Annotated in this window: 50 protein-coding genes; 21 read left to right on the top strand and 29 right to left on the bottom strand. The window is 65.0% G+C overall.

What is annotated here, in order from left to right; translation table 11 throughout:
* Positions 1 to 32 precede the first annotated feature (32 nt).
* The 5 genes from MH112_RS12730 (at position 33) to MH112_RS12710 (ending at position 2638) form a co-directional block, all read left to right on the top strand.
* On the top strand, positions 33 to 266 hold the full coding sequence (locus tag MH112_RS12730; protein WP_296568298.1) for a BolA family transcriptional regulator: 234 nt from the start codon (positions 33 to 35) through the stop codon (positions 264 to 266).
* An 11-nt stretch (positions 267 to 277) separates the two neighbouring features.
* Positions 278 to 1165, top strand: coding sequence for a hypothetical protein (locus MH112_RS12725; protein WP_296568296.1), 888 nt, complete (start codon positions 278 to 280; stop codon positions 1163 to 1165).
* A 75-nt stretch (positions 1166 to 1240) separates the two neighbouring features.
* A complete protein-coding gene (grxD, locus tag MH112_RS12720) occupies positions 1241 to 1582 on the top strand; it encodes a Grx4 family monothiol glutaredoxin (RefSeq protein WP_296568294.1) in 342 nt (113 codons plus the stop codon).
* Entirely contained in the window at positions 1579 to 1998 is a 420-nt protein-coding gene (locus MH112_RS12715) for a thioesterase family protein (RefSeq protein ID WP_296568292.1), read from the top strand. Before grxD ends, MH112_RS12715 begins: the two co-directional genes overlap by 4 nt.
* Positions 1999 to 2050: 52 nt before the next feature.
* Positions 2051 to 2638, top strand: a complete 588-nt coding sequence (locus tag MH112_RS12710; protein ID WP_296568290.1) for a DUF4126 domain-containing protein — start codon at positions 2051 to 2053, stop codon at positions 2636 to 2638.
* Here the strand turns inward: MH112_RS12710 and MH112_RS12705 are convergent.
* The 7 genes from MH112_RS12705 to MH112_RS12675 form a co-directional block, all read right to left on the bottom strand.
* Positions 2635 to 3012 carry a hypothetical protein gene (locus MH112_RS12705; protein WP_296568288.1) on the bottom strand — a complete coding sequence of 126 codons (378 nt, stop codon included), beginning with the start codon at positions 3010 to 3012 and terminating at the stop codon, positions 2635 to 2637. The two genes, MH112_RS12710 and MH112_RS12705, sit on opposite strands and share 4 nt — an antisense overlap.
* 127 nt (positions 3013 to 3139) lie before the next feature.
* On the bottom strand, positions 3140 to 4141 hold the full coding sequence (locus tag MH112_RS12700; protein ID WP_296568287.1) for a TerC family protein: 1002 nt from the start codon (positions 4139 to 4141) through the stop codon (positions 3140 to 3142).
* 277 nt (positions 4142 to 4418) lie between these two features.
* Entirely contained in the window at positions 4419 to 5036 is a 618-nt protein-coding gene (gene rpsD / locus MH112_RS12695; RefSeq protein WP_296568285.1) for a 30S ribosomal protein S4, read from the bottom strand.
* Between the two features lie 187 nt (positions 5037 to 5223).
* Positions 5224 to 5916 (bottom strand): ParA family protein, encoded by a 693-nt coding sequence (locus tag MH112_RS12690; protein ID WP_296568283.1) that lies wholly within the window; start codon positions 5914 to 5916, stop codon positions 5224 to 5226.
* Positions 5917 to 6045: 129 nt separating this feature from the next.
* Positions 6046 to 6921, bottom strand: coding sequence for an SDR family oxidoreductase (locus MH112_RS12685; protein ID WP_296568281.1), 876 nt, complete (start codon positions 6919 to 6921; stop codon positions 6046 to 6048).
* A gap of 79 nt (positions 6922 to 7000) precedes the next feature.
* Positions 7001 to 8248 carry a DUF1254 domain-containing protein gene (locus MH112_RS12680; protein ID WP_296568280.1) on the bottom strand — a complete coding sequence of 416 codons (1248 nt, stop codon included), beginning with the start codon at positions 8246 to 8248 and terminating at the stop codon, positions 7001 to 7003.
* Between the two features lie 71 nt (positions 8249 to 8319).
* On the bottom strand, positions 8320 to 9123 hold the full coding sequence (locus tag MH112_RS12675; protein ID WP_296568279.1) for an RNA methyltransferase: 804 nt from the start codon (positions 9121 to 9123) through the stop codon (positions 8320 to 8322).
* Positions 9124 to 9186: 63 nt separating this feature from the next.
* Between MH112_RS12675 and bla the strand changes: the two genes are divergently transcribed.
* The gene (gene bla, locus MH112_RS12670) at positions 9187 to 10203 is read left to right on the top strand and encodes a class A beta-lactamase (protein WP_296568278.1); all 1017 of its coding nucleotides are present in this window, start codon (positions 9187 to 9189) and stop codon (positions 10201 to 10203) included.
* Positions 10204 to 10221: 18 nt separating this feature from the next.
* Here bla and MH112_RS12665 read toward each other — a convergent pair whose 3' ends face one another.
* On the bottom strand, positions 10222 to 10602 hold the full coding sequence (locus MH112_RS12665) for a hypothetical protein (protein WP_296568277.1): 381 nt from the start codon (positions 10600 to 10602) through the stop codon (positions 10222 to 10224).
* A gap of 132 nt (positions 10603 to 10734) precedes the next feature.
* Between MH112_RS12665 and MH112_RS12660 the strand changes: the two genes are divergently transcribed.
* The 4 genes from MH112_RS12660 to MH112_RS12645 all read left to right on the top strand — a co-directional run bounded on the left by MH112_RS12660 (position 10735) and on the right by MH112_RS12645 (position 14121).
* Positions 10735 to 11955: an NADP-dependent isocitrate dehydrogenase gene (locus MH112_RS12660; protein WP_296568276.1), complete on the top strand. Its 1221-nt coding sequence runs from the start codon at positions 10735 to 10737 to the stop codon at positions 11953 to 11955.
* A 166-nt stretch (positions 11956 to 12121) separates the two neighbouring features.
* Positions 12122 to 12724 carry a DUF2939 domain-containing protein gene (locus MH112_RS12655; protein WP_296568275.1) on the top strand — a complete coding sequence of 201 codons (603 nt, stop codon included), beginning with the start codon at positions 12122 to 12124 and terminating at the stop codon, positions 12722 to 12724.
* Between the two features lie 18 nt (positions 12725 to 12742).
* Positions 12743 to 13660, top strand: coding sequence for an AEC family transporter (locus MH112_RS12650; protein ID WP_296568274.1), 918 nt, complete (start codon positions 12743 to 12745; stop codon positions 13658 to 13660).
* 56 nt (positions 13661 to 13716) lie between these two features.
* Positions 13717 to 14121 carry a VOC family protein gene (locus tag MH112_RS12645; protein WP_296568273.1) on the top strand — a complete coding sequence of 135 codons (405 nt, stop codon included), beginning with the start codon at positions 13717 to 13719 and terminating at the stop codon, positions 14119 to 14121.
* Between the two features lie 11 nt (positions 14122 to 14132).
* Here the strand turns inward: MH112_RS12645 and alaS are convergent, their stop codons facing one another.
* From alaS to flgK, 4 genes are all read right to left on the bottom strand, one after another.
* Positions 14133 to 16772: an alanine--tRNA ligase gene (alaS, locus tag MH112_RS12640; protein ID WP_296568272.1), complete on the bottom strand. Its 2640-nt coding sequence runs from the start codon at positions 16770 to 16772 to the stop codon at positions 14133 to 14135.
* A gap of 237 nt (positions 16773 to 17009) precedes the next feature.
* Positions 17010 to 18077 carry a recombinase RecA gene (gene recA / locus MH112_RS12635; RefSeq protein ID WP_296568270.1) on the bottom strand — a complete coding sequence of 356 codons (1068 nt, stop codon included), beginning with the start codon at positions 18075 to 18077 and terminating at the stop codon, positions 17010 to 17012.
* A gap of 162 nt (positions 18078 to 18239) precedes the next feature.
* Positions 18240 to 19172 carry a flagellin gene (locus MH112_RS12630; RefSeq protein WP_296568269.1) on the bottom strand — a complete coding sequence of 311 codons (933 nt, stop codon included), beginning with the start codon at positions 19170 to 19172 and terminating at the stop codon, positions 18240 to 18242.
* 10 nt (positions 19173 to 19182) lie between these two features.
* Positions 19183 to 21279 carry a flagellar hook-associated protein FlgK gene (flgK, locus tag MH112_RS12625; RefSeq protein ID WP_296568267.1) on the bottom strand — a complete coding sequence of 699 codons (2097 nt, stop codon included), beginning with the start codon at positions 21277 to 21279 and terminating at the stop codon, positions 19183 to 19185.
* Between the two features lie 140 nt (positions 21280 to 21419).
* Here flgK and MH112_RS12620 point away from each other — a divergent pair, with 140 nt between their 5' ends.
* The 5 genes from MH112_RS12620 to MH112_RS12600 all read left to right on the top strand — a co-directional run bounded on the left by MH112_RS12620 (position 21420) and on the right by MH112_RS12600 (position 26388).
* Positions 21420 to 23192 carry a flagellar hook-length control protein FliK gene (locus MH112_RS12620; RefSeq protein WP_296568265.1) on the top strand — a complete coding sequence of 591 codons (1773 nt, stop codon included), beginning with the start codon at positions 21420 to 21422 and terminating at the stop codon, positions 23190 to 23192.
* Between the two features lie 9 nt (positions 23193 to 23201).
* Complete coding sequence (locus MH112_RS12615; RefSeq protein ID WP_296568263.1) at positions 23202 to 23933, top strand: flagellar hook assembly protein FlgD; 732 nt, start codon at positions 23202 to 23204, stop codon at positions 23931 to 23933.
* Positions 23934 to 23992: 59 nt separating this feature from the next.
* On the top strand, positions 23993 to 25378 hold the full coding sequence (locus MH112_RS12610; protein WP_296568261.1) for a flagellar hook protein FlgE: 1386 nt from the start codon (positions 23993 to 23995) through the stop codon (positions 25376 to 25378).
* A 177-nt stretch (positions 25379 to 25555) separates the two neighbouring features.
* Positions 25556 to 25846 (top strand): DUF1153 domain-containing protein, encoded by a 291-nt coding sequence (locus MH112_RS12605; protein WP_296568259.1) that lies wholly within the window; start codon positions 25556 to 25558, stop codon positions 25844 to 25846.
* Positions 25847 to 26001: 155 nt separating this feature from the next.
* Positions 26002 to 26388 (top strand): DUF5367 family protein, encoded by a 387-nt coding sequence (locus tag MH112_RS12600; RefSeq protein ID WP_296568257.1) that lies wholly within the window; start codon positions 26002 to 26004, stop codon positions 26386 to 26388.
* Here the strand turns inward: MH112_RS12600 and MH112_RS12595 are convergent.
* On the bottom strand, positions 26362 to 26772 hold the full coding sequence (locus MH112_RS12595) for a RusA family crossover junction endodeoxyribonuclease (RefSeq protein WP_296568256.1): 411 nt from the start codon (positions 26770 to 26772) through the stop codon (positions 26362 to 26364). The two genes, MH112_RS12600 and MH112_RS12595, sit on opposite strands and share 27 nt — an antisense overlap.
* A gap of 82 nt (positions 26773 to 26854) precedes the next feature.
* Between MH112_RS12595 and fumC the strand changes: the two genes are divergently transcribed.
* Positions 26855 to 28246 (top strand): class II fumarate hydratase, encoded by a 1392-nt coding sequence (fumC, locus tag MH112_RS12590; protein ID WP_296568255.1) that lies wholly within the window; start codon positions 26855 to 26857, stop codon positions 28244 to 28246.
* A 68-nt stretch (positions 28247 to 28314) separates the two neighbouring features.
* Here fumC and MH112_RS12585 read toward each other — a convergent pair whose 3' ends face one another.
* From MH112_RS12585 to mnmA, 3 genes are all read right to left on the bottom strand, one after another.
* Positions 28315 to 29502, bottom strand: coding sequence for an acetyl-CoA C-acyltransferase (locus MH112_RS12585; RefSeq protein ID WP_296568253.1), 1188 nt, complete (start codon positions 29500 to 29502; stop codon positions 28315 to 28317).
* 48 nt (positions 29503 to 29550) lie between these two features.
* Positions 29551 to 30573: a fatty acid desaturase gene (locus MH112_RS12580; protein ID WP_296568250.1), complete on the bottom strand. Its 1023-nt coding sequence runs from the start codon at positions 30571 to 30573 to the stop codon at positions 29551 to 29553.
* A 131-nt stretch (positions 30574 to 30704) separates the two neighbouring features.
* The gene (mnmA, locus tag MH112_RS12575; RefSeq protein ID WP_296568249.1) at positions 30705 to 31895 is read right to left on the bottom strand and encodes a tRNA 2-thiouridine(34) synthase MnmA; all 1191 of its coding nucleotides are present in this window, start codon (positions 31893 to 31895) and stop codon (positions 30705 to 30707) included.
* Positions 31896 to 32037: 142 nt separating this feature from the next.
* Here mnmA and MH112_RS12570 point away from each other — a divergent pair, with 142 nt between their 5' ends.
* Complete coding sequence (locus MH112_RS12570; protein ID WP_296568248.1) at positions 32038 to 32460, top strand: GFA family protein; 423 nt, start codon at positions 32038 to 32040, stop codon at positions 32458 to 32460.
* Here the strand turns inward: MH112_RS12570 and MH112_RS12565 are convergent.
* Complete coding sequence (locus tag MH112_RS12565; protein ID WP_296568247.1) at positions 32457 to 33578, bottom strand: phosphatidylinositol-specific phospholipase C1-like protein; 1122 nt, start codon at positions 33576 to 33578, stop codon at positions 32457 to 32459. The genes MH112_RS12570 and MH112_RS12565 overlap by 4 nt on opposite strands.
* A 151-nt stretch (positions 33579 to 33729) precedes the next feature.
* Here MH112_RS12565 and MH112_RS12560 point away from each other — a divergent pair, with 151 nt between their 5' ends.
* A complete protein-coding gene (locus tag MH112_RS12560; protein ID WP_296568246.1) occupies positions 33730 to 35364 on the top strand; it encodes a sensor domain-containing phosphodiesterase in 1635 nt (544 codons plus the stop codon).
* A 67-nt stretch (positions 35365 to 35431) separates the two neighbouring features.
* Here MH112_RS12560 and MH112_RS12555 read toward each other — a convergent pair whose 3' ends face one another.
* Positions 35432 to 35767: a GIY-YIG nuclease family protein gene (locus tag MH112_RS12555; protein WP_296568245.1), complete on the bottom strand. Its 336-nt coding sequence runs from the start codon at positions 35765 to 35767 to the stop codon at positions 35432 to 35434.
* A 55-nt stretch (positions 35768 to 35822) separates the two neighbouring features.
* On the opposite strand from MH112_RS12555, the gene MH112_RS12550 reads away from it, so the two are divergent.
* The gene (locus MH112_RS12550) at positions 35823 to 36380 is read left to right on the top strand and encodes a DUF2239 family protein (protein ID WP_296568244.1); all 558 of its coding nucleotides are present in this window, start codon (positions 35823 to 35825) and stop codon (positions 36378 to 36380) included.
* Between the two features lie 20 nt (positions 36381 to 36400).
* Here the strand turns inward: MH112_RS12550 and cckA are convergent, their stop codons facing one another.
* Positions 36401 to 38485 (bottom strand): cell cycle histidine kinase CckA, encoded by a 2085-nt coding sequence (gene cckA, locus MH112_RS12545; RefSeq protein WP_296568243.1) that lies wholly within the window; start codon positions 38483 to 38485, stop codon positions 36401 to 36403.
* 240 nt (positions 38486 to 38725) lie between these two features.
* Here cckA and yghU point away from each other — a divergent pair, with 240 nt between their 5' ends.
* A complete protein-coding gene (gene yghU, locus MH112_RS12540) occupies positions 38726 to 39601 on the top strand; it encodes a glutathione-dependent disulfide-bond oxidoreductase (RefSeq protein WP_296568242.1) in 876 nt (291 codons plus the stop codon).
* 12 nt (positions 39602 to 39613) lie between these two features.
* A complete protein-coding gene (locus tag MH112_RS12535) occupies positions 39614 to 40240 on the top strand; it encodes a CoA pyrophosphatase (RefSeq protein ID WP_296568241.1) in 627 nt (208 codons plus the stop codon).
* A gap of 21 nt (positions 40241 to 40261) precedes the next feature.
* Here MH112_RS12535 and MH112_RS12530 read toward each other — a convergent pair whose 3' ends face one another.
* The 10 genes from MH112_RS12530 to MH112_RS12485 form a co-directional block, all read right to left on the bottom strand.
* Positions 40262 to 40576 (bottom strand): type II toxin-antitoxin system RelE/ParE family toxin, encoded by a 315-nt coding sequence (locus MH112_RS12530; RefSeq protein ID WP_296568239.1) that lies wholly within the window; start codon positions 40574 to 40576, stop codon positions 40262 to 40264.
* Positions 40573 to 40839, bottom strand: coding sequence for an addiction module antitoxin (locus MH112_RS12525; RefSeq protein ID WP_296568237.1), 267 nt, complete (start codon positions 40837 to 40839; stop codon positions 40573 to 40575). Before MH112_RS12525 ends, MH112_RS12530 begins: the two co-directional genes overlap by 4 nt.
* Positions 40840 to 40923: 84 nt before the next feature.
* Positions 40924 to 42015 carry a flagellar biosynthesis protein FlhB gene (gene flhB, locus MH112_RS12520; RefSeq protein WP_296568236.1) on the bottom strand — a complete coding sequence of 364 codons (1092 nt, stop codon included), beginning with the start codon at positions 42013 to 42015 and terminating at the stop codon, positions 40924 to 40926.
* Between the two features lie 51 nt (positions 42016 to 42066).
* Positions 42067 to 42822, bottom strand: coding sequence for a flagellar biosynthetic protein FliR (gene fliR / locus MH112_RS12515; RefSeq protein ID WP_296568234.1), 756 nt, complete (start codon positions 42820 to 42822; stop codon positions 42067 to 42069).
* A 4-nt stretch (positions 42823 to 42826) separates the two neighbouring features.
* Positions 42827 to 43090: a flagellar biosynthesis protein FliQ gene (fliQ, locus tag MH112_RS12510; protein WP_296568233.1), complete on the bottom strand. Its 264-nt coding sequence runs from the start codon at positions 43088 to 43090 to the stop codon at positions 42827 to 42829.
* Between the two features lie 123 nt (positions 43091 to 43213).
* Positions 43214 to 44335, bottom strand: coding sequence for a hypothetical protein (locus MH112_RS12505; RefSeq protein ID WP_296568232.1), 1122 nt, complete (start codon positions 44333 to 44335; stop codon positions 43214 to 43216).
* 139 nt (positions 44336 to 44474) lie between these two features.
* Entirely contained in the window at positions 44475 to 44750 is a 276-nt protein-coding gene (locus tag MH112_RS12500) for a hypothetical protein (protein WP_296568231.1), read from the bottom strand.
* Between the two features lie 955 nt (positions 44751 to 45705).
* Entirely contained in the window at positions 45706 to 46572 is an 867-nt protein-coding gene (locus tag MH112_RS12495) for an alpha/beta hydrolase (protein WP_296568229.1), read from the bottom strand.
* A gap of 87 nt (positions 46573 to 46659) precedes the next feature.
* Entirely contained in the window at positions 46660 to 47070 is a 411-nt protein-coding gene (locus MH112_RS12490; RefSeq protein WP_296568228.1) for a hypothetical protein, read from the bottom strand.
* A 22-nt stretch (positions 47071 to 47092) separates the two neighbouring features.
* Positions 47093 to 47839: SDR family oxidoreductase (locus MH112_RS12485; RefSeq protein WP_365787197.1), on the bottom strand; the 747-nt coding region annotated here is incomplete at its 5' end.

Below are 47839 nucleotides of genomic sequence, written 5' to 3'. Positions count from 1 at the left end.
CGATAAAGATCGTCAGTAGAGAGCGATTACCCATGCCTATGACCCAGGCCGACCTGGAAGCCTCCCTACGTGAGGCTTTCCCCGACGCCCAGATCGTCATCGAGGATCTGGCCGGCGACGGCGACCATTATCGCGCGCGGATTGTCTCACCTGCTTTTGCGGGCCTGCCGAGGGTGCGCCAGCACCAGCTGGTCTATGCCGCCCTGAAGGGCAAGATGGGCGGCGAACTGCATGCGCTTGCCCTTGAGACATCCGTTCCAAGCTAGGCTGAGAGGGCATGCGCTACCGTCCCTTCGGGTTATCCGGCAAGGCCGTTTCGGTGCTGAGCCTGCTGTTACGAGACCAGGGCCGACGGGTCCCGGCGGAGGCCTGGCGCGCCCTCACGGTCAGCGCCATGGAGTGTGGCATCAACGCCTTCGAGGTCGAGGCCGGCGTGGAGCCGCTGGCCGCAGGTTTCCGCCAGGGCCTGGAAAGCGTCGAGCGACGCCTGCTGTTTGTGGCCTGGCGCATTACCAGTGACGGGCGAACACCGACCGACGCCAGGGCGATCGAGCTGGCGGTCCGAGCCGGACTGGCGCAGACCGGGGCGGCCTATTTCGACCTGCTCACCCTGGACGAGGCGGCCTATGCGACCTTGACGGCCGAGGGCGCGCGGTTGCTGGAGGATGTGCGCAATGCCGGCCTAACCCTCGAGCTGGGCGTCTCGGGTGTCGGTGCTGTCGTGGATCAGGCCGTGGCCAGCGGTGCCTTCGACGCCCTGTCGTCCCCCTTCAACCTCACCTCGGGCTGGAATGTCCGTCGACGCATTCGAGAGGCAGCCCAGCGGAACATGACCATCACCGGGTTTGACGCCTTTCCGGCCGAGCTTTGCCGTGATCCGAGCCAGGACAAGCCCAAGGGCTCCCTGTTCCGATGGCGCCGCACCCCTCATCTTCCCAGTGGCGGCTATGGTTTCCTGCATGAAACCCGCAACTGGCGGGCCGATGAGCTTTGCCTGGCCTACGCCCTGACCGAACCAGCCCTGGCCTGCGTGCAGTTCGAAGCCTACCGCCCTGAGGTGATCGAACGTCTGGCCGCGGTCCCAGACCGGGAACTGCCCCCTGGCATCGCCGCTCAGATCGAAATGGCGCGCATTGACAGCGATCCGGAGGATCAGCCCGCCTGAGCGCGGCTTGACCCGGCCCCTGCGCCTCCCTAGCTGTCTGACTGAAACTCTCTCACTCACCGAAAGGCCGTTCCCATGAGCGAGGCCATGACCGATCCCGCCCACGCCTTCATCGCCAAGACCCTGCAGGACCATCAGGTCGTGCTGTTCATGAAGGGCGTTCCCGAGCAGCCCCGCTGCGGCTTTTCGGGCCTGGTGGTGCAGATCCTCGACCATCTGGGCGTGGACTTCGTCGGCGTCGACGTCCTGCAGGACGACTCCCTGCGTGACGGCATCAAGACCTTCACCGACTGGCCGACCATCCCGCAGCTCTACGTGAAGGGCGAATTTGTGGGCGGCTCTGACATCGTCCGCGAAATGTTCCAGAGCGGCGAGCTGAAGCCCTTCCTCAGCGAGCAGGGTGTGCTGGCCGCGTGAGTCGAGCCATTGAGCCGCCGGAGGGGCGCCGGGTCTTTACCCGCAGCTTTACCCCCAGCGCGGCCGATATCGACGCCAACGGCCATGTGAACAACGTGGTCTATCTCGCCTGGGCTCAAGATCTGGCGGTCGCCCACTGGGCGTCCACCGCTCGGCCCGAGGACTCCGAGGCCATGGCCTGGATCGCCCTTCGCCACGAGGTGGACTATCGCCGCGCCCTGCTGCCGGGCGAAACCGCCCTTGGTCGAACCTGGGTGTCGGACAAGGCCGAGGGGCCCCGCTTCGACCGCTTTGTCCGCATAGACGGGCCAGATGGGGCCATGTGCGCCCAGGTGCGGACAGTGTGGTGCCTGATTGACCGCGACACTGGCCGACCTCGACGGGTACCGCCCGATATGGTGACCCGCTTCGGCTGAGGCTTCGCACAGGGCCAGCCTTGCGTCATGATGGTCGCCGCAGGAGGCGATCATGGACGGTTTCGCCAGTCTCTTTTCGGCCTTTGGCCTGGCCAGTGCGGCGGGCTTCAACGCCTTCGTGCCTTTGCTCACGGTTGGTCTGGTGGCGCGCTACACCGACCTCATCCGCCTGGCAGAGCCCTTTGATGTCCTCACCCAGCCCTGGGTGCTCGGGATCATCGGGGCCATGGCCGTCGTCGACTTTGTCGCCGACAAGGTCCCCGCAGTGGACAGCGTCTGGCACGGGATCGGCGCCCTGGTCGCCCCTGTGGCCGGCGCCATCCTGTTCGCCAGTCAGCAGAACGTACTCACAGACCTCCATCCCGCCGTTGCGGCGATCGCGGGCCTCGTGGTGGCTGGGGGCTTCCATGGCAGCCGGGCGGCGGCCCGCCCCATCTCCACGGCCACAACTGGGGGGCTGGGCAACCCGGTCATGTCTCTGGTGGAGGACGTGCTGTCTGGCCTGCTCAGCCTGCTGGCGGTCTTTCTTCCCGTCCTCGCCTTCGGCCTGGCGGGCCTCGCAGCGGTGCTCGTCATCCTGGCCCTGGTAAGCGCCAGACGGGGTCTAAGGAACCGTCAGATCCGCGCAGATACCGGCTAGAATCCTCGACGGGCGACCAAGGGGTTGAGCAGAAAGACAGGATCGCCAGATGCCAGGCCAAGTTCGGCATAGGTGAAGCTCAGGGCCACCGGCTCCGTGTTGGTTCGCTGACAGCCATCGACGCGCTTTCGGCCGAAGGCGAGCGTCACCGCCTCCCCTTGCCGCTCCACATAGAAGGCGAAGTCGGCCTTGGTGGTGCAGCCCTTGGACGCAACCGTAATGGTCAGGCTCCGCCGTCCGGCGTCGGCGGCGTAGAGCGGTTCCAACTCGGCCAAGGGGTGGCCAGATGGCACCAGGATTGGCGGCGGCGGAACCGTGGCGCAACTGGCCAGGAGGGCGGCCACCGAGGCCATCATCAGGAAACGGCGTGTCATGGTGCCACTCGGCCACAACCCGCATCGATAGAAAAGGGCCGACCTACAAAACCACGACCTTGAAGACAGAGATCACAGTGAGATCTCAGGCGGCCCGCCGGTGGGCGAGCCGCCTGAGGCCCAATAATCAGACGCCTTCGATCCCGCCCTTGGGTTGCTTGGGCTTCAGCAGCGAGAAGATCACACCGCCGGCCAACAGGCTGAGCGTGATGCCCAGCGACCAGGGGGCCGGGAACTTGCCGCCGAAGAACAGGTCGCCGGCAAAGACCTTGAAGCCAATGAACACCAGCACCAGGGACAGGGCCAGCTTCAGATAGTGGAAGCGATGGACCGCGTTCTCGAGGGCGAAATAGAGCGCCCGCAGGCCCAGGATGGCGAAGATGTTCGAGGTGTAGACGATGTACGGATCCTGGGTGATGGCGAAGATCGCCGGCACCGAGTCGATGGCGAAGACCAGGTCTGCGAACTCCACCAGCACCAGGGCCAGGAACAGGGGCGTGGCGAACAGCACAAGCTTGCCCGTGGCGGGGTCGGCCTGCCGCACGAAGAATTTGGACCCGACGAAGTCGTCGGTCACCCGCATCCGGCCGCGGATGAATTTCAAGATCGCGTTGTCGCCGAAGTCCTTGGCGGATTCTTCGTCCTCGGTGAAGAAATCCTTCAGCATCTTCAGACCGGTGAAGAGCAGGAAGGCGCCAAAGATATAGAGAACCCAGGCAAAGTTTGAAACCAGAGCGGCGCCAAGCCCGATCATGATCGCCCGCAGCACGATCACGCCAAGAATGCCCCAGAATAGCACCCGGTGCTGCAGCTCACGCGGAACAGCGAAATAGGCCAGAATGAGCGAGATGACAAAGACATTGTCGAGGGCCAGAGTCAGCTCGAGCACATAACCTGTGTAATACTCAATGGCCTTCTGAGATCCGAGGTCATACCAGACCCAGGCACCAAAGGTGAGGCCAAGGGCGATATAGGCCGAAGCGGCTTTCACCGACTCGGCCGGGCCAATGATATGGTCCTTCTTGTTGAAGACCCCCAGGTCGAGGGTCAGCACCGTCAGGACGATCCCGAGAAACAGCAGCCAGAGCCACGTCGCCTGACCGAGGAAAGGCGACATAAAAAATTGCATGAGCGCGTCCATGGGACCCCGCACCTCTCAAAGTCACGGCGCTGCGTCGGCGCCTGGAGAGAGAAAATCCGACATCATCGCGACCGCCATCGCGACCAGAGGGGCCCGGACTGAATGGCGCAATAGTGAGATCGGGATGCGAGGTCAACCATAAGCTCCAGCCAGGAACGCATCGGACTGACGGATCACTGATTGCATGATTTCGCGGGCGCCACCGACACGAGAAAGGGCCCCGGATCGCTCCGGGGCCCTTTTGAAGTCGAAGGAGATAGACGCCTTAGGAGGCGTAGAACTCGACCACCAGGTTCGGCTCCATCTTCACCGGATAGGGCACTTCGGCCAGCTCCGGGGCGCGGATGAACTTGGCCGACAGGGCCTTGGCGTCGACTTCGATATAGTCAGGAACTTCACGCTCGGCCGAAGCCATGGCTTCCAGCACCAGGGCCATGTTGCGCGAACGCTCACGCACCTCGACCACGTCGCCAGCCTTCACACGGTAGGACGGGATGTTCACGCGCTTGCCGTTCACCAGGACATGGCCGTGGTTCACAAACTGACGGGCGGCGAACACGGTCGGCACGAACTTGGCGCGATAGACCACCGCATCCAGGCGCGACTCCAGCAAGGCGATGAGGTTCTCCGAGGTGTTGCCCTTGCGACGGGCGGCCTCGGTATAGGTGCGGCTGAACTGCTTTTCGGTCAGGCTGCCGTAATAGCCCTTCAGCTTCTGCTTGGCGCGCAGCTGCAGGCCGAAGTCAGAAACCTTGGACTTGCGACGCTGGCCATGTTGGCCAGGGCCGTAGGAGCGCTGGTTCACCGGCGACTTGGCGCGGCCCCAGATGTTCTCGCCCATACGGCGGTCGAGCTTGTACTTCGCGGAATGACGCTTGGTCATTGTTCACTCTTCATCTTCGACACGGCCCGGCGCTTCCAAGAGTGGAAGCGCGATCTCAACGGCGGGGTCCGCATCACCCGTAATAGATCACGCACCGCGCGGTGAACCGCCGGTGGGAAGGGCCGGTGTATGGCGGGGTGCCAGGTCAGAGTCAAGGCGCTGGGAAGGGGCCACACCCCCACCGGCATCAGGTCTGGGCGAGGATTAAAGGCTCGGGGATCAGGGAGTCGTTGGCGGGCTTCAGGGTGGAGGTCTCGCCCCGCAGGCGACCACGTACCAGGTCAGCCAGGGCGCGGGTCTCGGCGGCCGCAGCGCCGGCTGGCTCCCATTCGGTGACCCCCAAACCGCAGGAGAGGGCCGCCTGATAGGCCTGACGAACCCGCAAGGCGATTGGGGAAACCGGAATGCCGGCGAACCTAAGGGCATCCAGGGTTCCCGCCACCACCCGCGATTCCTGGCCCTGCCGGGGAGACGGACACTGATTGAGCACGATCAGGCCCGGCGCGCGGAGCTGCCGCAGAAGATCAATCGTCTTTAGGGCTGCGGCCAGATCGAGATAGGTCGGCCGGGTCACCACCAGGCAGAGGTCGGCCACCTTGATGGCGGCGACGATGTCGGCTTCCGGTGAGGCCGGGGTGTCGATGACCAGGACCTCCCCGCCGCTCCGGCTGGAGGCGGTGGCCAGGGCAAACAGCTTTGAGGCCGAGGTTTCCACCACCGCAAGGCTATTGGCACGCAGGGCTTCACTGGAGGACCGCAGAGGATCGGCGTCAGCCAGCAAAGCTCTCTGGCCAGCCTCCCTTAGGGCGGCGGCAAGATTGACCGACACCGTGGACTTGCCGGCCCCGCCTTTCCGCGAAATCACCGCGATTGTCTTCATTGGCGTTCCCCCAAGGCCGGAACCCTAACGCCAGGTTATCCACAGAGACAAGATGTCACACCCACAGGGTGTCGGTCCAAGATCAACTCGCGCAAAGCGCGGTGGAGCCTGGGCCCTGCTGCTGAAAAATCAGGCGCGAACGCCCCCATCGACGCGCAAGTCTTCGCCGGTGACATAGCTGGCCGCAGCATCAGCCAGATACATGACGGCAAAGGCCACTTCCTCGGGCTGACCGGCGCGGCCTGCCGGCGTCCGGGCCCCAGAGGCCTGGGCCGCCCCACCCCCCATCATCGGCGTATCGATGGGGCCAGGCGACACCGCGTTCACCCGGATATTGTCACTGGCCAGCTGCAGGGCCGCTGAGCGAGTCAGGCTGAGCACAGCGGCCTTGGACATGGCGTAGGACATCACCGGACTTGAGCCCACATAGCCGAGCACCGAGGCCGTATTGATGATAGACCCGCCCCCCCGAGCCTTCAGAGCGGGAACCTGATGGTTGATGCAGCGGACCACACCTTCGACATTGGTGGCCATGATGTCGTCATGCAGCGCCCAGTTGAACGCCGCCCCCATGTCCCCGGCGCGCCCCGCGATCCCGGCATTGTTGAAGGCGATATCGAGCCCGCCATAGGTCTCAACGCAGGCGGCCACGAGGGCGGCCACTTCGGCCTCGACCCGGACATCAGCCTGTTTGAAGGTCGCCTCTCCCCCAGCGGCCCGGATCTCGGCCTGCACCTCCTGGCCAAGCCCGGCTCGACGACCGCAGAACATCACCTTGGCCCCTTCGAGGGCAAACGCCTTGGCCGTGGCGCGACCGATGCCCGAGGTGGCACCTGTAATCAGAACCACCTTGTCCTTGAAGCGACCGTGGCTAGCCATGACGCTGGCCCCCGCCGCAGGGGTCTTGAGATCAGCCGCAGAGGCCGATTGGGCCGCCAGGGCGGCAAGGCCGACGCCGCCGGCCATCAGGGCCCGGCGAGAAGGAACATTGTCAGACAGGGCCACGGGCAATCTCCAGGAGCTTGGGGGCAAAGGCGCAACGCGGCGGACCGCTCGGCACCGTGTGTTGGTTCTGCATCGCGCCTCAGGTCAGCGCCTCAATGGGCGGCAGCCGGTAGACGCCGTCAAGCAGTTCGGCCTTGGGCAGATAGGTGCGCATGAACAGGGCGAAGGGCCCCGCCGGCGCTGGCAGCCAGTTGCTCTCCAGGTCCTCTCCAGGGCTTTCGGCGCCGATCCAGATGTCCAGGGAGCCATCGGCATTGATCACTAGGCCTTCGGTCCGATCGCCGATGGCGTAGCGGTCCAAGGGATTGTCGGCGAAGAAGAACTGTCCCTCGTCCGTGGCCTCGTAGAGGCTGAGCGACCAGAAAGAATGCACCGGCGGCAGTCGGCCGGCCGGGAAATGCAGGCGATAGGCCTTCGTGCCGTCATACAGCGCCCGGGGCTGGTCTCCTCGGGCGCGCATGTACAAAGCCTCCACCGGTGGCAGGGCCGCCAGTCCCCCCAAGGCTACGGCGGCGCGGTAATGATAGTTTTGGCCGAAGTCCCCAAGAGTGGCGCTAGGGTAGGACCAGCCGTCGATGAAGGTGTCGCCGGTCAAACCGCCGCGACGGACCGCCACCCTGGCCTCCGCCAGTCCAGCCTCGATCTCAGCGGCCTCGGCGTCGGAAAAGCGCGTGGCATCAAAGCCCGCGCCGAGACCGAGGGGCGCGATCTCCTCCAGCAGGGCGCGGTCGGTCACCGGCGGCGTATTGGCCACCATCAGGGCCGACAGGGCGGTGAAGTACTCCTGCCAAGACGCGCTGCGTTTGACCGGCGCCGGGGGCGGCGGGGCGGCGGGCCCCTGGATTGAGAGGCCCGACTGCACTTGCTGGGCGCTCTCTAGGTCAGAAGCGCTGTAGACTACGATCCGGGCCAGGGCCCAGACATGGTTGGTGGGCGAACGGACCACGTGCGCGCCCTCGGCCGCCGCATTGGGGCCCACAAGGGTGAAGGTCCCACCGTTCGGGCCCGTGGTTCGCGTTCCCAGAATGGCGAAATTGTTGGAATAGGCATCCATCAGGGCCAGGGAGAAATAGCGGTCCCCCGTGGCGGGCAGGCTGAGCGTCACCGGCCCCTGAGACAGGTCCAACTGCGCCGACGAGTAGAGCGTGTCGTTGTTCGGCGTGGTCACCGCCCGGTGCTTCGGGGTGGCCAGGGCGCGCACGTGGGCCACCGTGTTGAGGCTTTGGCCAAAGGACAGGCTGCGGGCCCGGGTGGCGGCGATTTCAATCAGCGGCAGGCCATAGAGCCAAGCCTTCATCGCCGCAGTTTTCAGATCTGGTTCCGACATCGCGCGCTCCCCGTCCTACGCTTGGTTCTTATTGATCGCCAATGACTGTGGAAGTCGCCCAGGCGTCAAGGCTAGGCCCCCTCAAGATCGCCCCCGGCCTCCCGCTCAGCCTTCTGGCGGGCCAGCTTGTCCAGGACCCGACCCCGACCCCGCGACAGGGCTGTCACCACGCCGCGGAAGGTACGGACCTCCTGATCGCTGAAATTGGCCCGGCCCAAGGCTGAGCGCAGATTCTGAATCATCGACGGGCGCTTTTCCGGCGGGTGGAAGAAGCCGGCGGCGTCCAGCTCCGACTCCAGGTGGCCATAGAGACCCATCATTGCCGACTGATCGGCCGGCGGTGGGGCGTCACGGAAGCGCGGCGGTGGACCCGCGTCCTGGGTCAGACGCCACTCATAGGCGGTCAAGGCCACGGCCTGAGCAAGGTTGAGGGAATGAAACCGCGGGTCTACCGGGATTGTGACCACCGCCTGACACAGGGCCACGTCAGCAGTTTCCAGCCCAGCCCGCTCGGCACCGAACAGGAGCCCAACCTTCTGGCCGACCGCCACCCGGCTGGCGAGATCGGCCGCAGCCTCCCGGGGCGTGATCACCGGCAGCTGCAGCTCCCTTGGACGGGCGGTCGTGGCCAGCACAGCCTTCAGGTCGGCGACGGCCTCGGCCACGCTGCCAAAGACCTGCGCACCGTTCAGGGGCCAGTCAGCGCCCGAGGCCGACGCCCAGGCACGCTCCTGGGGCCAACCGTCACGGGGATTGACGAGGCGCAGGTCCTCAAGACCGAAATTGGCCATCACCCGGGCCACAGCCCCGATGTTCTCGGCCAACTGCGGGGCGGACAGGATAATGGTTGGCGCGGTTGAGGAACTTAAGGTCATCTGCGGGTTTTGGGTCCTAGGGGCAGCGGCGCGCAAGAGGTTCGCTGCTGTCCGGAGCATTTCATGATGCAACAAGTTCTCCTGCTGATGGCTGTGCTCATGGTGGCAGCCTGTGACCCCGACCTGCCGCAGACGGTCTCCACCACCCCGGCCCTGGATGCCCATCACCTGGACAAGGCCGGCGCGGATCTGACCGCTCGGACCGCGCCGGCCCGCTTGGGTGCCGCAGTGATGAACCTGGAGAACGGTGAACTGTGGGCCATCAACGGCAGCGATCGCTTTCCCATGCAAAGCGTCTTCAAGGCCCCCCTGGCCGCCGCTGTCCTGGCCGAGGTGGATGCTGGCCGGCTGAGCCTGGAAGAAACCCTCACAGTCGGCGACAAAGACCTCTCGCCGCCGTTCAGCGCCGTGTCACAAGCCTATCCAGGGCGGCTTAGCTACACGGTGGCAGAGCTCCTGAGCCTCAGCGCCGGGCGCAGCGACAACACCGCCGCAGATGTCCTGATGGGCCGTATCGGCGGCCCGGGTGCCGTCACGGCATGGCTGCGCAGCCACGGCATCGACCACATGCGCATCGACCGCTATGAGCGGCAATTGCAGCCTGAAGTCGCCGGGCTCGACTCCTTCCGGCCGATCTGGAAGAGCGAGGCGGCCTACCGAGAAGCCCTGGCAGCGACAGCGCCGGAGGTCCGGCGCGCCGCCATGGCGCAACATCTCAGCGACCCCCGTGACACCACCACACCCCGGGATGCTCTGCTGTTCCTGGCCATGCTGGCCCGGGGCGAACTGCTGTCAGAGGCCTCCACAGCCCGGCTGCTCAAGATCATGGAAGACACCCCCACCGGCGCCAATCGCCTGGCCGCAGGTCTGCCGGCCGGCACCCGGCTGGCGCACAAGACCGGCACAGGTCGGACCGACCAGGGGCTCAACCCCGCCACCAATGATATGGGCCTGATCACCCTGGCGGATGGGCGGCAGTATGTGGTGGCGGTCTTCCTGTCCGGATCGACCCTGTCTGAACCTGAGCGCGAGGCGGTCATCGCCGACCTGGCCCGCGCGGTGGTGGTGGCAGCGCGCTGATCGCACGACCTCAGGCATCTAAGGGCGAGCGCCCTCATGGACCCCATCGGGGCGACCAGGTCCCAGCCGCCGAATCGCCCCCCGCAGCCGAACGCTGCTGTTTTCTCCGCCATAGACCCTGACGGGCGCGGCCCGGCGCTCGCAAAGCGCCTGCAGAATATCCGCCGAGCTTGGGAATAAGGGCCAGGCGGTCAGACGCTCAATTGGAGCGCCAGCAACCCGCAACCCCGCCACCGAAATGGTCAGGCTCTGTCCCAAGTCTGGGCCGAAGTTACGGAAATTGCTGATCTGTCCCCGAATCCGTCCGCGGCCATGGGGCCCGTCATAGTCCCAGGGTTCGGCCACCATCAGCAGCACAGGCGCCCCGATCAGGGCCGAACGGGGAACCGGGGAATTCATCAGCGCCTAACTAACAGCAGGCCATGACGTTCTGGTGTCAGATACGATTGCGTCCATCCTGGCTTTGCGCCCCGGCGCAGGCCTTGTATACGGCCTCAACCCCTCAATTCCGCCACGGAGCGCCCCTCGCCTATGGCTAAGATCAAAGTCGCCAATCCCGTCGTAGACATCGACGGGGACGAGATGACCCGGATCATCTGGAAGATGATCAAGGACAAGCTCATCTTCCCCTACCTCGACATCGACATCGCCTATTACGACCTGGGCATCGAGTATCGGGACCAGACCGACGACAAGGTGACCATCGAGGCCGCCGAGGCGATCCAGAAGTACGGCGTCGGCATCAAGTGCGCGACCATCACCCCGGACGAAGCCCGGGTTGAGGAGTTCGGCCTCAAGCAGATGTGGCGCTCGCCCAACGGCACCATCCGCAACATCCTCGGCGGCGTGGTCTTCCGCGAGCCGATCATCTGCAAGAACGTTCCGCGCCTGATCCCCGGCTGGACCCAGCCGATCATCGTCGGCCGTCATGCCTACGGCGACCAGTACCGGGCCACCGACTTCCTGGTGCCGGGCAAGGGCAAGATGTCCATCCGCTGGGAAGGCGAGAATGGCGATGTCATCGAGCGCGAAGTGTTCAACTACCCAGGCTCGGGCGTGGCCATGGCCATGTACAACCTGGATGACTCGATCCGCGAGTTCGCCGAGGCCTGCCTGGCCTATGGCCTGAACCGCAAGTACCCGGTCTATCTCTCCACCAAGAACACCATCCTCAAGGCCTATGACGGCCGCTTCAAAGACATCTTCGCCGAGATCTATGAGGCCAAGTACGCTGCGCAGTACAAGGCCGCCGGCATCGTCTACGAGCACCGTCTGATCGACGACATGGTCGCCTCGGCGCTCAAGTGGTCCGGGGGCTTCATCTGGGCGGCCAAGAACTATGATGGCGACGTGCAGTCTGACCAGGTGGCCCAGGGCTTCGGGTCCCTCGGCCTGATGACCTCGGTGCTGATCACGCCGGACGGCAAGACCCTGGAGGCCGAGGCCGCCCACGGCACTGTCACCCGCCATTATCGTCAGCATCAGCGCGGCGAGAGCACCTCGACCAACTCCATCGCCTCGATCTTCGCCTGGACCCGGGGCCTGGAGCACCGGGCCAAGCTGGACGGCAATGACGCCCTCGACCACTTCGCCAAGACCCTGGAGGCGGTCTGCGTCTCCACCGTCGAAAGCGGCTCCATGACCAAGGACCTCGCCCTGCTGGTGGGCGACACCCAGGGCTGGCTGACCACCGAAGGCTTCATCGACAAGGTGGCCGCCAACCTCGAAAAGGCCCTGGCGGGTCAAGCCTAGGCCGATGTTTCAAATGAGGTCGGAGGACGTCTCCGACCTCATCTTCCCCCTTTAGACCCTGCAGGCTTTAACGCCCCTCTCAGGCGAGGAAAATGGCGACCGCTGGGGAGCCGTGCTAGGGTCATCAGGCGTCCGGCGAACCCGGCCGAGGGGACCCGACCGACCCATGGTCAGACGGCAGCTGTTTCAGATTTTCGTGCTCAGCCTGGTCCTGTTCGGCCTGGCCTTCACCCTGGCACCCTGGTTTGCGTTCCGGGCGCTGAAGGCCAATGCCCGTGACCATGACGTGGCTGGACTGGCGCAGATGGTGGATGCGCGCGCGGTCCGGGCCAGCCTGCGCGATCAGGTCCAGGCCCCGGCCCGGCCAGACCTCCCGGCCAATGAGTCCCCCGCCGCCGAGATCTGGCGGGATCCCATGGGTGCCATGCGCCGGGCGCTGGAGCCCTTTACCGAACCCCTGGAGCCCTTGGCCCCCATGCCAGCCCGGCTGGAGCCCTATCTTGCCCCGGAAGGGCTCTATGACCTGACCCGCGGATATATGCCGGGCACTGCGCCCCCCGAACCGCCCACGCCAGAGGGGCTGGCGGGATTGACCGCCGCCTTGAGCGAGCCCTTGCCCACCCTGAGATTCTGGGGGATCGACCGGGTGCGCTTCGCCGTCCACCCCCCCGAACGCCCTGAAGCGATCACGGTCTTCACCTTCCAGCGCACAGCCCTGTTCCAGTGGATGCTGGTGCATGTGCGGCTGCCTGACGGCGACGGCGCCTGATCCCAGACCGGCGCAGCCTTGGACCTGATTGCGCGCATTGCGCCGTTCTTCGCCGTTATCGCGCTCGGTGCCCTGGCTGGTCGTCTGGGCCTGATTGGACCAAGGCTGGCGGGCGGTCTGTCGGCCTATACCTTCTGGATCGGCTTCCCGGCCCTGCTGATCCGCTGGCTGGGGGACGCTCCGCCCCCCGACCTGGACCAGGGTCTGGCCCTTGGGCTGTACGCCCTCACCATGACCGGCCTGTTGTTTGGGGCATGGGCTCTGGCCGCTCGGCTTGGCCTGTCTCGGGAGGCCAAGGCGGGCCTTCCCATGGTAGCGGCCTTGGGCAACACCGCCTTTCTAGGGGCGCCCCTTGCCGTGGCCATCCTGGGCGAAGGCGTGCGCCCCCAGGCCGCCGCCATCGTGGCGGTGGATTTCATCCTGCTGATGGGCCTGGCCGTGGCGATCCTGCAGACGGGAACTGCTGCGATGGGCGTGTTCGCCGCCCTGAGGCGCGTTCTGGCCAATCCCACGGTACTGGGGGCCGGCCTTGGGCTGCTGTTATCGACCACAGGGACGCAGCTTTCTGGCCCCCTGGATCAAGGCCTGTCCTTCCTGGCCCTCACCGCCAGTCCCGTGGCCCTTCTCGCCCTGGGGGGGTTGATCGGACGGGAGGGCCGCTGGCCTGGCCGTCAGGACCGAGGGCCCCTGGCCCTGGCTCTGGGAATCAAGCTCGCCCTCGCCCCCCTGGCGGTGTGGCTGGTCCTTGGCGCCGCCGGGGTTGCCCCCGACCTAAGGGCCACCGCCACCCTGCTGGCGGCCTGCCCCACCGCCGTCAATGTCTTCATCCAGACCCGCGCCATGGGCGTCTTCGCCCGAGGCGCCGCCGAGGCGGTGATCGCCGGCACCGTGGTCAGCGCCGGCACTCTGGCCCTGCTGGCCCACTTCCTCACCTGAGTTGTTCCTGTTATGTTCTCCCCGTGGCCAAGGGCCACCGGATGGGAGAGGTGACGATGAACGCACAATCTGGCCTGGGCTATGTGACCCTGGGCGCGAATGACCTGCCGGCCGCCCAGGCCTTCTACGATGCAACCCTGTCGCTGCTTGGCCTAGGGCGGCTGCACAGTTTCGAGAACTGGACCGGCTATGGTCGGGAGGATGACCCCGGCGGACATACGGTCTGGATCTGCAAGCCGTTCGACGGCGGTCTTGCCTTGGCGGGGAACGGGGTAATGATCGCCTTCCACGCTCCGTCCCCGGATGTGGTGGACGCCTTCCATGCCCAGGCTTTGGCCCATGGCGGGATCTGTGAGGGGCCGCCTGGCCTGCGACCGCAGTACGGAGAAGGCTGGTACGCCGCCTATGTCCGTGACCCGCAGGGCAACAAGCTGGCCTGCGTCCGCCCCCCACCGGCCTAGAGCCTAAGGCCCTAGCCGGCGATGGCCGCCTTCAGCGCCGCCAGGCCCTCTTCGGCCTTGGCGCCGTCGGGGGCGCCCCCTTGCGCGAAGTCCGGTCGGCCACCGGCGCCCTGACCGCCCATGGCGATCACTGCAGCCTTAGCCAGGTCAGCGGCGTTGAAGCGGTCCTTGGCCGCGCCGGTCACCGCCACGGTGACGGCGGCCTTGCCCTCGGCCACCCCCACAAGGGCGATAATGCCGTCAGCGACCTGCTTCTTGAACTCTTCGGCGATCGGCCGGAGGTCCTTGCCGCCGACGCCGTCCATGACCCTGGCCAGGACCTGGACCCCGGCGATCTCCTCAGGTCCCGCCTGGGGGGCACCACCGCCGCCCATGGCCAGTTGGCGCTTGGCGTCGGCCAGTTCCTTTTCCAGCTTACGGCGCTGGGCCTCGAGGGCCTCGACACGGCCAAGGACCTCCGACACCGGGGTCTTGAACTGTTCGGCCAACTGACGGGAGACCAGGGCCTGATCCAGCAGCCAACGGCGCGCGCCCTCACCGGTGAGGGCCTCGACCCGCCGCACGCCCGCTGCCACGCCGCTTTCCGAGACGATCTTGAACAGCGCGATATCCCCGGTGCGCGCCACATGCGTGCCGCCGCAGAGCTCGACAGAATAGGCGCCCTGGCCCTCAAGGGCCTCACCCAGGCTCAAGACTCGGACAACTTCGCCGTACTTCTCGCCAAACAGCGCCATGGCACCAGCCTCGATGGCAGCCTCGGGTGCCATGTTCTGGGTCTCGGCCGGCAGGTTCTGACGGATGACCGCATTCACCTCGGCTTCAATGGCGTCGATCTCCCCAAGAGTCAGGGGTTGGCCATGGCTGAAGTCAAAGCGGATCCGCTCGCCATCGACCATCTGGCCCTTCTGGCTCACATGGGGGCCCAGCACATTGCGCAGGGCCGTGTGCATGAGGTGTGTGGCGGAGTGGTTGGCGCGGGTTGCGGTGCGGCGCGCTGCATCCAGAGCGAGGCGCACCCGGGTTCCCGGAACGAGGTCGCCTGCGACGATCTCAATGATATGGACGTGCAGGTCGCTGGCCTGCTTCTGGGTGTCGATCACCCGGCCACGGCCCCCTGACCACTCCACCTCGCCGGTGTCGCCAGCCTGACCGCCGCTCTCGCCGTAGAAGGGGGTTCGGTCAAGGAGGGCTTGCACGGTCTGGCCAGCGCTAGCCTTGGAAACCTCGACGCCATCACTCATCAGCACCAGCAGCTCGGCGGTCGCTTCGCCCTGATCATGGCCGATGAAATCGGTGGGACCGAGCCGTTCACGCAGGGAGAACCACTCCCCAGCTGCCGCCGTTTGACCCGAACCGGTCCAGGCGTCGCGGGCCTGATCCTTCTGGCGCTGCATGGCCACGTCAAAGCCGGTCAGATCCACGCTCATCCCCAGGGCGCGGACGGCATCCTGGGTCAGGTCCAGGGGGAAGCCATAGGTGTCATAGAGCTTGAAGGCCGTTTCACCGGGCAGAACTCCGCCAGGCCCCACCAGGGCGGTGGCCTCTTCCAGCAGGCTCATGCCGCGACCAAGGGTGCGACGGAACCGCTCCTCCTCCTGGCGCAGGGTCTCGGTAATCACCGGCTCAGCCCGGCGCAGTTCCGGATAGGCCTCGCCCATCTGCCCCACCAGGGCCGGGGTCAGGCGATGCATCAAAGGTTCGGCCGCCCCCAGCAGGTGGGCATGACGCATGGCCCGGCGCATGATCCGGCGCAGCACATAGCCGCGGCCCTCATTCGACGGCGAGACACCATCTGCGATCAGGAAGCTGGTGGCGCGCAGGTGGTCGGCAATCACCTGATGGGAGAACTTCGCCTCCCCTTGTGCCTTGACCCCGGTGGCGTCCTCGCTTGCCGCGATAAGCGCCCGGAACATGTCAGTGTCATAGTTGGAGTGAACGCCTTGCAGGACGGTCGCGATGCGCTCCAGGCCCATGCCGGTGTCAATCTGGGGCTTGGGCAGATCCTTGCGCGAGCCGTCGGCAAACTGCTCCCAGCGCATGAAGACCAGGTTCCAGATCTCCACGAACCGGTCGCCATCCTCATCGGGGCTGCCCGGAGGGCCGCCGGCCACATGGTCGCCGTGGTCGTAGAAGATCTCGGTGTTGGTCCCGCAGGGACCGGTGTCCCCCATAGACCAGAAGTTCTCCTCCAGGCGAATGATCCGCGATTCCGGCAGGCCAGCAATCTTGCGCCAAAGGGCGGCAGCTTCATCGTCATCGGGGGCGATGGTGACGGTTAGTCGGGCGGGGTCGAGCCCGAGGTCCCGGGTTACGAAGGCCCAGGCATGCTCGATGGCCCCTTCCTTGAAATAGTCGCCAAACGAGAAGTTGCCGAGCATTTCAAAGAAGGTCTGGTGGCGACCGGTATAGCCCACATTGTCCAGGTCATTGTGCTTGCCACCGGCCCGGACGCATTTCTGCACAGAGACGGCGCGGGCCGCAGGCGGGGTTTCGGCACCCGTGAAGTAGTTCTTGAACGGCACCATGCCGGCGTTGACGAACATCAGCGTCGGATCGTTCTGCGGCACCAGGGGTGCCGAAGGAATCACCAGGTGATCCCGATCCTTGAAGAAGTCGATGAAGGCGCTGCGGAGCTGGTTGAGGCTGGACATGGCTTGCATATAGGACGCGCGCGCCTGGGCGCGCAGGGGAGGTATGGCGTCGTTTACGAAACTTGCCGCCGACCGCAAAGAAAAAGGACGCCCCGGCGGTGAGCCAGGGCGTCCTCCTCCACAGACAAGGCACCGCGTTGGGGTCCAGAGGGGAACCAGACACATAGTGGCGGGGGTGTCTGGCCCGGGCGGTCACGACGGTGTCAGTGGAGATGGAACGCAGGCGGCAAGCCTGACTCAGTCGTCGGCGTCCTCGGGCGTGCCCACCAGCAGTTCTTCCTCGATCTTGGAGGTGGCGCCGCGCACCGCCTTCTCAATCTCGTTGGCGATGTCGGGATTGGCCTTGAGGAATTCCCGCACATTGTCTCGGCCCTGGCCGATACGCTGGCTATTGAAGGAGAACCAGGAGCCGGACTTCTCGACCACGCCAGCCTTGACCCCGAGGTCGATGATCTCTCCCAGCTTGGAGATACCGACGCCATACATGATGTCGAACTCGACCTCGCGGAACGGCGGGGCGACCTTGTTCTTGACCACCTTGACCCGGACGTTGTTGCCGACGATCTCGTCACGCTGCTTCACCGAGCCCGTGCGACGGATATCCAGACGGACAGACGCGTAGAATTTCAGCGCATTGCCCCCGGTGGTGGTTTCCGGGCTGCCGTACATGACGCCGATCTTCATGCGGATCTGGTTGATGAAGATGACCAGGGTTTTGGTCTTGGAGATCGAGCCGGTCAGCTTGCGGAGAGCCTGGCTCATCAAGCGGGCCTGAAGACCCGGCAGGCTGTCGCCCATCTCGCCTTCGATTTCGGCCCGCGGCGTCAGCGCGGCCACCGAGTCGATGACGATCACATCGACCGCGCCGGAGCGCACCAGGGTGTCGGTAATCTCCAACGCCTGTTCGCCGGTGTCGGGCTGCGACACCAGAAGATCATCCAGGTTCACCCCGAGCTTATGGGCATAGGACGGGTCGAGGGCATGCTCGGCGTCTACGAAGGCCGCCGTACCGCCCCCCTTCTGAACCTCGGCCACCACATGCAGGGCCAGGGTGGTCTTGCCGGAGCTTTCCGGGCCGTAGATCTCGACGATCCGCCCCTTGGGCAAGCCGCCGATCCCGAGCGCCAGATCCAGGCCGAGCGAGCCGGTGGAATAGGCCTCGATCTCGACGATCTTGCCCTTGTCCCCCAGCTTCATCACCGAGCCCTTACCAAAGGCCCGATCGATCTGAGACAGCGCCGCTTCGAGCGCGCGCTGCTTATCGCCTTCTTCTTTACCCACGAGTTTCAACGCCGACTGTGCCATTTGAGGGGACCTCTTATCCCATGATTCCGTCGGGCCGACCGGGGTGATCCCCAGCTCAGGCGGCCAGGACTCAGTCGTACGCCTTTTGTTCTATGTTCGCAAGATGTTCTCTTTCGGCCTTGAGACGTCCCGTAGGGTGGACGACAGCCCCCTAACCTCGACCTATCTCAGGACGTTGAGCAGGGAGCTTTCCTGGAGGGTGACGAACACCTGGGCGGCGGCCTGAACCGAGATCTGCGCCTGCTGCAGGTTTGAGACGGCCAGGCTCATGTCGGCGTCAACGACCTCACCGATCATCCCCTTGATGCTGTTGGTCCGGGCCACAAGGTCTTCCTTCACCGAGTCGACCCGGCTCTGGATCATCCCGTTGCGGCCGACCACATTCACCAGGTCCTTGTAGGACGCGTCCCAGACAGCCAGCTGGCCCTCGAGGAAGGTGCGTTGACTGTCAGTGAGCTCACCGTCGAAGGGCCCGTTCACCCCCTCCTGGAAGGTTTGCATCGCCTTGAAGGCGTCCATCAGACCCGTCCCGAAAGCGTCCGCCAGGAAGCCCAGGTTCACCAGGGTGGAATCGTCGACCTTGGCCTGAGCGATGAAGCTGTCGTTTTGGAAATAGTCCGCGACATTGGTGGCGGGAATGGTCAGGTCGCTCAGGGATGTGGCGGAGAACGGCGGGGTGTTCACCTGCCCGCCGGCGAACAGATACTTGCCGCCATAGCGCGCATTGAGGCCTTCGGCGGCGTTGCGGAATGCCGCCTGCATGTCCTGCATCAAGTTGTCGACCCGGCCGCTGGCCAGGGATTCTGCGATCGCTTGGCGGGCCACCTGGGAGGCATCAGCCACCTGAGACAGGGCGAAGTCCTGGGTGGTGAGACGGTCACTGATCAGCTTGTTCTGATCGGCATAGGCCACCAATCGGGAATCGATCGACCGCATGGCGGTCAGCATCTCAGCGTTGCGCGCATAGTCCTTGAGGTCAGAGCCGTTCTTCTGGCTTGCGACCTTGGTGCCAGCGTCCATCTGCCGCTGCTGGGCCGAGAGCAGATTGGCCAGAACAGCGCTGTAGTTTCCACTGGTTGAGACGCGACTAACCATTTGTGAGCCTTCAGACGATGTTGACCAGGACGTCGAATAGATCGTTGGCCGCCTGAATCATGCGGGCCGAAGCGTTAAAGGCCTGCTGATAGGTGGTCAGCCTGACAAGCTCTTCGTCCAGGTTGACGCCTTCGACCGACTGACGCCGATTGACCGCCTCGGTCTTCACCGCCTGGGCGCTGGAGCGACGGGTGTCCGCCGCCGCCGATTCCCGGCCGATGGAGCCGCCAAACTCAGCGGCATAGCGTGAGACGGTCATGTTCACAGCGCCCAGGGCCCCGGCTGCGCCGAAGCGCGTCACGAGATCACCGGCTGCGGCCAGGGCCAGCGCGCCACGGCCATCACCCGGCGAGAGCACGGGCTGGCCGACCGGAACGCTGAGATCGAGCTTGGCCAGCCCGACCTTCATGGGATCGGTGATGAAGGCGGCATCCACCGATAGCCGGTTGGCTCGCCCGGTCCGCTCGACCGTGCCCAGGCCAAACAGGGTGCTGATGGATGGCCCGCCGGCCCCCCGCGCCGTGTTGTCCTGCACGATGGAGGTGTTGGCGTAATACGGATCGGAGCCGGTGAACTTCAGCGCGCCGGCGGAATCCAAGGCGTACTGGCCATAAAGACCAACACCCGTCGCGTTGTGGTTCAGGGCCGCGACCAAGTCATTCATGGTCGCGCCAGCAGGAACGCTGACGATCACGTCGCGGATCGGCTTTCCATCTGCCTGCGCCAGGCGGATGGTCAGCTGCTGTCCTGCGGTGAAGCCGTGGGCGCTGGCCCCGGACAGGCCGGTGTCATAGTTGGTGAAGCCTGACGACCGGACGATGTCATTCAGGCCAAAGAAGTGAGAGAAGGCGCGCCCAGCCTTCTTCGACGTGCCCTCGTCAATAGCCACCCCGCCGGCGGCAGCCGTAAGGCTGAGGGCACCATTCGTAAATGTGGCTGAGCCGGTGGCACCCAGGGCCGTGTTCAGATTGGCCAGGAAGTTGGCGGGCGTGAAAGCGGCCGCTGGCCCACCATCCACGCTCATGGTTCCAGCGGTGAAGTCGATGTCCACCCGTCTGGTCAGCTGGCCTGCCGCGTCGACAATGGCGACGGTGGAAGCGCCGGTGAAACCACTGATGGCAGTGGGCAGATCAAGCCCGGTGTTGCGGCCGTTTAGGGTTGCCTGAGCCGGCACGGTGCTCGCAGCATTATGAGCGGCGTTGATGGCGTCGGACGCCCGGGTAAGGAACTCCCCCAACTGGTCGGAGATGCCAGGCAGCTTGTCATCCCGCAGGTCCATGAGCCCACGCAGAGCCCCACCTGTTATCGTGATGGGCTTGCCCTCCCCCGATCCGGCCGAGGTGGTTGCGGTGATAAAGCCCTTGGTGCTGTCGGTGCGGGAATAGGCCAGGACCGCCGCCCCGTCCCCTGCCAGCATCACCCCCTCTGTGGAGCGGATCATCAGCCCGCCAGTGGAGCGTGAGCTCACCTGGACATTGATCAGGGTGGCCAGTTCGTCGACCAGCTGGCTTTGAATGTTCTCCGAACCCGAGGCGTCGGCGGACACCATGCGGGCCCGGCTGATGTCGGCGTTCAGCTTGTTGATCTGGTCGAGCAGATCATTGGCCCGGTCAATATTGGCGCTGATCTGCGTGTCCACCGTTCGGCCCAGATCCCCAAGCGCGGTGTTGATCCGTCCGCCCTCATTCAGCAGATCCTCGATCGAGGACAGGGCCTGGCTGCGCAGCAGCCCAGAGGACGGATCATTGGCGGTGGCGGCGAAAGCGCTCCAGATGTCATCCAGCCGCCCAAAGAAGAAGGCATCGCCAGAGGGATCGCCGAACAGGCTCTGGGCATTGTCCATATACTGTGCGACCGCGTCCCAACGGCCAGATTCAGAGGCTGAGGTCAGGGTGGCCAGCTGCAGATACTGGTCGGTCACCCGTTTGACGCCGGAGATATCGACGCCCATCCCCTGGCCGGCGACCACCAGCTGCTGCTGGTTGACGATCTTGCGGACGTAACCGCTCGTATTGACGTTGGCGATGTTGTCGGAGACCGCGCGCAGGCCGACCTGAGAGGCCACCAGTCCGGAGTTCGCCGTCTTAAGGACCGCTGTCAGCGACATGGCCTTCACCTTCCACCCGGCAATCCTCGCTGCGTGGCCGGCGCATTCTGCCGGGCTTTAGGTAAACGCGCACGCGAGGGTCCGGAAAAACCCTAGCCTTTTCAATACCGACCCATTCAGGGTCCGGAACAGACACTCCCATGTCGCAAGTCCGGTGCCAGTTGCCGGCGGCCATCCCGGTAACCTTTGTGAAAGTCGGCAGACTCGTCCGAGCGGGGGGCGAGCGACTGGGCAAGTTCCGCCTGCACGGCCAGCCGCCGGGTGAGACTGAGTTCTATTTTATTGTTTTTTATCAGCACTTTGAGTCGTTTTCCGAAACTGGCGTGAAGGTTGCTGACAGTCCCACGAACCCTTGGGCGCAGCAGGCGCCGGCCTTTCACTCCATCGCGCCCAACCCTGGCGCCGCCTGCTGGTCACCCATGTCGTTTGCCCTGCCGCCCATCGCTCCGCCTGCTCCAGCGCCCGTCGCCGGTGCCGCCATGCCTGCAGGGTCGGCACAGGGTTTTGACGGACTTGTGGCCGCTCAGCTTGGCGTGACGGGGGAAGCTCAGCCCCAAGCCCAGGCTCAAGCCCTTCCCGGCGGCAAGCTCCTGGCCCAGTCCGCAGACGGCGAGGGCGAGGGCGAGGTCCTGGTTGATCCAGAGACCGATGGCCTTGAGGAGGGCCTTCCGTCGCTGGAGACGCAGCTGTCGGCTGCGAGCCTGCTGCTTGCCACCACAACGCAGTCTGCAGCGCTCCCTGCTGCTTCCATCACGCCATCTGCAGACTTGGCGACCTCTCAGGCCCTGCAGACCGGCGCGCTTCCGAGCCTTGCGCCAACGGTTGAACCTGCGGCACCGGATGCCCCGGACCTGGCCCCTGCGCCGCCATCGACCGGACAGACGCCCAACCCGGCCGCGCAAGTGTCGCCCCTTGAGACCAAGGCACAGGCCCCTGCCGTCGACCTCGCCCAGCCTGTCACCTCCGCGCCATCGACCTCTGGTCCCAAGGCGACGGTTGAGGCGCCTCCACAGACCCAGGCTCAGCCTGCCGCAGTCCCGCCCTCGCAGGCCCCGGGGCAGACTGCCGCAGCCCAGCCTCTGATGGCGAGCGCTGTGGCGGCAGGCATGACCAGCCTGCGCGCCACACAATCCAACGCGGTCTCCTCAGCCGCGGCCTCGGTTGAACAGGCCTCAGATTCTGAGGCCGAAGCCGCTGAGCCGGCTGCCGTCGCCAAGGGCCCCGCAAAGCCCGTGTTCGGCGGCCCTCCGGTCTCGCCCTTTGCCCTGACGGGGGGTCCGAGCGCGCCGATCGTGGTCAAGCCTGACTCTGCGTTCGTCGCCACAGTTCAGACCACGTCATCAGAGATTCAACCGGCGGCCGTCGAAGTCTCGTCTGGCACCGAACTGGACAGTCCCGACCTTCCCGCCGCAGGGCAGATCGCCACCAGCCTCACGACCAGCGAGATCCGGGACCCAAGCCGACTGCCAGCGACACCGGCCACCGTCGCCGATCTCGCCGCCCAGGTGTCCCGCAAGCTTGAGGGCCGCAATACCCACTTCGACATTCAGCTGACCCCGGAGGGGCTCGGCAAGGTCGATGTTCGGGTGGATATCGACGCCCAGGGCCGACTGACGGCCGCCATGGCCTTCGACAATCCTCAGGCCGCCCATGAATTGCGCGGCCGCTCGAGCGAACTGCTGCGGGCCCTGGAGCAGGCCGGTTTCGATATGTCCGGAGGACTGTCTTTCAGCTCCCCGCAGGATCAAGGGAGCGGCGGCCGGTTTGCTGATCAAGCCCCTGACCGGGAGGCCTGGCAGGGCCGCGCGTTCCAAAATGCAATGGGTTTGGCCGATGAGGCCGATGCCGCGCTTACGGCCGCCCGCACCTACCAGCCCCGCCTGTCGGCGACTGGCGTTGACGTTCGGATCTAGGGAACTCGCATGGTTACCACCGCCATCAACCCAAGCCAGACCAGCCCCGCGAGCAGTGTGGGCGGACAGCGGCTGGCCGAAAGCTTCGACACCTTCCTGGTCCTGCTGACGACGCAGATGAAGAACCAGGACCCCCTGTCACCCATGGATTCTGGCGACTTCACCCAGCAGATCGTCCAGATGACGGGGGTCGAGCAGCAGTTGCTGACCAATGACCTGCTGAAACAGCTGGTCGGAACCTCCGGCAATGGCGTCGCCGACGCTGTCAGCCTGATCGGCAAGGACGTACGCGCCGTCTCCGACAAGGCGACTCTCACCGACAAGGCCGCCGACTGGGTCTTCCGCCTCGACCGTGAAGCCCAAGACGTGAAGGTCGAGGTGCTCGACGAAAGGGGCACCATCGTTCACGTCCAGGCCTTGCAGAACCTGAAGGGCGGCGAGCACGACTTCGGCTGGAACGGCAGGAATGTCCTGGGCAACCAGCTGCCCGACGGCGGGGTCTACAGCCTGCGCATCACCGCCACCGACTCCGCAGGCGCCAAGGTGGGTCACACCACCTTCATCGAGGGCCTCGCCCGGGCCGTCGAGCAAGTTGATGGCCAGACCTACGTGACCATCGGGGGCAGCCGCGCCCTCTGGAACACGATCAGCAATGTAGGCCTGGCCTCCACGCCCCCTGTCACCAGCGGGGCTCCCAGTAACAACAACAGCGACGACGAAACGCCGCCGCAGGGGGCCTGACCGCGTCCTGAACGGACGCACCAGCCCCCAACGAGTCAACACAGAAGGCAAACACCCTCATGAGCATCAACAGCGCTATGCTCGCCGGCGTCTCGGGATTGACCGCCAATTCCTCGGCCCTTGCGGCGATCTCAGACAACATCGCCAACATCAACACCGTCGCTTACAAGCGCAATCAGGTGAACTTCGCCAATATCGTCACCTCACAGGCCGTCACCGGCCGATACAGCGCTGGCGGCGTCCAGGGCCTGACCCGGCAGTACATCAGCCAGCAGGGACTGATCCAAAGCGCGAACTCATCTACCGACCTGGCCATCGCCGGGGATGGCTTCTTTATCGTTTCCGAAAAGGGCGCGGGCCTGACCGACGCCGACAAGCGCGTCTTCACCCGGGCGGGGTCGTTCAGCGTCGACGCCGACGGCTTTCTGCGCAATGACGCCGGCTTCTTCCTCCAGGGCTGGCCGATCGCCGCCGACGGGACCATCAACTACAATCCCTCGGACCTGAACGAGCTGAATTCGATCAACGTCAAGAACCTCGGCTCTGCGGTGCAGGCCACCGCCAATGTCGTGCTGAACGCCAATCTCGATAAGCGCCAGACCATTTCAGCCGCCGAGGGCACCTATAACGCCGCCACCCGGTCCATGGCTGACTGGGAGGAAAACGCCGATCCGCTGACCGGAACCCAGCCGGACTTCAGCATTGAGATGAATGTCGTCGACTCCATGGGCGGCACCCACAAGGTGTCCTTGAGCTTCCTGCGCAGCGACGCCAACCCCAATGAGTGGCACGCTGAAATCTTCGCCATTCCAGCCGATGACGTGACCGGCGGCCCGTCTGGCCAGATTGCCGAAGGCCTGGTGATGTTCAACCAGGACGGCACCATCGATCTGGCAAACACCACCCTGTTCGGTGCCGCTGGCGCAGCGCCGACCATTAGCCTTGCGGCCTCAGGCGCGACCGGCACCCCCCGTTGGAACAATGACCTCGGCGTCGGGGCCCAGAACATCACCTTTGATCTCAGCAAGGTGACTCAGTACGCCAACGCCTCGACGGTGCGCCTGGTGAACCCTGACGGTGCCACCGTGGGCACGGTGGTCGGTGTGGAAGTGGATGAAGCCGGAATTGTCTCGGCCATCTTCGACAACAGCCAGGTGCGAAAGATTGCCCAGATTGGGGTCGCCACCTTCACCAACCCCGACGGACTACAGGCGGTGAGCGGCAATGCCTACCGCGGCACGATCTCCAGCGGTGAGTTCGTGATCAAGCTCCCGGGCCAGGGTGGGGCCGGCGCCATTTCGCCCTCGACCCTTGAAAACTCCACAGTGGACATGTCGGCTGAGTTTACGGGCCTGATCACCACCCAGAAAGCTTACTCTGCCTCCTCCCGCATCATTACAACCGCCGACCAGATGTTGGATGAACTTATCAATATGCGTCGATAACTTGAGGCGTAATTGAGATTTAGTGAAGGTTAATTCCTTCTGAAATCTACAACTGTATCATTTCAGTACACGGGGGGCGAATTGGTTACTATCATTTTTACTATCGGGATTCATCAGCTGTTATGGCGACCCGGCTATGGTCTGCCTCAACGATGATGGTGTGAAAGGCGTAAAGCCATGTTGCAACAACAACAGCAGACCCGAACCAACAGCCGCGGCGAACCCTACGTGATTGGGCCCACCGGCGCGCCGCTGACGCTGGCCGACCTTCCGCCGGCTGACACGGGTCGCTGGGTGATCCGCCGCAAGGCCGAGGTCGTGGCCGCCGTGCGCGGTGGCCTGCTCAGCCTGGAGGACGCCCTGGCCCGCTATGGCCTGACGTCTGAGGAATTCCTCGCCTGGCAGAAGTCGATCGAGCGGCATGGTCTTGCCGGTCTTCGGACCACCCGCCTGCAACAGTATCGCTGAGCCCCCTCCCCCAGGACCGGTCGGCGAGATGGCGGCCGCGCTTCCGAGCGCGGCCGCTTTTTCGTGGTCGACTTAGCCTTGCTCACCTGGGCACCGCTTGACCTTGGCACGACTGTCGCAGGAACATGCTCAGATTGGGTATGGAGGTGGGAGCCGTGTCGAAAGAAGACAGTTTCTGGTTCGCCGTCACAGGGTCTGTGGTCTGGATCGCCGCCACCCTGTTCTACGCCGCCTTTGCCGGCGGGCTGATCGAACAGGCCTTTTGGTTCTATGTCCTCAATGCCGCCCTGGTCACCAGTGCCATTGCCTTCTTCTTCCACCTGACCACGCGGTTGCGGCGACTGTCGCACCGCCGACGGGCCAAAGCCGCCCTGGCCTTTAGCGCCCCGGGCCTTTTGGGCTCGATCCTGGTCCTGGCCTTGTTCAAGACCGTGATGCCCGATCTGCCACCTGAAAGCCTTGGCCGTTACGGTGCCTTTGTGGTGGTGGCCTATGGAGTCCTTGCGGTCCTCGCCCTAGAGCGGCCGGTCCGGACCGCCTGAGAGACCGGCCCCGGGCTGGACGCCGCCGTCGGACATCCTGCGCACCCGCACGATAATCCGCTCCCGCTCCCCCGCCCGACGCTCGACCAGGAGGCGCGCCACCTGAGCGTCGTCGTGAAAGGCATAGCCCTTGATGGCGTCGAGAATGGCCTTGGCCAGATTATCCAGGTCAAGCCATGGGGGATCGCCCACATACTCCATGGCGATTTCCACGGCGTAATCCCCCCAGGCCGGGCGCCCGCCCCGCCAGGCCTTGCGGAAGAACTCATAAATCAGAGGTTTGTAGTACTTGGCCTGGGTGGTCAGGCCATCGACGACGACCTCGAGATCGCCCTCGCCCTCCCGGGCGCGCACCTTACCGTGGTGGGTCCAGCCGTCGTTCATGGCTCTCTCTAGCCTGCAGACGCTTTGCAGTCTCGCCCGGCCTCGCTAAACCGACGCCACAGTTCTGGCTGGAGGCATCCCGATGACCGCGACCCGCACCGAATCCGACACTTTCGGCCCCATCGAGGTGGCGACCGACCGCTATTGGGGCGCCCAGTCCCAGCGCAGCATCGGTAACTTCAAGATCGGCTGGGAAAAGCAGCCCCAGCCCATGATCCGCGCCTTGGGCGTGGTGAAGCGGGCGGCCGCCGAAGCCAATATGGAGCTTGGCCGTCTGGACCCGAAGATCGGTGCCGCCATCGTTGAGGCCGCCCAGGAGGTCATCGACGGCAAGCTGGACGATCACTTCCCGCTGGTGGTCTGGCAGACTGGGTCGGGCACCCAGTCCAATATGAACGCCAATGAGGTGATCTCGAACCGCGCCATCGAGATGCTGGGTGGGGTGATGGGCTCCAAGTCGCCGGTCCATCCCAATGACCATGTGAACATGAGCCAGTCGTCCAACGACACCTATCCCACGGCCATGCACATCGCCTGCGCCGAACAGGTGGCCCGGGAGCTGATGCCGGCCCTGGAGCATTTGCACGGGGCGCTGAAGGCCAAGACCGAGGCCTTTGACCACATCATCAAGATCGGCCGCACGCACACCCAGGACGCCACCCCCCTGACGCTGGGCCAGGAGTTCTCAGGCTATGCCCATCAGGTCGCGAGCGGCGTCCGCCGGCTGAAGGAAAGCCTGCCCGGCCTTTACGAACTGGCCCAGGGCGGCACGGCCGTGGGAACCGGTTTGAACGCCCCGGTGGGCTTTGCCGAAAAGGTGGCTGAGAAGATCGCCGCCATTACCGGCCTGCCCTTCATCACCGCCCCGAACAAGTTCGAGGCCCTCGCCGCCCATGACGCCATGGTCTACAGCCACGGGGCGATCAACACCGTCGCCGGCTCCCTGTTCAAGATCGCCAATGACATCCGGTTCCTGGGCTCTGGCCCCCGCTCGGGCCTTGGGGAGCTGTCCCTGCCGGAGAACGAGCCTGGCTCCTCGATCATGCCGGGCAAGGTCAATCCCACCCAGTGCGAGGCCCTGACCATGGTCTGCGCCCAGGTGTTCGGCAATCAGACCACCATGACCTTCGCCGGCGCCTCGGGCCACTTCGAGCTGAATGTGTTCAACCCCGTCATGGCCTACAACTTCCTGCAATCGTGCAAGCTGCTCTCCGACGCGGCCATCTCCTTCACCGACAACTGCGTGGTGGGCATCGAAGCCCGCGAGGACAACATCAAGGCTGCCCTTGAGCGCTCCCTGATGCTGGTCACAGCCCTGGCGCCGAAGATCGGCTACGACAACGCCGCCAAGATCGCCAAGACCGCCCACAAGAACGGCACCACCTTGCGCGAGGAGGCCGTGGGCGGCGGCTATGTCACCAATGAAGAGTTCGATGAGGTCGTGCGCCCGGAGAAGATGATCTCCCCGGGCTGAGGCCGCTAACGCATTGAGTGGGCGCGCGTTTTGATCCGATAACCGGTTCCCACTTATCGGAACGCGCTTCAGACCAGCTCCACCGCCACAGCCGTGGCCTCGCCGCCGCCGATGCAAAGGCTGGCGAGGCCGCGACGGCCACCGCGGGCCTTCAGGGCCGCGAGCAAGGTGGCCAGGATCCGCGCCCCCGAGGCGCCGATCGGATGGCCAAGCGCGCAGGCACCGCCATTCACATTCAGCTGCTCTCGCGGGATGGCCAATTCGCGCTCGGCGATCATGGCCACCACGGCGAAGGCCTCATTGACCTCGAACAGATCGACATCCTCCACAGTCCAACCAGCCCTGGCCAGGGCCTTGCGCATGGCTGGGACCGGGGCCGTGGTGAACTGGCCTGGCTCATGGGCGTGGGCGGCATGGGCCACAAGCTTTGCAACCACCGGCAGGCCGAGCCGTTCGGCGACGGATGCCCGCGTCATGACCAGGGCCGCGGCCCCATCGCTTATGGAACTGGCATTGGCCGCGGTGATCGCGCCGTCCCTGGCAAAGGCGGGCTTCAAGGTGGGGATCTTGGCGGGATCAGCCTTCAGGGGCTGTTCGTCAGTGGCGATGGTCTCGACGCCCTTTCGGGTGGTGACCTGAACGGGAACAATCTCGCCCTGGAATGCACCGGTCTCGGTGGCCCTTCGAGCGCGGGCCAGGCTCTGGATGGCAAACTCATCCATGGCCTCACGGGTGAACTGATAGGCGCGCGCGGTATCCTCGGCGAAGGACCCCATCAGCCGCCCGGGCTCATAGGCGTCCTCCAGCCCGTCGAGGTACATGTGGTCAAAGGCGGTGTCATGGCCGATCCGCGCCCCGGACCTGTGCTTGGCCAGCAGATAGGGGGCACCGGACATGCTCTCCATGCCGCCGGCAACAATGATGTCGGCTGAGCCTGCGGCCAGAGCGTCATGGGCCATGATGGCCGCCTGCATGCCCGACCCGCACATCTTGTTGACGGTGGTCGCCTGAACCGATTTTGACAGGCCAGCCCCAAGCGCCGCCTGCCGCGCTGGCGCCTGACCAAGGCCTGCGGGCAGGACACAGCCCATGAAGATCTGTTCGACCCTTTCAGCAGAGACACCGGCCCGCTCGACGGCGGCCCGAACGGCGACCGCACCGAGCTCGGTGGCCTTCAAGGGTGACAGCGTCCCCTGGAAGCTCCCCATGGGGGTGCGGGCGAAGGCGGCGATAACGATGGGATCAGACTGGCTCATGGCGTCACGATACGCCCCCAGCTCTGTCCCCTCCAGCCCTTCGCCGCCTCAGGCCGGCTGACGTAGCTCCCTGAAGCCGATCATGCGGCCGGCGGCCTCATCCCAAAGGGTCAGCCGTGCGCAGCTGAGACTCTCACGCATGCCCAGCCGGCTGTAGCCCCGCAGCTCCGGATAGTCTTTCAGGGCATCACCCAGACGATAGAACGGAATGCGGCTGTGCAGATGGTGCACATGATGCACCCCGATATTGGCCGTCAGCCAGGCCAGCGGTTGGGGCAGGTCATAGAAGGAGCTGCCATTGAGGGCGGCCTCGTGCAGGTTCCAGCTCTCCTGGCGCGCCCAGCTGGTCTGTTCGAACTGGTGCTGGACATAGAACAGCCAGACGCCCGCCGCCGCCGCCAGGAACACGGTCGCCCCATAGACCGCCAGGAACGGCACAGCCCCGAAGACCAGAATGCCCGTGGCCAGCACCAGGGCCATGCCCAGGTTCGTGCCCATGACACTGATCCAGGCCTTGCGGTCGGCCATCATGCCAATGGGCAGGCGGTGCTGCAGGAAGAACATATAGGCCGGGCCAATGGCAAACAGCACCATCGGATGGCGGTAGAACCGGTACAGGAACCGTCCGACGGTGGACCGAGACTGGTACTCCTCGACGGTCATCAGTTCGATGGCGCCCAGTTCGCGGCGGTCGAGGTTGCCCGACGTCCCATGATGGTTGGCGTGTGAGGCCTGCCAGTAGCCATAGGGGGTCAGGGTCAGCACCCCCAGAACCCGGCCAAAGGCGTCGTTGAGCCCACGGCTGGCAAACAGCGATCCATGGCCGCAGTCGTGCTGCAGCATGAACAGACGCACCAGAAAAGCCGCTGCCGGGACACTCAGCACCAGCCCCAACCAGATGCCATTGGCGACCAGAAGGGTGGCGGCCAGGGCGAAACCGGCCAGGGGCAGGATGGTCAGTGCGATCTCACCCAGACTACGGGCGAGTTGCGGCGCGCGATAGACCGCAAGAACCTTGCGCCAGTGGGCGGCGCTGAGGCGCCCCGTCGGGGCCGAAGAGTCAAAAGCCATGAACAGCGGGGTTCCGTAAGGGGCGTGGGCCCGGGCGGTAAGGGGACGGCGTGATTAGACGGCCCGGCGACGGGAATGAGGCCTGCCAGAGGATTGAGCGGCTGACCAGGGGGGCGGCGCAAGAATCATCGTCAAAGTGGGGCGGCGACTGTGGCCGCAATGAAGCCTCCGCCCAGAACCCGGTCGGGATCCTCGGGCGCATAGAGCACGCAGGCCTGGCCCGGGGCCACGCCTTCCTCGGCCCCATCGAAAATGACCCCCACCTGATCACTCACCCAGGCCAGACGGCCCGCCACTGGCTCGCGGGTCGATCGCACGCGAGCAAGCACGGCTCGGCCCTCGTCGCAGGCGGCCGCGAAGCTGGCCGATTCGCCCAGCCAGTTGGTCTCCTTCAACGCCAGGGCCGCCGTCAGCAGGGCTTCCCGGGGGCCGACGATGACCTGCCGGGCTGCAGCATCGATCCGCACCACAAACAGCGGATCACCCACGGCCACGTTCAACCCCCGGCGCTGGCCGATGGTGTACCGGGTCACGCCCTCATGACGGCCCAGCACGCGGCCGTCCATGTGCACGATGTCCCCAGGCTCGGCACCCTGAGGCCGCAGCCGGTCAATGACGGTGGTGTAGCGACCCTCAGGCACGAAACAGATATCCTGGCTGTCGGGCTTGTCGGCGATGGCCAGGCCAAGCTCAGCGGCCACCCGACGGACCTCGGTCTTGGGCAGTCCGCCTAAGGGAAAGCGCAGGAAGTCCAGCTGCTCTGGCGTGGTAGCGAACAGGAAGTAGCTCTGGTCGCGGGTCGCATCCACCGCCCGCTGGAGGTGCGGACGATTGCCCCCAGCGGCGCGGCGAACATAGTGGCCCGTGGCCAGGGCCTCGGCCCCCAGGTCCCGGGCCACGTCCAGCAGGTCGCGGAACTTCACGGTCTGATTGCAGCGCACGCAGGGGATCGGGGTCTCACCGCGCAGATAGGCGTCGGCGAAGTCCTCCATCACCTCCTGGCGGAAGCGGCTCTCATAATCGAGGACATAGTGCGGGATGCCGATGGCCTCGGCGGCGGTCCGGGCATCATGGATATCCTGGCCAGCACAGCAGGCACCCTTCTTGGCCAAGGCCTGACCATGGTCATAGAGCTGCAGGGTGACGCCCACCACGTCGTAGCCTGCCTTGGCCAGCAGGGCGGCGGTGACGGTGGAGTCCACGCCCCCCGACATGGCTGCCACCACCCGTGTCCCAACGGGCAGCCCGACGGCGGCGCGCACGGCCTCGACAGCGGCGTCGGCTGCGGGGGCGCTCGAAAGATCCAGAGGGCGGGTCGTCATCGGCCCTATTTAGCGACTGCCGGGACCATTTGCGAGCAAGGCCTAGGGCTAAGGTCCTGACATGCCTGGACCAGGGATTGGACGGGGGGCAAACTTGGCGCAACCTTTCGCCCCGCCCCGAAGTTCCAGGACCAGTGCACCCATGAACAACCCTTCGGAGGCTCAATTTACCGGCGGATGCCTGTGCGGCCAGATCCGCTACGCCCTGCAAGGGCCCCTGGCTGATATCCAGCTCTGCCATTGCAGTCAGTGCCGCAAGGCGCAGGGCTCGGCATTTGCCGCCAGTATTCCCGCCCAGGCGTCACAGCTGCGCTTCACCGCCGGCGCGGACGCCCTGGTGTCCTACGAGTCATCCCCGGGCAAGACCCGGATATTCTGCGGTCGTTGCGGCTCGCCCCTGTTCAGCCAGACCACCAACCTGCCCGGTGTTGTTCGCCTGCGGGTTGGCAGCCTGGACGAACCCCATGGTGCCAAGCTCGGTGCGCACATCTTCGCCGACTCCCATGCCGACTGGTGGTCCATCAACGACACCCTGCCGCGCTACGCAGGTCGGGTGCCGGCCTAGTCGACAGGCTGCGAGGTGACCGGTGCCCAGAGCGGGTTCAGCCGCGCCGCGCCGCGCCCGGGCAGGACCACCTGATAGTCGCTCAGGCGCACGTCGGGCACCATGTAGTCTGTGGAGATGTACTGGGCACCTGCTGCAAAGGCGGCGTCGCGGCGGGCACCGTCATTCTGGCGCGCCTCCACCGTATCGGCGTCGGCCCGGGTGCGCACCATCAGACCAGCTGCGACCGCCGCGGCGATGCGGTCGGCCTGGGCCAGGGGGTCATTGAGGGTGATGTAGCCTGCGGCATCTTCGGTCTCGGGAATGTTGACGAACATCACCCGGCCCTCCAGGGACGAACGCTCGCCCCGGTAGAGGTCGACCTGGTGGCGGGGGGCGTCCAGGGCAAACATGACCCGGCCCCGGCCCTGCGCCAGGCTTGGCCAGGCCCCCGCCGCGACGGCGGCCTTCAGGGACGGATGGCTCCCCTGCACGCTATCAGGGGTGATCAGCGCCTCGGGCCCGAACACACTGCGGATTTCGGCGTCCACAGCGTCCATGGCTGCCGCGTCGAAAGCGGCCGGCGCAACGGCCCCTGGGACTGGCAGAGCCTCGCCCTCCTTCAGGTTCAGCAGGATCAGCAGCGGGACATGGTCGGGATTGGCTTTCGACCAGGTCACCACCTCGGCCAGACAGCCCGTGAACAGGACACAGGAACTGCGATAGTCGATGTCCTGGACATGCATCACCTTCAGTCCCGGCGCACTCAGAAGCGCCACGTCATAGGGCGTCGTCCCAGGCACCATTCGCAGGCCGAGCGGGCGGGCATAGCGGCCAGGCTCGGGATCGTTGAAGACATCGATCTCCAGCTGGCGGGCACCGGCCGCCAGCTGATCGCGCAGCGGGGGGTGGGCATAGTCGAGACCGCTGGCCTGGGCCGGGGCCATGGCGCGCAGCAGCGCCATCTCGGCCGGCGGGATGGCGAGCTTATAGGAATTGTGAGTGCCCACCGCCTGCAGGGCGTTGATCGGCAGCTGGTCAATCAAGGCTCGGGTGCAGCTCGAACCGCCGTGGGGTGCCTCCAGATCGCAGTCCGGGGCCAGGGCCAGGGCGGACGCAAACATCAGGGCGACGATCATCGGGCTCTCTCAGCGGGCTGAAATGGGTCGGTTCAGGCACCAAAACCTACCGGTTTTGGGTGATTAAATGCGCTTATCACAGGTTTTCGACATCACCGTTACGCGGGATTAAGCCTGAGTGTGCAGAGTGCGCCGGTCACAGGAGACCATCTTGTCGCTCACCAACAAAGCGCTGCTCGGCTTCGCCTTCGCCTCGGCCGATCTCCTGATCGAAACCTCGGCTGAGGGGCGGATCACGATGGCGCTTGGCGCGGGCGAGGCCTTGGCCGGGTCGAAGGACCGCGCGCTTGAGGGCGTACAGCTGGCCGACTTCATCGCCCCGGACGACCGTGAGCTCGTGCGCATGGTGTTCAAGGGCCTGCATGAGGGCATGCGGGCTGGCCCGATCATCGTGCGCCTGGCCAGCCAGGATGGGGAAGCCCGCGCCGCAGGCCTCTCGGCCTTCAGACTGCCGCAGAACAATGGCGCGGTCTCCTGCGTCATGACCCGCGCCGCCGTCACCCCTAGCCCCGGTGCCCATGGTCTGCATGACCGGGCCTCCTTCGAGACGGCTGCGGTGTCGATCCTCGAACAGGCCCGCAACCGCGGCCACGAGGTCGAACTGACCATGGTCGATGTGCCAGGCTTCGAGGCCGTGGCCAAACGGGCCGGCGAGGCCGAGGGCGCTGAACTGCGCGCCCGCCTGGCGGCTGTGATCCGGGCCCAGTCCTATGCCGGCAGTTCCGCCGCCGGCCTGGGGGATGACCGCTTCGCCCTGCTGCGCGAGGGCCCTGAGACCCCCGAGGAACTCTCCCACAGGATCGTCCAGCTGCTGGACCTGGACCCCGCCCTCGGTGTGTCGCCGGTGGTCCAGGCTGTGCGCGCCTCGGGCGAGCTGCCCTCAAGTCATCTGCTGCGGGCCATCCGCTACGCCACCGACAACTTCCTGCGCGAAGGCCACACCACGACCCTGCCGTCTGATCTCAGCCAGGCCTTCGAGGCCTCTGTGGCCAAGACCATGGCCCAGGTCAGCGCCCTGGGAAAACGGGTGGAAACCCGCGACTTCGCCCTGTTCTACCAGCCCGTGGTGACCCTCAAAGGCCCGGCCAAGCTGCATCACTATGAAGCCCTGATCCGGTTCGGCGACCAGGGGGCACCCTTCCCCATGATCCGCATGGCCGAGGAGATGGACCTGGTCTGCGCCCTGGACTCCGCTGTCGTGGATAAGGCCCTGGAGCAGCTCTATCTGCGCCCCAAACTGATCCTGGCGGTGAACCTGTCGGGGCGCTCCATCGGCAATCCGATGTTCGTCGATGAGCTCTGCGCACGCCTGGCCGCCAACCCCAACATCCGCAACCGACTGATGTTTGAACTCACCGAGAGCGCCGCCGTCGGCGATCTGCCCCAGGCCAATGGCCATCTCCAGAGGATCCGGGCCCTGGGGTGCGAGATCTGCCTGGACGACTTCGGCGCCGGCGCCAGCTCCCTGGCCTATCTGCAGCAGCTCACCGTTGACGTGGTCAAGTTCGACGGTGCCTTCATTCGCAACCTGGAACATGACAGCCGCGGGGCGGCCTTCATCAGCCAGCTGGTGCGGATGTGCGAGGAGATGAAGGTCGAGACCCTGGCCGAGATGGTCGAGACCCCCGTGGTGGAGGACGTCGTCCGCAAGGCCGGCGTCGACATGGCCCAGGGCTGGCTCTACGGCGCCGCCGCCCGCGAACCCGCCCCCTTCCCGCCCCTGGCCGCCCAGGCCAACGCCACAGCCCCCGCCCGCCGCCGTGGGGCGATGGAGAGCTGGGGGTAGGCGGGGATAGGGCCTGCTTCAGGTCCTTCTGAGACTTCGAGAGAGCCTGCTGTTGGGCTGCCCCCCCCTAAACCCCCTCCGCGTCCAGCCGCACCCGCCACAGCGCGGCGCGTTTGGTGAGTTCGTCCTTGCGGCGGAGGTCGGAGTAGTCCTCCGGCAGGCGATCCAGCACCTCGAAGCGGAAGGCGTCTGCCCCGTGGGTGGTCCAGGCGGCCTGTAAGGCGCGGTAGGGGCTGGAGCCCTGGCGCAGGGCAAACCAGAGGCCGTTCTGATGGGTGTCTATGTGGCGGCTCTGGCCGACCCAGACCTGGCCGGTGGCCTCGCAGATCACGGCGAACACCCCGGCGAGGGTCGGCCGCTCCTTATAGGCCGCGATCTGCGCCTTGCGGATGGAATTGGTCATGACAGCTCCTTTTTACCCGGGTATATGTCTCAGAACATTTTATCCGGGTAAATAGATGAACGACGCGCCCACGCCACCTTCCGCCGCTCTGGCCCTGTTCCGTGGGGACCAGCGCATAGCCGCCGGATCAGCTGAAACCGTCTTGGTCGCAGCCCTGGCGGCGCAGGAGGCTGACCCCAATGCCACCCTGCTGGCCTTTGACCTCAGCACGGGTCGGGTCGTGGACCTGGACTATCGCAGTCGCCCTGCGCCCCAGGCGCCTGAAGCGGTCCGCCGGGGGCGGCCGCGGCTGGGTGTCGTGGCGCGGGAGGTTACGCTGCTGCCACGGCATTGGGACTGGCTGGGCGAGCAGCCCGGGGGCGCCTCCGTCACCCTGCGGCGGCTGGTCGACCAGGCCCGCAAGGCCGGTGTCGGGGCCGACGAGACACGCCACAGGCGGGAGCGCGCCTATCGCTTCATGTCGGCCATGGCCGGCGATGCGCCGGGGTTCGAGGAGGCCAGTCGCGCCCTGTTCGCGGGCGATGAGAGCCGCCTGAGCGCGCTCATGGGCACCTGGCCTGGGGACGTTGTCGCCACGATCCGGGAGTTGCTGGAGCCAGCCGGCGAGGCCTGATGGCCTCGCCGGCTGCGGCCTCAGGCGGCCTTCTGCAGTTCCTGTTTGACCCGCTCGGCCAGGGTCTTGATGTCGATGGGCTTGGGCAGGAAGGAGATGTTGGTCTCGCCTTCCAACAGGTTGGAGAACTCGGCCTCGGCATAGCCGGAGATGAACATGACCGGCGCGCCGGCCAGGTACTGCCGGGCCTGTTTCAAGAGGTCAGGCCCCTGCATACCGGGCATGACCACGTCGGAGATCATCAGGTCGATCTGGCCGGCGTGCAGTTCGGCAAGCTCCAGGGCCTCTTCGCCGGACGCGGCCTCGATCACCTCATAGCCCCGGGCGCGGAGCAGGCGGGCGGCGATGCCGCGCACGGCGTCCTCGTCCTCGACGAACAGGATTCGGCCAGCGCCAGAGAGGTCGCGGGCCACCGTCTTGGCCTTGACCGTCGGGGTGGGCGCAGGAACGCCCAGGGCTGGCTGGTAGACCGGCAGGAAGATGCGGAAGGCCGAACCCTCGCCCATCTTGGAGGCTACCGCGATCCAGCCGTCAGACTGCTTGACGATGCCATAGACGGTGGCCAGCCCCAGGCCCGTGCCCTCACCCACCGGTTTGGTGGTGAAGAAGGGGTCGAAGATCTTGTCCAGCACCTCGGGCGCGATGCCAGGGCCGTCGTCTGACACCTCGATCAGGGCCTGATCGCCGCTGGCGCCGGGATAGCCCAGGGCCGCGGCCTCCGTCTCCGAGACCCGGGCGGTGCGGATGCGCACGGTCGTGCCGCCGTAGGCGCGCACGGCGTCCCGGGCATTGACCGCAAGGTTCATGACGGCGGTCTCAAGCTGGCCCCGGTCGACCCGCACATGGGGCAGGTCGCGGCCATATTCGGTATCGACGGTGACATCCTCGCTGAGCACCCGGCGCAGCAGCACCTCGAACTCGCTGATCAGTTCGCCGAGCTCGAGGATCTCCCGCTGGACGGTCTGCTTGCGGGAGAAGGCCAGGAGCTTGCGCACCAGATCGGCGGCGCGGTTGGAGGTCTGGCGGATCTCGTTCAACCCCTCATAGGAGGGATCGCCCACCGGATGGCGGGCCGCGAGACTGTCCAGCTGCATCAGAATGGCGGTCAGCAGGTTGTTGAAGTCGTGGGCCACCCCGCCGGCCAGCTGGCCGATGGCCTGCATCTTCTGGCTCTGGGCCAGCTGCAGCTCCATCTGCTTCTGGTCGGACACATCCACCAGATAGCCGACCCAACGCCCGCCGGCCCGGGACAGATAAAGATGGGCGATCTTGGCCGGGTCCTTGGCCAGTCGAACCTCCAGCGCCCCTTCGATCCCCTGGGCCAGGCGCTGGGCGGCGTCCTGCCGCGACTGGGTCTCGATCAGGTCGCCGAACGCCTGACCCCGCTGGAACGGACCGGCCATGCCGGCCAAGGCGGGATTGGCCTCGATGATCACGGCGTTGAAGGGGTCTTCCCCCTCCAGCAGGGCCGCCCCGAAGGGCGAGGCCGCAGCAAAGGCGTCCAGCACCTTGGGCGGCGGGGCCTTGGCACCGGCGGCGGCGGTGAGCACCTCAAGCGCTGCGGCCGGCAGGGCCAGACGCTCCGGCGCAGCCGGGCGCAGGCGGATCAGGAAGCGGCGGGCCCCGCCGGGGGTCCCCACGGGGGCGATCTCCGCCGAGTGATCCTGGCCAGCCGCGCGAAGGGTGGCGTGCGCGCTCTCCCCCCGGCGGGCGGCGCCGAGGGCGGCAAACAGGCTGGCTGCAGAGGCCCCGCCCTTGGGCAGGCGTGGGGCGTCGCCCAGCACCGCGCGCCAAGCGTCGTTGCAGGCGTGGATGCGACCGTCAGGGCCGGCCAGGGCTGTAGGTTCGCTCAGGGCCTCCACCAGGCGCTCGGCACCGGGCTCGGCATCCGACGGGGGCTCCAGGGTTGAGCGCAGGACAAACAGGCCAAGGCACGCCACGCCGGCCAGCCCCACCAGCAGCATCAGGCCGGCCAGGGTAGCGGGACCGGCATTGATGGCCGGGGCGGCGGCGAAGGCGACAGCCAGCAGGAAGAACACCACCGCGATGGCGGTGAGCGGGTCAAACCGGCGCGCCGGTTCGGCGCCTTGCGGGGTCTCAGCCATGGCGGACCTGCGGCTTGCCTTAAGGCGTGGGGCCATTCGCCCCACCGAATCATCGAGCATCATACTGCACAAGGCCACCTGAGACCCTTAGGAGAGCTTTCTGTGGCAGGAAGGTTTTAACCAAACCCTCCCCAAAGCCTCCCCAAAGCCTCTGGGGGCTCGCCAAAGTGGCGCTGGCCCACCACATTGTCGGGAGGCGCTGCCAAGGCGCAGACAGATCAGCTGGTCCGGGAGAGAACCATGAGCGATACGACCGACTACGTCCCCCCCAAGGTCTGGACCTGGCAGAAGGGGAGCGGCGGCCGCTTCGCCAACATCAATCGCCCGATCGCCGGCCCGACCCACGATAAGGATCTGCCGGTGGGCCGCCACCCGATGCAGCTCTATTCCCTGGGCACCCCCAATGGGGTCAAGGTGACCATCATGCTCGAAGAGCTGCTGGCGCTGGGCCATGCCGGAGCGGAGTACGACGCCTGGCTGATCAATATCGGGGCCGGCGACCAGTTCAGCTCGGGCTTTGTGGATGCCAATCCCAACTCCAAGATCCCGGCCCTGGTGGACCACAGCGGGGCGTCGCCGGTTCGCGTGTTTGAGTCCGGTGCCATCCTGATTCATCTGGCCGAGAAGTTCGGCGCCTTCCTGCCCACTGATCCGGCCAAGCGGGCCGAATGCCTGTCCTGGCTATGCTGGCAGGTGGGCAGCGCGCCCTATCTGGGCGGCGGGCTTGGCCACTTCTATGCCTATGCGCCGATCAAGATCGAATACGCCATCGACCGGTTCGCCATGGAGGTGAAGCGCCAGATGGACGTGCTGGACCGCCGTCTGGCCGAGAGCGCCTATCTGGCCGGGGATGATTTCACCATAGCCGACATGGCCGTCTGGCCCTGGTATGGCGGCATGGCCAAGGGCCTTCTGTACGAGGCCGGCGAGTTCCTTCAGGTCCACGAGTACAAGAACGTCATTCGCTGGGCCGACGAGGTCGGAGAGCGGCCCGGCGTCAAGCGCGGCCGCATGGTCAACCGCACCTATGGCGACCCGGCCAGCCAGCTGCGTGAGCGTCACGAGGCCAGCGACTTCGAGACAAAAACCCAGGATAAGATTGAGGCAGGCGGCTAAGGCCCGCTCCCCGTGACCTGCCGGTTTGATTCTGCCTTCCGCCAGGATTTGGCCCTGCGGCTTTCAACCTTTCCCCGGATCAGCCATCCGGGGACAGGGCTGAAGGCGGCCGCCGTGGCCATCACCCTGGTGGCGGCCGACGACGGCTCGGGCCAGGCGGCCTTCCTGCTGACGCGGCGCTCGGCCACCTTGCGCGCCCATGCCGGCCAGTGGGCCCTGCCCGGGGGCCGCTGCGATCCGGGCGAGACCCTGGAGGTCGCCGCCCTGCGGGAGCTGGAGGAGGAACTGGGGCTCACCCTGCCGCCGGAGAACATCCTCGGCGTGCTGGACGACTATCCGACCCGGTCGGGCTATGCGATCGCCCCGGTGGTGGCCTGGCTGGACGATCCCGGCCAGATCCGGCCCAATCCCGACGAGGTGGCTTCCGTCCACCACATCCGCCTGGACGGGCTGATGGCCGACCATGCGGTGGACTTTGAGACCATCCCTGAAAGCCCCCGCCAGGTCATCCGCCTGTTGATCGGGGACCAGCACATCCACGCCCCGACGGCCGCCTTGATCTATCAGCTGCGCGAACTGGTGGCTGGCCGCATCACCCGGGTCAGCGACCTCGACCAGCCGGTCTTCGCCTGGCGCTAGGGCCCAGGCTTCCATTTCGCCCTACGGCCCGAAATCATCTCGAAATCGGGAGATCTGATGCATGCGCTCGTGCAGCACAGTGACAATGCCGACATCGCCGTCGGTGAGCGCCCGCCAGTAGATCAGGTGATGCTCATAGCGGCCCACAAACCCCTCGACACCAAACTCGGCTGGCACGGGTCGCCATGGGATCTGACGATCGGCGATGGCTTCAAACCGCGCAAATAGGCCGCGGATATAGCGTTCGGCCTGAGCCTCACCCCATTGCTCGAGTGTGTAGCGATAGATGTCTTCAAGCCGCACCAGCGCCGCAGCCTGGATACGATAGCCGCTCATCGCGCGGAGGTTTGCCTGGCCACCTGGAGAAACGATTCGGCAGTGGTGCGGACGAAGCTCTCGTCGCTGTGGCTGAAGGCCTGCTGCAGCTCCGCCGTGAGGCGGGCGAAGCGCTCGTCCTCCCGCTGAGCCATGTCGCGCCGTATGAGGTCACGCACATACTCGCTGACATTCTCGTAGACGCCTTGAGGACCAACATTTGCGGCAACGAAGTCGCTCAGCGGCCCCGTGACGCGGACATTGAGTGTGATTGGCTTGGACATCGGGGCTCTCACTTGTCCACATCCTAGCGGAATATCAGGACAGGTCTAGGTGAGCTCCGACCTCCGCGCCCGTCCCATCAGGCTCTAGCGCATGGGCCTCGCACGGGGCGGCGGCGCGGCGCGGGCACCGAGGATGAAGCCGATGATCTTGGCCACCGCCTCGAAATGGGCCGGAGGAATGGTGTCGTCGATCTCCACAGCCGCATAGAGGGCCCGGGCGAGCGGCGGGTCCTCGATCACAGGCACGCCGGCTTCTTCGGCCGTAGCGCGGATACGCAGGGCTACGGCGTCCAGGCCCTTAGCCACACATTGCGGCGCCCCGGCCCCGCCGGCCTCGTACTTCAGGGCCACGGCATAGTGGGTCGGGTTCATCACCACCACGGTGGCGGTGGGTACTGCCGACATCATGCGGCGCCGGGCGCGGTCATGGCGCATCTGGCGCAGCTTGGCCTTGATCAGCGGGTCGCCGTCGGTCTGCTTGAATTCCTCCTTCAGCTCCTCGCGGCTCATCATCTGCTTCTTGAGAAAACGGTGTTTCTGCCAGAGCCAGTCGACCCCGGTAATCGCCAGCATCAGGGCGATGACCGCAAAGACCAGTTTCCGCAGCACCTCGGCGCTGAAGGGCAGCATGGCGGCCGGGGCCAGGGCCGAAAGGGTCTGGAACTCGTGCAGGTGCGGCTTGAGCACCACATAGGAAACGCCCGCCACCACCAGAATCTTGGCCAGCGACTTGATGAACTGGGCCAGACCGTCCGGACCGAAAATCCGACCGAAGCCTGAAATCGGCGAAACCTTCTTGAAGTCGGGCTTCAGCTTCTCGCCGGTGAACAGCAGGCCGTGCTGCACCAGATTGCCGGCCATGCCGCCAATGGCCGCCGTGACCAGCACCGCGGCCAGGGCTGGGGCCATGGCCATGATCGCCATCCGCGCCACGGTCACCCCGCCGCCGCCCTGCAGATGAATTTGTTCGGGATGGGCGATGAACGGCAGCAGGGCCGTGGCCATGCTGGTGGCCAGCCAGCCGCCGAGAATGGCGATCGCCCCAGCGGAAAGGGCCAGGGCCAGGAGCGGTGCCAGGTCCTGGGTCTTGGCGACATCGCCTTTCTCCCGCGACTGTTCGAGTTTTCGCGGGGTGGCCTCTTCTGTTTTTGAAGCTGCATCATTGTTCTCAGCCATGGGCGCGCGCACCCATGGCCAAGGTCACAGTGATACTGATCGCAGGCGTCCTCACAGGAAGGTCCCGATCAGGTCGCGGTAATGGTCCAGCCAGACCATGCCCAGCACGCCGAGGCTGAGGGCGAAGATGGCCAGCGAGCCCAACACCAGGAGCGGCGTGGCCACAAAGAAGATCTGGAACTGGGGCATCACCCGGCCGACCAGGCCTGCGGCAATGTTGAAGATCAGCGAAAACACCACCACGGGCGCCGCCAGCTGGAGCCCCAGGGCAAAAGCCTGGGCTGTGGTCTGCACGGCCAGCTGGGCGGCGTCCCCCACTGGCAGATCGCCGCCAAAGGGAAACAGCCGATAGGACGAAATGATCGCTGCCAGGAACATGTGGTGCAGGTCTGCCGCCATGATCAGCGCCACCCCCATCACCGTGAGGAAGGTCGAGAGCGAGGTCGACGGCTGGGCCTGACCCGGATTGGTGGTCTGCGAGAAGGCCAGGGTCGACTGGATGGAGACGATTTCCCCCGCAATCCCCAGGGCCCCCAGCATGGTCCGCAGGATGGTGCCGATCATCAGGCCGATCAGCACCTCGCGCAGAATCTGGCCAAACATCTCGCCGTTGGTGGCGGGCACCGGGCCCACCTCGCCCCCAAGCACCGGGAACATCATCAGGGCAAACAGGAAGGCAAAGGCCAGCCGCACCCGCGCCGGCACAGAGCCATCCCCGACCCCTGGCATCAGCATCATCATCGCCCCCAGCCGGGCGAAGATCAGGCCAGCGGCATAGACCTGAGGGGCTGTGGCATAGGCGTCCATGGCCCTACATGGCCGCGATGCGCGAGGCGATCTGGTTCATGAAACTCGACATCAGAGCTCCCATGAGCGGCAGGAAGACCAGCAGGGACAGGAAGATCGCCACGATCTTCGGGGCGTAGACCAGGGTCGCCTCCTGGATCTGCGTCAGCGCCTGCATCAGGCCAATGGCCACGCCCACCACGAGGCCGACAATCAGCACCGGCGCTGAAAGCTGGATGGTCAGCCAGATGGCGTCACGGCCAATATCCAGAACCTCGGCACCATTCATCGCGCGCCCTTTCGCAAAGCATGGGGAACTGCGCGGGACAATGGCGAAACGTGGTTAACGAAGGGCTACTTCTACAGCCCCCAAGCGGGAGCAGAGGTCGCTCATGTCCCCGGAGGCTAAACCCTAGGCCGCAATGTCTTCGTGCAGGATACCAGCAAGACTGTCTTCGAATTCGACGAACATTTCTGCGAGATCAGACGCGAGAATAAGGCGGGGGCGGCCAGCCGGGAAACGGTACTTCCAGAAGCTGGTGATATGCTGCAACGATCCCAGGTATTCGCCAAGCTCTACAAACATATCTGGCGCCGACATAAGGAAGGCCCTAAATGTCGCAGGCTCCTTAGACACGGTGAGCGCTGAGTAAGCCGTCTTATAACGACCTACTATATTTTCCGCCCGCTCCATCGAAGTGACAAGTAGAGCGAATATCTTTGATCTCGCCTTATTTGTATATTCTTTAACGTCAGCGCTAGAAACGACAGTTGGTTCAATACTTTGGATTTCACCCAGAACCTGCATCATCTGGGCCTTTGTTTCCTGAATGATCCAGCTGTAGTAGATAAATCCCTTCCAGGCGAACATGCCCTCTGTGTATTCTCGGTCCGACATTTGGAGCGCACTCTTAAGCAACTCAAATTCGCCATCAGAGCCGGGATTCAATATCTTCTCTGCCAGGCGTCGACCATATTCCGATCTATTGGCATCTGGACCTGCAGAAAGCACAGCAAGCACAGACAGCTCTTTCCGGGTATACTCAAACATTCCAGAAAGATCTTTCTCGCTGATCGAGAAATACTGTCTGGCCGGGACGATCCCATTCTCGCGCAACTTCTCACGCAGCAAAAACGGATCTAAGGACGGCAAACTATCAATGATATCAAGCGCATCTCGATCATCGCCACCACTTTTGAGATCAATTTCGAGGATCTGCTCAACAGCCTCCTCAAATAGCTTTTCCCCAATGAATATCGACCATGCACCAGATCGAAGGTCGCCGTGATCCAAAGGGACAAGTATTTTTGTGGCGGTGACACGGGGGCGAGAAAACAGATCGATCTCATGCGGACGCAGACGGTGCTTCAATATGATCGATCTATCCAGCGCCGGGTTCTTGAAGAGTGGCGACTTTTTAAAGTCTTCATTGTTCTTGAAAATTTTGTGAACACGCACAAGATTGAGCACACGATAAGATGATCCACCTTCAGCAAGGGCCTCAAGGCTGCGTATCGTTTTATCGCTTTTCATTTAGTATCTGTTCGCCATTTCACTTTTGCGGTGTGGTTTCACTTACACAGCTTGTATAGTCTCGCGTATGCGTTAAATCAGTCTGATCTGATCTGATCTGATTTTTTGGGACGATCACGCCCCCCAGCTCGCTCAGCGCTTAGATCGCAATGCGAATAATGCTTCCAGCAACGTAGGGGCGTTCACCTGCTAAGTGCGGTGTCGACGATCCCAACAACTGCGCCTTTGGAGAGCTTGATTTATAGATGTAATAGCCAACCTGCTGAGGTGTCTTGATTACAAAGTCATCCTTGCCAATCTGGATCGGCAGGTTTTGCTGGACATTTGAGTCTTTCGGCTGGCGCACAGGCTCTTGGGTGCGGCGGTCAGGGAACGTCAGCGCGGTCAAACTAGGCGTATTCGTGCCGATTTTCATGAAACTGATCCCCCCGGCCCTAGGCGTCTTTCGTATACTTCGTGACCCGAGCGGAAACGGCGCGGGTCGCGACAGCAGTCGCCGTTGAGATCTGGGTCATTTCAGTTGATGAGGGTACGCGTTCTGGGACCAGGAAGCCTCGAGCACCTCGGCGCTCAACATGACCGCTGGCTACGAGTTTATGTATGTGTCGACGTGCGGTTTCATAGGGGATGCCTAGGGACAGAGCGACGCTCTGTATTGAGATTGGCCTCCTAAGAGCATCTGGATAAATTCCGCCTTGTGCATCGTCTCTGGGTGCATTCGTGACGTTCAAATGTTGAACATTGCCTCTGAGTACCGAAATAAAGACGAGCGCTGTGGTGGGATCACCTCCGAAGGTGTTTGACAACACGTTCATAATTCGAAGCATGAGGTCATATGACTGGGAGGCGATGTAACGATCTACGGACAGCACATCCGATCCGATGTCGATCACATTTGTGATACATACATCTTGAGATTTCTCCGTTACGCGGATATTATTCCCTCGCTGCCCCACGCTAATTCTACCTGGATTGCCAACCGTCCATCATACTTTTGACACGGTGCGCGCCAGGACGATTTTCATCAACCCTGGCGTTTGTCATTTTGGGTATATTTAGATTTTCAACATGAATTGCGTTACTTAAGGACGCATTTTCCGGCCCTGTCGGTATGCGCTCGTCCTGAGGTTGTGCGTGCGCAGGTGTGCTGGCCGGCTGATGGGTAAAGGCGTCAGGCCCAGGCATAGCTGAGGCTGCGGCATCGGTTGCGCGCAGGCGCTGAGCGTCGGACAAGCGCCCGCAGCCCCGCGTGATCGTCTTGGCGCGCGGCGTCTTCGCGCTGATCCTAGGCGCTTTGGGCTAGGTCGATAGGTGAGCCGTCCTGAGGGGGGCCCTGCCGGGTACCTTCCGCGCGGCGCTGAAGGCTGGCCCTACTCCGCCAAAAACCCCTCGACCTCGGCCATGAAGGCTTCGAGCTGGTCGTGGTGGACCCAGTGGCCAGCACCTTCGAAATTGACCAGGTGGGCGTTCTTGAAGTGCTGGATGCGACCGTCAGCTATGGGGTCAGACGCCCAGGATTCCTCCCCGCGCATGAGCAGGACCGGGCAGGTAATCTGGCTCCACAGATAGTGCTGGTCGGTATGGGACAGGCCGCCCAGGCCCCAGCGGGAGTGATTGTCGAACTTCCAGCTATAGGTGCCGTCCTCGTTCTGGTGTGCGCCATAGATGGTCAGGTGCCGGGCCTGTTCCGGCGACAGGTGCGGGTTTTCCTCGGCCATGCGGGCATAGGCCTCATCCAGGGTGGCATAGCGCCTGGGGCTACGGCCGGAGTTCTTGCGGCGGTCCTCAATCCAGTCGCGCAGGCGCTGATCCACCGAGCGGCTGGCCTGCTCGGCCATGACAGCGGGCGATGGCCCCAGGCCCTCAATGGCGACGATCTTCTTCACCGCGTCCGGATAGGCACCGCAATAGTTCAGAGCGATGCCCGCCCCCATGGAGTGGGAGATGATGGTGACGGGTGCCAGGCCCTTCTGGTGCACGATCTGGGCAATGTCATAGATATAGGCGCCCATGTCATAGCCGCCGCCGATGGCCCATGCGCTGTCGCCGTGACCGCGCAGGTCGGGGGCAATGATATGGTAGCGGTCCCGCAGGCGCTGAGCCACCCAGTCCCAGTTGCGGCAATGGTCCCGCCCCCCGTGGACCAGCAGCAGGGGCTCAGCCCCCTCATTGCCCCAGTCCACATAGTGCAGGCGCAGGCGCTGGGAGAAGTAGAAGTGCGAGGTGGGGCCTTCCATGGCGCGTCGTCTCCCGGCGTCGTTCAGGGCGTCATCTCGGGAGGCTTTAGCACGGTGTCCGCGTCGGCCAAGGGGGCAGCCCCCGGGTCAGGCCTCGCCCTCGGTATCGTCAATGGCCCTCTCCACCAGGTCGCGCCAGGTGGGGTCGGTGTCGTCCACCAGATCCACATCCTCAAGCAAGGCCACCGCGCCACCGCCATCGGGCAGGATCAGGCCCAGGACCTCCATGATCTCGCCCTCGGCGTTGGTGTGAACCTCGGCCTGGACGACGACAGCGGCCTGTTCGCCATCCTCCTCCCACCAGATCACCGGCTGAGGCAGGTCCATCTCCAGCAAGCGGGCACCTGTGGTGTCGCCCAGGGCGAAGACGGCGCGCTTTTCCTGTACGTCGTCCAGGGTGGCCACGGCGCTGGTGAAGGGAACCAGTCGTCCCCAGTCCTCGGCGTCATAACCGCCACCTTCGGGCTCGCCCAGATCGTCGTCAGAGAAGCGGGTCATGGGATGGGGCTCCTATCAGGCGTCAGCGCACGAAGCTGGCGCCATTCACGTCCAGGACGGCCCCGGTCATCGAGGCCGGGGCGTCCAGGGCGAGGTAGGTGGCGACACTGGCCACCTCATCAGGCTGGGCGACGCGCCCAAGCGGAATATCGGCCAGCAGCTTGTCGCCGCCTCGGCTGGCCAGATAGTCCTCCGCCATGCCGGTCATCACGTAGCCAGGGCAGATGGCGAAGGCGAGCAGCCCCTGGCCCGCATAGCCCCGGGCGATGGACTTGGTCATGGCCACCATGCCGGCCTTGGACGCCGCATAGTGCCAGTGGGCCGGGGAGTCCCCGCGATAGGCCGCCCGGCTGGCCACATTGACGATGCGGCCCCGCAAGCCGGCACCTTCAGGCGCACGCCCTTTGGCGTGCAGCACCATGCGCCGGCAGAGGTCGGCCGAGGCCTGCAGATTGATCTGCAGGGTGCGGCTCCAGCTGGCCTGCCAGTCATCGTCCGGGGCCTCGACGGGGATGGCCTCGAACACCCCGGCATTATTGACCAGAACATCGATGCGACCCTCCAGAGCCTCCAGGGCCGCCGCCCAGAGCCGGTCGCCGGCACCCGACGCGCTGAGGTCGGCAGCCAGGATGCCTGGGGCCGGGCGTGTCCCGTGACCCACGACCCTGGCACCGCGGGCGCTGAGGGATGAGAGGATGGCCGCGCCGATCCCACGGGTGGCACCGGTAACGAGGATGTGTGGCTGAGACTCAAGCATGCTTGAGCCTAG

The sequence above is a fragment of the Phenylobacterium sp. genome (assembly GCF_022402485.1).
Lineage (GTDB): Bacteria > Pseudomonadota > Alphaproteobacteria > Caulobacterales > Caulobacteraceae > Phenylobacterium.
This window is presented reverse-complemented; position numbering and strand designations above follow the sequence as displayed.

Coding starts and splice junctions, on each gene's coding strand:
- MH112_RS12495 (WP_296568229.1), bottom strand. CDS start 46,572: ATGGAAGGCCCCACCTCGCACTTCTACTTCTCCCAGCGCCTGCGCCTG.
- MH112_RS12570 (WP_296568248.1), top strand. CDS start 32,038: ATGAACAACCCTTCGGAGGCTCAATTTACCGGCGGATGCCTGTGCGGC.
- grxD (WP_296568294.1), top strand. CDS start 1,241: ATGAGCGAGGCCATGACCGATCCCGCCCACGCCTTCATCGCCAAGACC.
- MH112_RS12605 (WP_296568259.1), top strand. CDS start 25,556: ATGTTGCAACAACAACAGCAGACCCGAACCAACAGCCGCGGCGAACCC.
- MH112_RS12585 (WP_296568253.1), bottom strand. CDS start 29,502: ATGAGCCAGTCTGATCCCATCGTTATCGCCGCCTTCGCCCGCACCCCC.
- rpsD (WP_296568285.1), bottom strand. CDS start 5,036: ATGACCAAGCGTCATTCCGCGAAGTACAAGCTCGACCGCCGTATGGGC.
- mnmA (WP_296568249.1), bottom strand. CDS start 31,895: ATGACGACCCGCCCTCTGGATCTTTCGAGCGCCCCCGCAGCCGACGCC.
- MH112_RS12660 (WP_296568276.1), top strand. CDS start 10,735: ATGGCTAAGATCAAAGTCGCCAATCCCGTCGTAGACATCGACGGGGAC.
- MH112_RS12725 (WP_296568296.1), top strand. CDS start 278: ATGCGCTACCGTCCCTTCGGGTTATCCGGCAAGGCCGTTTCGGTGCTG.
- fumC (WP_296568255.1), top strand. CDS start 26,855: ATGACCGCGACCCGCACCGAATCCGACACTTTCGGCCCCATCGAGGTG.
- fliQ (WP_296568233.1), bottom strand. CDS start 43,090: ATGAATGGTGCCGAGGTTCTGGATATTGGCCGTGACGCCATCTGGCTG.
- MH112_RS12680 (WP_296568280.1), bottom strand. CDS start 8,248: ATGTCGGAACCAGATCTGAAAACTGCGGCGATGAAGGCTTGGCTCTAT.
- MH112_RS12665 (WP_296568277.1), bottom strand. CDS start 10,602: ATGAATTCCCCGGTTCCCCGTTCGGCCCTGATCGGGGCGCCTGTGCTG.
- yghU (WP_296568242.1), top strand. CDS start 38,726: ATGAGCGATACGACCGACTACGTCCCCCCCAAGGTCTGGACCTGGCAG.
- MH112_RS12700 (WP_296568287.1), bottom strand. CDS start 4,141: ATGCAATTTTTTATGTCGCCTTTCCTCGGTCAGGCGACGTGGCTCTGG.
- MH112_RS12490 (WP_296568228.1), bottom strand. CDS start 47,070: ATGACCCGCTTCTCTGACGACGATCTGGGCGAGCCCGAAGGTGGCGGT.
- recA (WP_296568270.1), bottom strand. CDS start 18,077: ATGGCACAGTCGGCGTTGAAACTCGTGGGTAAAGAAGAAGGCGATAAG.
- MH112_RS12555 (WP_296568245.1), bottom strand. CDS start 35,767: ATGACCAATTCCATCCGCAAGGCGCAGATCGCGGCCTATAAGGAGCGG.
- MH112_RS12645 (WP_296568273.1), top strand. CDS start 13,717: ATGAACGCACAATCTGGCCTGGGCTATGTGACCCTGGGCGCGAATGAC.
- MH112_RS12630 (WP_296568269.1), bottom strand. CDS start 19,172: ATGGTTAGTCGCGTCTCAACCAGTGGAAACTACAGCGCTGTTCTGGCC.
- alaS (WP_296568272.1), bottom strand. CDS start 16,772: ATGTCCAGCCTCAACCAGCTCCGCAGCGCCTTCATCGACTTCTTCAAG.
- cckA (WP_296568243.1), bottom strand. CDS start 38,485: ATGGCTGAGACCCCGCAAGGCGCCGAACCGGCGCGCCGGTTTGACCCG.
- MH112_RS12730 (WP_296568298.1), top strand. CDS start 33: ATGCCTATGACCCAGGCCGACCTGGAAGCCTCCCTACGTGAGGCTTTC.
- MH112_RS12690 (WP_296568283.1), bottom strand. CDS start 5,916: ATGAAGACAATCGCGGTGATTTCGCGGAAAGGCGGGGCCGGCAAGTCC.
- bla (WP_296568278.1), top strand. CDS start 9,187: ATGATGCAACAAGTTCTCCTGCTGATGGCTGTGCTCATGGTGGCAGCC.
- MH112_RS12550 (WP_296568244.1), top strand. CDS start 35,823: ATGAACGACGCGCCCACGCCACCTTCCGCCGCTCTGGCCCTGTTCCGT.
- MH112_RS12595 (WP_296568256.1), bottom strand. CDS start 26,772: ATGAACGACGGCTGGACCCACCACGGTAAGGTGCGCGCCCGGGAGGGC.
- fliR (WP_296568234.1), bottom strand. CDS start 42,822: ATGGACGCCTATGCCACAGCCCCTCAGGTCTATGCCGCTGGCCTGATC.
- MH112_RS12525 (WP_296568237.1), bottom strand. CDS start 40,839: ATGTCCAAGCCAATCACACTCAATGTCCGCGTCACGGGGCCGCTGAGC.
- MH112_RS12530 (WP_296568239.1), bottom strand. CDS start 40,576: ATGAGCGGCTATCGTATCCAGGCTGCGGCGCTGGTGCGGCTTGAAGAC.
- MH112_RS12610 (WP_296568261.1), top strand. CDS start 23,993: ATGAGCATCAACAGCGCTATGCTCGCCGGCGTCTCGGGATTGACCGCC.
- flgK (WP_296568267.1), bottom strand. CDS start 21,279: ATGTCGCTGACAGCGGTCCTTAAGACGGCGAACTCCGGACTGGTGGCC.
- MH112_RS12710 (WP_296568290.1), top strand. CDS start 2,051: ATGGACGGTTTCGCCAGTCTCTTTTCGGCCTTTGGCCTGGCCAGTGCG.
- MH112_RS12505 (WP_296568232.1), bottom strand. CDS start 44,335: ATGAAAAGCGATAAAACGATACGCAGCCTTGAGGCCCTTGCTGAAGGT.
- MH112_RS12655 (WP_296568275.1), top strand. CDS start 12,122: ATGGTCAGACGGCAGCTGTTTCAGATTTTCGTGCTCAGCCTGGTCCTG.
- MH112_RS12620 (WP_296568265.1), top strand. CDS start 21,420: ATGTCGCAAGTCCGGTGCCAGTTGCCGGCGGCCATCCCGGTAACCTTT.
- MH112_RS12580 (WP_296568250.1), bottom strand. CDS start 30,573: ATGGCTTTTGACTCTTCGGCCCCGACGGGGCGCCTCAGCGCCGCCCAC.
- MH112_RS12705 (WP_296568288.1), bottom strand. CDS start 3,012: ATGACACGCCGTTTCCTGATGATGGCCTCGGTGGCCGCCCTCCTGGCC.
- MH112_RS12500 (WP_296568231.1), bottom strand. CDS start 44,750: ATGAAAATCGGCACGAATACGCCTAGTTTGACCGCGCTGACGTTCCCT.
- flhB (WP_296568236.1), bottom strand. CDS start 42,015: ATGGCTGAGAACAATGATGCAGCTTCAAAAACAGAAGAGGCCACCCCG.
- MH112_RS12565 (WP_296568247.1), bottom strand. CDS start 33,578: ATGATCGTCGCCCTGATGTTTGCGTCCGCCCTGGCCCTGGCCCCGGAC.
- MH112_RS12615 (WP_296568263.1), top strand. CDS start 23,202: ATGGTTACCACCGCCATCAACCCAAGCCAGACCAGCCCCGCGAGCAGT.
- MH112_RS12675 (WP_296568279.1), bottom strand. CDS start 9,123: ATGACCTTAAGTTCCTCAACCGCGCCAACCATTATCCTGTCCGCCCCG.